At 47.2% G+C, this 57671-nt stretch carries 54 protein-coding genes, 1 tRNA gene and 1 pseudogene (2 of these 56 running past the window's edge); 24 read left to right on the forward strand and 32 right to left on the reverse strand.

Annotation, left to right across the window (positions count from 1 at the left end; genetic code table 11):
• Positions 1–3607, forward strand: partial view of a pyruvate:ferredoxin (flavodoxin) oxidoreductase gene (gene nifJ, locus E7747_RS14075; protein WP_136416632.1) — the 3' portion only. The gene continues 11 nt to the left of window position 1, outside the view; only the last 3607 of its 3618 coding nucleotides appear in the window; its start codon lies beyond the left edge, outside the window; it ends in the stop codon at positions 3605–3607.
• A 163-nt stretch (positions 3608–3770) separates the two neighbouring features.
• On the opposite strand, the gene E7747_RS14080 is transcribed toward nifJ, so the two are convergent.
• The 4 genes from E7747_RS14080 to rsfS all read right to left on the reverse strand — a co-directional run bounded on the left by E7747_RS14080 (position 3771) and on the right by rsfS (position 7543).
• On the reverse strand, positions 3771–4052 hold the full coding sequence (locus E7747_RS14080) for a winged helix-turn-helix domain-containing protein (protein WP_123614503.1): 282 nt from the start codon (positions 4050–4052) through the stop codon (positions 3771–3773).
• On the reverse strand, positions 4049–4678 hold the full coding sequence (locus E7747_RS14085; protein ID WP_136416634.1) for a hypothetical protein: 630 nt from the start codon (positions 4676–4678) through the stop codon (positions 4049–4051). Before E7747_RS14085 ends, E7747_RS14080 begins: the two co-directional genes overlap by 4 nt.
• Before the next feature lie 291 nt (positions 4679–4969).
• Complete coding sequence (ftsH, locus tag E7747_RS14090) at positions 4970–7132, reverse strand: ATP-dependent zinc metalloprotease FtsH (RefSeq protein WP_123614505.1); 2163 nt, start codon at positions 7130–7132, stop codon at positions 4970–4972.
• 48 nt (positions 7133–7180) lie between these two features.
• Complete coding sequence (rsfS, locus tag E7747_RS14095; protein ID WP_123614506.1) at positions 7181–7543, reverse strand: ribosome silencing factor; 363 nt, start codon at positions 7541–7543, stop codon at positions 7181–7183.
• 326 nt (positions 7544–7869) lie between these two features.
• Here rsfS and E7747_RS14100 point away from each other — a divergent pair.
• Positions 7870–7941: transfer RNA gene (locus E7747_RS14100), tRNA-Glu, on the forward strand.
• Between the two features lie 516 nt (positions 7942–8457).
• Here E7747_RS14100 and E7747_RS14105 read toward each other — a convergent pair.
• Positions 8458–10112: pseudogene (locus E7747_RS14105) on the reverse strand (diphosphate--fructose-6-phosphate 1-phosphotransferase).
• Positions 10113–10712: 600 nt separating this feature from the next.
• On the opposite strand from E7747_RS14105, the gene E7747_RS14110 reads away from it, so the two are divergent.
• Positions 10713–11348, forward strand: a complete 636-nt coding sequence (locus E7747_RS14110) for a C40 family peptidase (protein ID WP_136416636.1) — start codon at positions 10713–10715, stop codon at positions 11346–11348.
• A gap of 125 nt (positions 11349–11473) precedes the next feature.
• On the opposite strand, the gene E7747_RS14115 is transcribed toward E7747_RS14110, so the two are convergent.
• From E7747_RS14115 to holA, 4 genes are all read right to left on the reverse strand, one after another.
• Complete coding sequence (locus E7747_RS14115) at positions 11474–12718, reverse strand: DUF1015 domain-containing protein (protein WP_123614509.1); 1245 nt, start codon at positions 12716–12718, stop codon at positions 11474–11476.
• Between the two features lie 114 nt (positions 12719–12832).
• Positions 12833–14107: an adenylosuccinate synthase gene (locus E7747_RS14120; RefSeq protein WP_136416638.1), complete on the reverse strand. Its 1275-nt coding sequence runs from the start codon at positions 14105–14107 to the stop codon at positions 12833–12835.
• A gap of 67 nt (positions 14108–14174) precedes the next feature.
• Positions 14175–14636 (reverse strand): Fur family transcriptional regulator, encoded by a 462-nt coding sequence (locus tag E7747_RS14125; RefSeq protein ID WP_123614511.1) that lies wholly within the window; start codon positions 14634–14636, stop codon positions 14175–14177.
• Between the two features lie 159 nt (positions 14637–14795).
• The gene (gene holA, locus E7747_RS14130; RefSeq protein WP_136416640.1) at positions 14796–15830 is read right to left on the reverse strand and encodes a DNA polymerase III subunit delta; all 1035 of its coding nucleotides are present in this window, start codon (positions 15828–15830) and stop codon (positions 14796–14798) included.
• Between the two features lie 118 nt (positions 15831–15948).
• Here holA and E7747_RS14135 point away from each other — a divergent pair, with 118 nt between their 5' ends.
• Positions 15949–16404, forward strand: coding sequence for a type I restriction enzyme HsdR N-terminal domain-containing protein (locus E7747_RS14135; RefSeq protein ID WP_370275950.1), 456 nt, complete (start codon positions 15949–15951; stop codon positions 16402–16404).
• A gap of 84 nt (positions 16405–16488) precedes the next feature.
• Here the strand turns inward: E7747_RS14135 and dnaA are convergent, their stop codons facing one another.
• Both dnaA and E7747_RS14145 read right to left on the reverse strand, forming a co-directional pair.
• Positions 16489–17877 carry a chromosomal replication initiator protein DnaA gene (gene dnaA, locus E7747_RS14140; RefSeq protein ID WP_136416642.1) on the reverse strand — a complete coding sequence of 463 codons (1389 nt, stop codon included), beginning with the start codon at positions 17875–17877 and terminating at the stop codon, positions 16489–16491.
• 431 nt (positions 17878–18308) lie between these two features.
• Positions 18309–19121: a polyphenol oxidase family protein gene (locus E7747_RS14145; RefSeq protein WP_136416643.1), complete on the reverse strand. Its 813-nt coding sequence runs from the start codon at positions 19119–19121 to the stop codon at positions 18309–18311.
• 137 nt (positions 19122–19258) lie between these two features.
• Here E7747_RS14145 and E7747_RS14150 point away from each other — a divergent pair, with 137 nt between their 5' ends.
• Positions 19259–20179: a DMT family transporter gene (locus tag E7747_RS14150; RefSeq protein WP_123614517.1), complete on the forward strand. Its 921-nt coding sequence runs from the start codon at positions 19259–19261 to the stop codon at positions 20177–20179.
• A 61-nt stretch (positions 20180–20240) separates the two neighbouring features.
• Here the strand turns inward: E7747_RS14150 and E7747_RS14155 are convergent, their stop codons facing one another.
• Entirely contained in the window at positions 20241–20672 is a 432-nt protein-coding gene (locus E7747_RS14155) for an energy transducer TonB (protein WP_168185360.1), read from the reverse strand.
• 198 nt (positions 20673–20870) lie between these two features.
• On the opposite strand from E7747_RS14155, the gene porQ reads away from it, so the two are divergent.
• The 10 genes from porQ (at position 20871) to E7747_RS16680 (ending at position 28091) form a co-directional block, all read left to right on the forward strand.
• A complete protein-coding gene (porQ, locus tag E7747_RS14160; RefSeq protein WP_136416645.1) occupies positions 20871–21911 on the forward strand; it encodes a type IX secretion system protein PorQ in 1041 nt (346 codons plus the stop codon).
• Positions 21901–22593 carry a (d)CMP kinase gene (gene cmk / locus E7747_RS14165; RefSeq protein ID WP_228449182.1) on the forward strand — a complete coding sequence of 231 codons (693 nt, stop codon included), beginning with the start codon at positions 21901–21903 and terminating at the stop codon, positions 22591–22593. Before porQ ends, cmk begins: the two co-directional genes overlap by 11 nt.
• Entirely contained in the window at positions 22593–23483 is an 891-nt protein-coding gene (locus tag E7747_RS14170; RefSeq protein ID WP_123614521.1) for a 4-hydroxy-3-methylbut-2-enyl diphosphate reductase, read from the forward strand. The genes cmk and E7747_RS14170 overlap by 1 nt, the downstream gene beginning before the upstream one ends.
• Before the next feature lie 62 nt (positions 23484–23545).
• A complete protein-coding gene (locus E7747_RS14175; protein WP_123614522.1) occupies positions 23546–24046 on the forward strand; it encodes a 3'-5' exonuclease in 501 nt (166 codons plus the stop codon).
• Complete coding sequence (locus E7747_RS14180; protein WP_136416649.1) at positions 24043–24393, forward strand: hypothetical protein; 351 nt, start codon at positions 24043–24045, stop codon at positions 24391–24393. The genes E7747_RS14175 and E7747_RS14180 overlap by 4 nt, the downstream gene beginning before the upstream one ends.
• Before the next feature lie 87 nt (positions 24394–24480).
• Positions 24481–25794 (forward strand): threonine synthase, encoded by a 1314-nt coding sequence (thrC, locus tag E7747_RS14185; RefSeq protein ID WP_136416651.1) that lies wholly within the window; start codon positions 24481–24483, stop codon positions 25792–25794.
• Between the two features lie 98 nt (positions 25795–25892).
• Positions 25893–26258, forward strand: a complete 366-nt coding sequence (locus E7747_RS14190; RefSeq protein WP_123614525.1) for a hypothetical protein — start codon at positions 25893–25895, stop codon at positions 26256–26258.
• Positions 26259–26292: 34 nt separating this feature from the next.
• Positions 26293–26832: a 1-acyl-sn-glycerol-3-phosphate acyltransferase gene (locus tag E7747_RS14195; protein ID WP_123614526.1), complete on the forward strand. Its 540-nt coding sequence runs from the start codon at positions 26293–26295 to the stop codon at positions 26830–26832.
• A gap of 63 nt (positions 26833–26895) precedes the next feature.
• Complete coding sequence (locus tag E7747_RS14200) at positions 26896–27693, forward strand: nitrilase-related carbon-nitrogen hydrolase (RefSeq protein ID WP_136416653.1); 798 nt, start codon at positions 26896–26898, stop codon at positions 27691–27693.
• A gap of 242 nt (positions 27694–27935) precedes the next feature.
• Positions 27936–28091 carry a hypothetical protein gene (locus E7747_RS16680; RefSeq protein WP_168185361.1) on the forward strand — a complete coding sequence of 52 codons (156 nt, stop codon included), beginning with the start codon at positions 27936–27938 and terminating at the stop codon, positions 28089–28091.
• A 152-nt stretch (positions 28092–28243) separates the two neighbouring features.
• Here E7747_RS16680 and E7747_RS14205 read toward each other — a convergent pair whose 3' ends face one another.
• The 4 genes from E7747_RS14205 to E7747_RS14220 all read right to left on the reverse strand — a co-directional run bounded on the left by E7747_RS14205 (position 28244) and on the right by E7747_RS14220 (position 31731).
• A complete protein-coding gene (locus tag E7747_RS14205) occupies positions 28244–29893 on the reverse strand; it encodes a dipeptidase (protein ID WP_123614528.1) in 1650 nt (549 codons plus the stop codon).
• A gap of 36 nt (positions 29894–29929) precedes the next feature.
• Positions 29930–30352, reverse strand: coding sequence for an RNA-binding S4 domain-containing protein (locus E7747_RS14210; protein ID WP_136416655.1), 423 nt, complete (start codon positions 30350–30352; stop codon positions 29930–29932).
• Between the two features lie 9 nt (positions 30353–30361).
• On the reverse strand, positions 30362–30925 hold the full coding sequence (gene pth, locus E7747_RS14215) for an aminoacyl-tRNA hydrolase (protein ID WP_123614530.1): 564 nt from the start codon (positions 30923–30925) through the stop codon (positions 30362–30364).
• 155 nt (positions 30926–31080) lie between these two features.
• A complete protein-coding gene (locus E7747_RS14220) occupies positions 31081–31731 on the reverse strand; it encodes a 50S ribosomal protein L25/general stress protein Ctc (RefSeq protein ID WP_136416657.1) in 651 nt (216 codons plus the stop codon).
• 252 nt (positions 31732–31983) lie between these two features.
• Here E7747_RS14220 and E7747_RS14225 point away from each other — a divergent pair, with 252 nt between their 5' ends.
• On the forward strand, positions 31984–32442 hold the full coding sequence (locus E7747_RS14225) for a hypothetical protein (protein WP_123614532.1): 459 nt from the start codon (positions 31984–31986) through the stop codon (positions 32440–32442).
• 79 nt (positions 32443–32521) lie between these two features.
• On the opposite strand, the gene E7747_RS14230 is transcribed toward E7747_RS14225, so the two are convergent.
• The 6 genes from E7747_RS14230 to E7747_RS14255 form a co-directional block, all read right to left on the reverse strand.
• Complete coding sequence (locus E7747_RS14230; protein WP_136416659.1) at positions 32522–33820, reverse strand: histidine-type phosphatase; 1299 nt, start codon at positions 33818–33820, stop codon at positions 32522–32524.
• A gap of 234 nt (positions 33821–34054) precedes the next feature.
• On the reverse strand, positions 34055–36046 hold the full coding sequence (locus E7747_RS14235; RefSeq protein WP_136416661.1) for a choice-of-anchor J domain-containing protein: 1992 nt from the start codon (positions 36044–36046) through the stop codon (positions 34055–34057).
• Positions 36047–36074: 28 nt separating this feature from the next.
• Positions 36075–38153, reverse strand: a complete 2079-nt coding sequence (locus E7747_RS14240) for a TonB-dependent receptor (protein WP_136416662.1) — start codon at positions 38151–38153, stop codon at positions 36075–36077.
• 329 nt (positions 38154–38482) lie between these two features.
• Positions 38483–39553 (reverse strand): IS110 family RNA-guided transposase, encoded by a 1071-nt coding sequence (locus E7747_RS14245; RefSeq protein ID WP_055301324.1) that lies wholly within the window; start codon positions 39551–39553, stop codon positions 38483–38485.
• A gap of 142 nt (positions 39554–39695) precedes the next feature.
• Entirely contained in the window at positions 39696–39875 is a 180-nt protein-coding gene (locus E7747_RS14250) for a hypothetical protein (RefSeq protein WP_136416664.1), read from the reverse strand.
• Complete coding sequence (locus E7747_RS14255) at positions 39824–40423, reverse strand: carboxypeptidase-like regulatory domain-containing protein (RefSeq protein WP_136416666.1); 600 nt, start codon at positions 40421–40423, stop codon at positions 39824–39826. Before E7747_RS14255 ends, E7747_RS14250 begins: the two co-directional genes overlap by 52 nt.
• A gap of 354 nt (positions 40424–40777) precedes the next feature.
• Between E7747_RS14255 and E7747_RS14260 the strand changes: the two genes are divergently transcribed.
• The 7 genes from E7747_RS14260 to rsgA all read left to right on the forward strand — a co-directional run bounded on the left by E7747_RS14260 (position 40778) and on the right by rsgA (position 45529).
• On the forward strand, positions 40778–41113 hold the full coding sequence (locus E7747_RS14260; protein ID WP_123614535.1) for a MerR family transcriptional regulator: 336 nt from the start codon (positions 40778–40780) through the stop codon (positions 41111–41113).
• A 15-nt stretch (positions 41114–41128) separates the two neighbouring features.
• Complete coding sequence (locus tag E7747_RS14265; protein WP_136416668.1) at positions 41129–41710, forward strand: hypothetical protein; 582 nt, start codon at positions 41129–41131, stop codon at positions 41708–41710.
• On the forward strand, positions 41614–42204 hold the full coding sequence (mltG, locus tag E7747_RS14270; RefSeq protein ID WP_228449183.1) for an endolytic transglycosylase MltG: 591 nt from the start codon (positions 41614–41616) through the stop codon (positions 42202–42204). The genes E7747_RS14265 and mltG overlap by 97 nt, the downstream gene beginning before the upstream one ends.
• Positions 42205–42249: 45 nt before the next feature.
• Complete coding sequence (locus E7747_RS14275; RefSeq protein ID WP_136416672.1) at positions 42250–42471, forward strand: putative signal transducing protein; 222 nt, start codon at positions 42250–42252, stop codon at positions 42469–42471.
• A gap of 281 nt (positions 42472–42752) precedes the next feature.
• Entirely contained in the window at positions 42753–43607 is an 855-nt protein-coding gene (locus E7747_RS14280; RefSeq protein WP_136416673.1) for an AraC family transcriptional regulator, read from the forward strand.
• A 50-nt stretch (positions 43608–43657) separates the two neighbouring features.
• Positions 43658–44536, forward strand: coding sequence for a tetratricopeptide repeat protein (locus E7747_RS14285; protein WP_136416675.1), 879 nt, complete (start codon positions 43658–43660; stop codon positions 44534–44536).
• Positions 44537–44581: 45 nt separating this feature from the next.
• Complete coding sequence (gene rsgA / locus E7747_RS14290; protein ID WP_136416677.1) at positions 44582–45529, forward strand: ribosome small subunit-dependent GTPase A; 948 nt, start codon at positions 44582–44584, stop codon at positions 45527–45529.
• A 10-nt stretch (positions 45530–45539) separates the two neighbouring features.
• Here rsgA and E7747_RS14295 read toward each other — a convergent pair whose 3' ends face one another.
• From E7747_RS14295 to cls, 10 genes are all read right to left on the reverse strand, one after another.
• Positions 45540–46106: an IMPACT family protein gene (locus E7747_RS14295; protein ID WP_136416679.1), complete on the reverse strand. Its 567-nt coding sequence runs from the start codon at positions 46104–46106 to the stop codon at positions 45540–45542.
• Positions 46107–46176: 70 nt separating this feature from the next.
• The gene (gene queA, locus E7747_RS14300; RefSeq protein ID WP_136416681.1) at positions 46177–47229 is read right to left on the reverse strand and encodes a tRNA preQ1(34) S-adenosylmethionine ribosyltransferase-isomerase QueA; all 1053 of its coding nucleotides are present in this window, start codon (positions 47227–47229) and stop codon (positions 46177–46179) included.
• Between the two features lie 55 nt (positions 47230–47284).
• The gene (gene truB / locus E7747_RS14305; RefSeq protein WP_136416683.1) at positions 47285–48034 is read right to left on the reverse strand and encodes a tRNA pseudouridine(55) synthase TruB; all 750 of its coding nucleotides are present in this window, start codon (positions 48032–48034) and stop codon (positions 47285–47287) included.
• Between the two features lie 15 nt (positions 48035–48049).
• Entirely contained in the window at positions 48050–48868 is an 819-nt protein-coding gene (locus E7747_RS14310; RefSeq protein ID WP_123615206.1) for an undecaprenyl-diphosphate phosphatase, read from the reverse strand.
• 26 nt (positions 48869–48894) lie between these two features.
• Complete coding sequence (locus E7747_RS14315) at positions 48895–49188, reverse strand: DUF3098 domain-containing protein (RefSeq protein WP_136416685.1); 294 nt, start codon at positions 49186–49188, stop codon at positions 48895–48897.
• Between the two features lie 14 nt (positions 49189–49202).
• Positions 49203–50081 carry a cell division protein FtsX gene (locus E7747_RS14320; RefSeq protein WP_123615208.1) on the reverse strand — a complete coding sequence of 293 codons (879 nt, stop codon included), beginning with the start codon at positions 50079–50081 and terminating at the stop codon, positions 49203–49205.
• 245 nt (positions 50082–50326) lie between these two features.
• Positions 50327–51433 carry an RluA family pseudouridine synthase gene (locus E7747_RS14325; protein ID WP_136416687.1) on the reverse strand — a complete coding sequence of 369 codons (1107 nt, stop codon included), beginning with the start codon at positions 51431–51433 and terminating at the stop codon, positions 50327–50329.
• A gap of 3 nt (positions 51434–51436) precedes the next feature.
• On the reverse strand, positions 51437–52030 hold the full coding sequence (locus tag E7747_RS14330; RefSeq protein ID WP_123615210.1) for a PASTA domain-containing protein: 594 nt from the start codon (positions 52028–52030) through the stop codon (positions 51437–51439).
• Between the two features lie 20 nt (positions 52031–52050).
• Positions 52051–54471, reverse strand: a complete 2421-nt coding sequence (gene lon, locus E7747_RS14335; RefSeq protein ID WP_123615211.1) for an endopeptidase La — start codon at positions 54469–54471, stop codon at positions 52051–52053.
• 728 nt (positions 54472–55199) lie between these two features.
• Positions 55200–56666 (reverse strand): cardiolipin synthase, encoded by a 1467-nt coding sequence (gene cls / locus E7747_RS14340; protein ID WP_123615212.1) that lies wholly within the window; start codon positions 56664–56666, stop codon positions 55200–55202.
• Positions 56667–56883: 217 nt separating this feature from the next.
• Here cls and E7747_RS14345 point away from each other — a divergent pair, with 217 nt between their 5' ends.
• A protein-coding gene (locus E7747_RS14345) for an NAD(+) synthase (protein WP_136416689.1) crosses the window boundary here: on the forward strand, positions 56884–57671 show its beginning. 1141 nt of this gene lie beyond the right edge of the window; the window shows 788 of its 1929 coding nt (coding positions 1–788); the start codon lies at positions 56884–56886; the stop codon falls past the right edge of the window.

Genomic DNA, 57671 nt, shown 5'->3' on the forward strand with positions numbered 1-57671 from the left:
AATTCTTGACGGATGTACCGCAGCAGCACATGTGGCTTTCGCTCTGAGCGACGTAGCTACTATATATCCTATAACGCCAATAGCCTCTATGGGTGAGACTGCCCAGAAATGGGGACTTGCCGGGCGGCGCAATCTAATGGGACAGGCACTGGAGGTAAAAGAAATGGAAAGTGAGCTTGGGGCAGCAGGTGCTGTACACGGAGCGGCGGCCGCCGGAGCACTCGCCACAACGTTTACGGCATCACAGGGATTAATGCTGATGATTCCCAATATGTATAAAATTTCCGGCGAACTACTGCCCGTGGTATTCCACGTCGGTTGCCGGTCGCTTGCCACACATGCACTCTCCATATTCGGTGACCATCAGGATGTGATGGCATGTCGTGCCACGGGGTTTACCATGCTTGCGTCGGCTTCGGTGCAGGAGACAATGGACCTCGCGCTTGTGGCTCATCTGGCCGCAATCGAAGGCTCACTTCCTGTGCTACATTTTTTTGACGGATGGCGCACATCCTCGGAAATGGATACTATAGATGTCATTGACTATGAGGACATGCGTCCGCTTGTCAATTGGGACAAGGTAAACGAATTCCGACGCAAAGCAATGAATCCGGAACATCCCGGACAAAGAGGATCTGCACAAAATCCGGATGTTTATTTCCAGAACCGTGAAGCATCAAATAGATTTTACGACGCATTTCCTGCCATAGTCCAGAGTTGTATGGACAAAGTGGCAAATCTGACAGGACGCAGTTATCATCTCGTCGACTATTACGGAGCGCCTGATGCCGACCGTGTGATAGTAGCAATCGGGTCGGCCACAGAGGTGGTCAGCGAGACCGTCGACTACCTCAACCGAGAAAAAGGCTATAAGACCGGTGTCATAAAAATTCACCTCTACCGCCCATTCCCGGTCGAGGCATTCCGAAAGTCACTCCCCGACAGCGTAAAGACAATTGCAGTTCTTGACCGCACGAAAGAACCCGGGGCTCAGCATGAGCCTCTTTGCGAGGATGTAATGTCAGCCCTGTATAATACGTCACGATCCTCTGACATCAGAATCATAGGTGGACGCTACGGACTTTCAAGCAAAGAGTTTGATCCTGCAATGGTAAAGGCCGTGTTTGACGAAATGGCAAAAGACAACCCCAAGAATCCGTTTACAGTAGGAATTAACGATGATGTCACCAATCTGTCACTGGACGTGACAGACAATATCGAAACTGATGTAGCATCCCAGACTTTCCAGTCAATCCTGTACGCTATTGGAAACGACGGTACGGTAGGCGGTACAAAACAAGCGGCTGAAATCATCGGCAATAGCCCCGGTCTGTATGCTCAGGCTTATTTCAGCTATTCGGCCAAAAAGTCAGGCGGATATACAATTTCGCAGCTGCGCATAGGCAGACAACCCGTTATCTCAGCTTACGGAATCAATGGAGCCGACTACGTAGGGTGTCACAAGGCATCATACGTCAATCGCTTCTCAATGCTTGACAAAATCAAGGAAGGAGGCACGTTCGTGCTTAACTCTCCTTGGACACCCAAGCAGATGTGCGAGAGACTTCCGCTTGATATGCGCAGGACAATCGCTGAAAAGAAACTTAAATTTTATAACATCGATGCCGACAGTATAGCTGCCCAATGCGGACTCGGCACACGAATAAACATGCCGATGCAGACGGTATTCCTTTATCTGACAAATATCATACTTTTTGACGAAAGCCTCGGTGCTTTGAAGGAACAGATAAAGAAGACTTATATCCATGAAGGCGGTGATGTCGTGGAGAAGAATCTCAAGGCGGTCTCTCTGACAATCAATGCGCTTCATCGAGTCAATTATGGAGAAATGTCCGAATGGCTTACAAAGCCGGAAAACACCACAAAGCGTGAATTAAGGTTTGCAACCCCACAACTCGAAGCATTTATAAAGAACATACACACGCCATGTATAAAAGGTCATGGCGATATGATTCCTGTATCGGCTCTCGACCCAGCCGGAATACTGCCTATGGGTACGACGGCATACGAACATCGAAGGATAGCGACACGCGTCCCGGTATGGGATGCTGACAAATGTGTCGAATGCATGGAATGTTCGCTTGTATGTCCTCACGCAGCCATACGGCCGTTCATCCTATCGGCTCAAGAAGCAGCGAATGCCCCGGAAAACTTCAAAATGAAAGATGCACACGGCTCGCCGGCTCTCAACGGTTACAAGTTCCATATACAGAACTATCCGGAAGATTGCCTTGGATGCTCCTCATGCTCAATAATCTGTCCGGGGCATGCCCTTACGATGACACCGCTTGAAGAAGTGCTCGAAACCGAAATACCATTGCTCGAATGGGCTAAGACAAATGTCTCGCTTAAAGACAATCTGCTTGCACGCACCACTGTCAACGGCTCTCAGTTGCAACAGCCATGTCTGGAATTTTCAGGAGCATGCGCGGGTTGCGGTGAAACACCTTATGTCAAACTGCTCACACAGCTTTTCGGCGAACGCCTTCTGATTGCCAACGCGACCGGATGCAGTTCTATATGGGGAGCGAATTTCCCATCCAACGCCTACTGCACCAATCCCCAAGGCAAGGGTCCGGCATGGGGCAACTCGCTCTTCGAAGACAACGGCGAATACGGTTACGGAATGCTTGTGGCTGTCGAGCAACGCAGACGCAGGATAGCCGGGCTGGTCAAAGAACTGATCGACAATCCCGACACCCTGCCCTATCTCAGACAGCCTCTCGAAGCATGGTATTCCGCCAAGGATGATCCCGAACTCTCTGCCGAGACAGGCGAACAGCTTAAATCAATGCTCACACCAGTCAAAGATATGAATCCGGCATATTCCCGACTGCTCGAAGATGCCGATATGTTCGGAAAGAAAAGTGTCTGGTGCATCGGAGGTGACGGATGGGCTTACGATATCGGTTTCGCCGGACTGGACCATGTGCTTGCATCAGGCGAACCAATAAAAATCCTTGTCATGGACACTGAATGCTACTCCAACACAGGCGGACAGACATCAAAGGCCACTCCGCGCAGTGCAGTGGCAAAATATTCGCCTGAAGGAAAACGTGTGGCAAAAAAGGAACTCGGACGGATGATGATGACCTACGGGTCAGTCTACGTAGCGTCCATTTCCCTCGGCGCAAACTATCAGCAAGCCATAGATGCACTTTCAGAGGCCGAACGTTATCCCGGGCCGGCAATCGTAATAGCATATTGCCCATGTCTGACCCACGGTATACGACCGGGGCTCGGGCATTCGATCGTAGAGCAACGCAGAGCTGTCGAATCAGGCTATTGGCCTCTCTATCGCTTTAATCCGGAAGCCTACGCCAAAGGTGAGAAGGCACTGTCTATCGACCAAGCCATTCCGGGCACGGACAATAGCGGTTCAAACGGCTCATCCTCACTGACAGCCTCTCCTTCATATCCCAACAGCGAGCCTGTCAGAAACGTGGAGGAATATGTAATGAACGAAGACCGCTACGCCGATTTAAGTATGACAGACCCGCAAGAGGCAGGAATTCTGCGACCTAAACTCCAGCAGGACTGCAACCGCAATCTTGATGCGCTACGATCACTGGCCGGACAAAAATAATAGTGATGATTAACAGCAAAACCTACGGCGCTATATAACAATAGTTTTGACGTTGATTTTGAAGAAGAGGGAGAAGCTGCTGCCGTAATGCTTCTCCCTCGTTTTTTGATCATGCAGACATCTGCAGGACTGCTTCCGCAGCTTATGCGAGTCAATAAACCCACTATAGATTCAGATACTCTTTCAGAGTTTCGACATATTCCTCAAATGCCTCACGACCAAGACTTGTAACCCGACACACAGTGCGTGTCTTCTTCCCGGCAAAACCTTTCTCAATGGCGATATATCCGGCCGATGAAAGTTTGTCGAGCTGCACACTTAGGTTACCTGCGGTTGATTCTGTCTTTTCTTTGAGATAGACGAAATCAGCCTCATCCAAGTTCATAAGCACTGACATAACAGCCAGCCGCAATTGAGAATGGAGCAATGGATTCAACTCTTTCATTTCGTTATCTTCTTCAATTTATGTCTTATAATAACAGCCGGCACAATAAACATCATAAAGAAACAGAATATGTAAAGCGGGATAGTCCATGAAACGAACAGTGGCGTTCCGCAAAGAGGACTCACAGCTGTTATCAGACCAGCAACAATAGAAAATATGCCTCCGAATACGTATGATTTCTCTTTCAATATGACACCTGTCATGGCAGCTGCGAAACCGACAACAATAAATGCGAAATAAAACATTGCAATCCAAATCTGTGGATAACCAATCGCATCATAAATCAGACAGATTGCCGTAAGGGCTATAGTGATATAGCCGACTATGCGCCAAATTCCATCATTGACATATTCGACATAAGTCTTCTCATGTCTCTTAGCCTTCTTCCGTCCCATTGAAAAATTCAAAGGATAACCAATTATAGGGATTGCAAGCCATATATAATTGTATCTCGGGTCATGTGTAATCAGACAAAGAATGCCGACTATGACTGCTGTCACTATCGACAGAGTTGCCCACATCACAGACACCCGTGTGTCGGGGGTGGCGATTCGTTGTTTAGAGTCCTCTATCATTTTCGTGATAAGAGCCATGCTTTCCTGTGGCGTAAGTTTTTTGTCTTCCATTTTCTTTTTGTTTTAGAGAGTTTTTACAAATCGGTTTATTTTGTAAACCACATCTTGAAAAATAAAAGAGTAAACCCGCGCGATGTCACTCTTTGTAAATTTCATGTCGCAAAGTTAAAGCGGTTTATTTTATAAACCAAATTTTTCAAGGATTATTTTTTAACATAACGGCTATTTTTTAATAAACGACCCGGGAAACAATACAATATACAAATGGCCACCGCATCCTTTGATAGACATTGGAGCAGTGGCCATGTTGATTGACGTAGCTAATGAGTATGATATGTCTTATCAGTCCTTTTTAAATGGAGGAGGTGTAGGAATCTGTTTGTCATCGTCGCCATCTCCTTTACCTTCATCGTCGGAATTTTCGGATTTAGGCGAAACCTCAACCACTGTCGCTGTGACATCGACGACCTCCGCATCTGTAACGGAAGCCTCATCTGATTTTCCGTTATTCTTCTTCTCCTTTTCTTTCTCAGCCTCTTCAAGAGCACGCTTGGCATCGCGCTCAGCCTGAAGCTTCATGATCTCTTCAGTGCGTGACTTCCATTGACGCTTTCCGAAGATGTTGACAAGGTCCTCGGCATACATGACTTCCTTGGTCAGAAGAGTCTCTGCGAGCTTGGCGTGGCCTTCCTTATGATCGCGAAGAATCTGCTTTGCACGTTCATACTGTTCGTTTATGATACGCGACACTTCATCATCAATCTGCTTTGCGCGTTCGCCGCCGTATGGCTTAGAGAATCCATAAGACTGACCGGTGGAATCATAATAACATACATTGGGAATCTTTTCACTCATGCCATAGTAGACAACTATAGCATACGCCATCTTGGTAACTTTCTCAAGGTCATTGAGAGCACCGGTCGAGACCTGTCCCAAAGTAAGCTCTTCGGCAGCACGGCCTCCGAGGGTCATACACATCTGGTCGAGAAGAGCCTGAAGCGGAGTAATCTGTCGCTCCTCAGGCATATACCATGCCGCTCCGAGAGCCATACCGCGAGGCACGATTGAAACTTTGACCATCTCATTAGAGTATTCAAGGAACCACGACACAGTGGCATGGCCGGCCTCATGGATAGCTATAGCCTGCTTCTCATCAGCAGAAATAATCTTGGAACTATGTTCAAGACCTCCGATTATTCGGTCAATAGCAGCCATAAAGCTGTCACGGTCAACGGCTTTCTTATTATTACGGGCTGCAATAAGCGCAGCTTCGTTGCAGACGTTTGCAATGTCCGCGCCACAAAAGCCGGCAGTCTGACGTGCCATAAGGTCGACATCGACCGATTCATCAGTCTTGATCTTGCGAAGATGTACCTTGAACACTTCTATACGATCCTTAAGCTCCGGAAGATCAACATTAATCTGACGGTCAAAACGTCCGGCTCGCAGAAGAGCCTTGTCAAGAATATCGGCACGGTTGGTCGCTGCAAGAATAATCACACCGCTGTTTGTGCCAAATCCGTCCATCTCGGTGAGAAGCTGGTTAAGCGTATTCTCACGTTCGTCGTTAGCACCCATATTGGGATTCTTGCCTCGCGCACGGCCTACAGCGTCAATTTCGTCGATAAACACAATACACGGAGCTTTTTCCTTTGCCTGACGGAAAAGGTCGCGGACACGCGAAGCGCCGACACCAACAAACATCTCAACAAAGTCAGATCCCGACATTGAAAAGAACGGCACATTAGCCTCGCCTGCCACAGCCTTGGCAAGAAGAGTCTTTCCTGTTCCGGGAGGGCCTACGAGCAGAGCGCCTTTGGGAATCTTCGCACCAAGATCAGTGTAGCGCTGCGGATTACGAAGGAATTCCACAATCTCACGTATTTCGGTCTTAGCCTCTGTCAGTCCGGCAACATCCTTGAATGTGACATCAGTGCCTTCTCCCTTATCAAAGACTTTTGGCTTAGACTTGCCTACGTTAAATACGCCACCAGGGCCTCCACCGCTCGCACCACCTGACATGCGACGCATCATAATGAACCAGAAGGCAACCAGAAGGACTATCGGACCAAATGTCCAGAAAAGGGTCGAATAGTCCGACGCTTTCTCATATTTGACATGTCCGTTATATATACCCTTTTCAGCCCACATATCAATCTTGTCCTGAAGACGGTCTGCAGACGGTATATCGGTCACAATACGGGCAATCTTACCTTTACCGCTCTGATATTGGCTTTCCGGGAAAATGGCACTCGCAAGCGAATCCGACAGAACAGCTTCCGCACGGTTGGTATTGGTATAGACAGTCATGTCACCCACGCCACCGTTGGTAACATATTCTTCAAACTTTGTAAAGCTTACATCTTTGGTTATCGAATTGTCATCGATATAAAGCATGCCAAGGAGAAACACTATTATTATAGCGTAGGCCCAGTACATGCTGAATTTTATCCCCATAGGCTTTTTAGGCTTAGGGTTGTTGTTGGGAGGAGTCTGTGAACTCATAATGTGTCAATACTTGCAATTGTTAGGATAAAATAACAGGACGGACAATCAGTCTTCGTCAGGATAGTCTGTAATCCGTGCGTCACTCCACAAATCCTCAAGATCATAGAGACTTCGGGTTTCAGGGAGAAAGACATGCACGAGTGTATCGCCATAGTCTATGACTATCCATTGTGAATTTCCATAGCCGTCGTAATTATATGGTTTTATATGTTCTTTTTCAAGCAGATATTCTCTGACACTATCGGCAACCGCTGCTACATGCTGGGTAGATGTACCCTCACATATTATAAATCTGCGTGCTGCAGCAGTGTCAATTTCGCTCATATCCACTGTAGTAATCTTGCGACCTTTACGCTCACGGATCCCCTCGATTACGAGAGGCAGTATGTCAATTGTTTTTTCTGTCATGAATTTTGCTTCGATAGACGTTGAAACTATTAAAATTATCTGAATCTAAATTATGTGATAAATTAGACACAAAGGTAATCATTTTCCTTGAATTATCATGAACTGATTTAAAATCGTGTCGGTGTTATACTCTTAACAATTGTTATTCTCATTTAGTTTTACAGACCTATACCACCAATTGAAAGTTTCATGGAATGCAAGATTGGTAAAAATATGTTAAACAACCGCCTGATGCTTGCACAATTCAACCAAACTGCCTACCTTTGCACTGTCGAAATGAGAGAGACACCGCAACATAGTCAATCCTCGATACGACACCACTAACCGGCCCATTCGTCTAACGGTTAGGACGCAAGTTTCTCACACTTGAAATAGCAGTTCGATTCTGCTATGGGCTACAAAACAAACGGCTCTCTCACCACGAAAGAGTCGTTTTTATTTTCATAAATTTTAAATTTCCTATTTGGAAATTTAAACGAAATACATTAATTTTGTGTTGTAAAATTGAAGAGATAAAAAATCCCGCGCCGGAGCACGATTGGGAAACTCATCAATTATTTTTGAAATACCGAGACAAGCTTCGTCGCCCAATGGCGGGCCTCATTCCTCTTCGGAGGAAGGCATAATTGCCCGGAGGATTACAAAGGACGGCAAGCACTCAAATCCTGTCATTCGGAGTTTCATCATCTTCCTCCGGCGCGTTTCCCATAAAGAGTGGAGCATCAATTTGATGCCTCACTCTTCTTTTATTTCCCGTATCCGCAATCTAAATTGAGGTCAGCGGATTTTTTCGGTCGGCGCCCGTTACCATATAAAATAAAATGTCTGGCGATTTCGCACCAGACATTTTATTTAACTTCGCCCGATTCAAGAACGAGCGGTTATCAAAGTTGCACTACCAGAGACAACCCACATTAATATTTACGGCGCTTCTGCTCATAAACCAAGGTAAGTGAGGGCTGATCGCACACTTCAACCGGACCGAAATACTGAATAGGACCGGGATAGACATAGCATGTCTCGCGCTTCCACTGGTCACGTTCCTTTGCAAACTTAAGGAATGGCGCACCGTCAAGCTCGACAAGAGCCTTACGGATCACAGGCTTCATCTCTCCGTGACGACGCTCCATGTTCATCATCATAGTGATAGGTATACCACCGGCGACCCAGTTCACGGGAGCGAAAGTCAGATTGCGAAGGCTCGACATATAACCGGTCTTGCCGGCTGCGATAAGGCATGCAGCCGTATAGCCAAGCGCATAGCAATAGTTCGCATCAAAGTTAGACGGATCCGCACAACGGCCTTCATATCCGAAGAAATGGTGCATTGTCGCATACTTGCCTTTATACTTACCTTCGGCAGCAAGCTGTTCAAGACGTTTGCCGACCATTTCAGAAAGAAGCTTTTCTGTTTCAATGAGCGAAACCTGCACGTTTCCGTGGGGATCACGGTCAAGTGTAAGCTGACGGGCAACACCGGCAGGGAGGGAAGCATATGTCTTGGCATTCTCTTCACCCAGCTGGGCCACGACCCATTCACGCTGTTTTTCAGGGTCAATGGCAGCAAATTCATCAGCCTTGACAGCAAGAAGGTCGTTAAGTTCTGCGATGAGCGCTTTGACAGCAGGGATAAACTCGATGAGACCTTCAGGGACGAGTACAACACCATAGTTATTGCCATCATTGGCACGGGCGACAACAGACTCGGCGATGCCATCGACAACCTGAGCAAGAGTCATATTCTTTGCCTCAACCTCCTCGGAGACGATACATACATTAGGCTGACACTGAAGGGCACATTCGAGAGCGATGTGAGAGGCCGAACGTCCCATGAGCTTAATGAAATGCCAATATTTCTTAGCAGAATTGCAATCGCGCTGGATATTTCCGACAACTTCAGAATAAACCTTTGTCGCGGTATCAAAACCGAAAGAAGTTTCAATCACATCGTTCTTAAGGTCCCCGTCGATAGTCTTAGGCACACCAATAACCTGTACGCCAGCGCCAATAGCCTTGTAGTATTCTGCAAGGATGGCCGCGTTTGTATTTGAGTCGTCACCTCCGATTATCACAAGCGCCTTGATGTCAAGCTCGCGAAGAATTTCAAGACCCTTGTCGAACTGCTCCTTTGTTTCAAGCTTCGTTCTGCCAGAGCCGATGATGTCAAAACCGCCAGTGTTACGATACTCGTCAATAATATCGGCAGTAAGCTCCTTATATTTATGATCTACAAGACCACCGGGGCCCATAAGGAAACCATAGAGACGGCTCTTGCGGTTGATACTCTTGATACCATCGAAAAGACCGCTTATGACATTATGTCCGCCGGGGCCTGACCGCCTGAAAGAATTACACCGACATTAATCGGCTCAGCCGATTCAGCTGCGGGAGCTTTTTCAAAACGGATTTCCGGAAGACCGTATGTGTTCGGAAACAGTTTCTGAATATCTTCCTGATCACCGGCCGACTGGGTCGGCTGACCTTCTACAATTTTTACTCCACCGATAAGTACGATTGGAAGTTGGGGCTTGTAAGCCGCACGGGCTTGCTGCAAAGCACTTTTTCTCATTTGATAGTTATTATAATTTACTTTAAAATTTCAACATTTTGCAAGGCAGAGAGGCATTTTGCATTCAAAAAGCGATCAAAACCCATTATCAAGGTCTTAACACACGCAAAGGTCGCAAATATTTCGCAAAAAATCAAGAGCTCGAGCGACTCAAAATAATCATTATTCAACATTCCGGCAGATAGAGTTAAAATATGCAAATTATTGTAAATTGCACACATCAACTAACAATGTGCAATTTATTGTATAATAGCAATTTTACACGACAGCTCGCATATATTGTTTTAACATTTAAACAGACAATCATCGCTAATTAATGACATTATAAAACAAAAGCATGAAAACATCGGCAATAATATAGTTAAGAAGTATTAAATATTGTATTCAAACAGCCAAAACACCATGCTTTTATTAACAATTAAGGATTTCATGCAAAATTATGTTACATTCCCTTTCAAAATCTTTTAATCAGCACAAAACACCCATGCTCAACATTTTGCGATTTTGAAATGAGATATTTCTTGAGTAATTTTGCAACGTAAAAATAAAACCAATCATAGGTTTTACATAATCTTAAATTAAAAATCATCAACATTTCGGATGAAAAAATCAATCACACTATCTATACTATCCCTTTTAATGGGTTGTGGCATGGCGCTTACCGCCAAGGCTGACAATCCTACCCCATACAAACTCCCTACCGCCCATACAGCTGCCGTCGAAGCGAGTTCCACAATAATGGAAAACAGCTTTGAAACAGTCAGAGCCTTCTCTCCTTTCGCTGTTGAAGAATCAGTAGAGCAATCAACCGGAGCAGACAATGGCGAACTCATCAACCAGCTTAAAGATTTTGCATCAAAATACCTCGGCACACGCTATCGCCGTGGCAGCGCAGGCCCAAAAGCATTTGACTGCTCAGGCTTCATCGGTTTTGTGTTCAAAAACTTCGGCATCAATCTCAGCCGCTCTTCAAGCACCCAATATCACGAAGGTGAGAAAGTAGAAAAAGGCGACCTTCGTCCGGGCGATCTTATGTTTTTCTCAGGCAGAGGAGGCGGCCGTTCGCGCGTAGGCCATGTCGCCATGGTAGTAGACGTAAACCCTGACGGCTCTTGCGTATTTATCCACGCATCAACATCCCAAGGCGTTGTCTACCAAAAATTTCCCGACGGTGGCTATTATTCAAAGCGCTACATCGGAGCAAAACGTATAATTCCGACCGATGCAAAGGCATAATCAAAGAGTTAATACTTTAAAGAATACATAATTTTCAGACATCAGACATAGATAGAAAGTAAAACTCACGACACCGCGACGGTATCGTGAGTTTTTTATTTTGCAATGACTTTCAAAGCAAGGAATCAATCCAGTCGATGGATCACAAGACCAGAACGGAGCTTAGGTTCAAACCAAGTTGTTTTCGGAGGCATGATATTTCCGGAATCAGCAATATCCATGAGCTGCTTCATCGACACTGGATAAAGCGCAAGGGCCATAGCCATCTCGCCCGAATCGACACGGCGCTTAAGTTCGCCAAGCCCACGGATGCCACCGACAAAATCAATACGCTTATCGCTGCGGAGATCTGTTATGCCGAGAATATCACGCAGTATAAAATCACTTGAAATCGTTACATCAAGCACACCAATAGGATCATCGTCATTATAAGTGCCTTCCTTAGCAGTCAGCGAATACCATTTTCCACCGAGATAAATGGAGAAATTATGCAGAGTAGCCGGACGATATTCATCAGCACCCTTCTCCTCTACAACAAAGTGCTCGCTCAGACGACCAACGAACTCATCAGGAGAAAGCCCGTTAAGATCCTTGACGACACGGTTATAATCAATAATGTTCAGATGCGACGCCGGGAAAGCCACGGCAAGGAAATAATTGTATTCCTCATCTCCGGTATGAGCAGGATTCGCCAATGCCTTCTCATGCCCGACAAGAGCGGCAGCAGCCGAGCGATGGTGACCATCAGCGATATAAAGATATGGAATCTTTGCAAACTCCTCAGTTATCGTCGCAATCATCTTTTCATCGTCAATCACCCAGAAATGATGACCGAAACCGTCGGGAGCCGTAAAATCATATTCGGGTTCTCCGGCCGTAACGGCATCAATCACCTGCTGAAGCGCATCGTTATCAGGGAATGCAAAGAAAACCGGTTCGATATTTGCATTATTGATACGGACATGCTTCATGCGATCCTCTTCTTTATCACGTCGGGTAAGCTCATGCTTTTTTATGCGCCCTTCCATATAGTCAGCCACATTGGCAGCCACAACTATGCCATATTGTGTACGGCCATTCATGGTCTGGGCATAGATATAATAATGCTCGCTATTGTCCTGCACAAGCCAGCCGTTTCCACAGAAAGCGTTAAAATTTTCAACCGCTTTGTCATAAACTTCCGGAGCGTGCTCGTCAGTGCCCGGCGCAAAATCTATCTCAGGCTTTATTATATGGTAGAGCGAACGAGGATTGCCTTCGGCTTCTTTACGGGCCTCCTCGGAATTAAGCACATCATAGGGACGCGACGCCACTTCGGTGACCATTTCGCGTGGAGGGCGGATGCCCTTGAACGGTTTTACTTTTGCCATGGTTTCAGAGGTTAACTTGATTAAAGGTATTAATACTTGAGTCATACGCATCACGAAACTGCCACAAGGCAGCTCGTGACGGTCATGACATCAATTATTATTTAGATTTAGTATTTACGACTTTCTCCCGCGTACGATAGTTTGCTTACGGTCAGGGCCGATTGAAACAATCGTAATCGGGGTAGCCAGTTCTTTTTCGAGGAAATCAATATAATTTTTGAAGTTCTGAGGGAACTCTTCCTCACTCTGCATCTTTGTCATATCTGTTTTCCAACCGGGAAGGGTGACATAGACAGGCTCAATATCTTCTTCAATAGAGAATGGGAACTGATTTGTTTCCACACCGTTGATTTTATATGCGACACAAGCCTTGATCTCATCGAAATCATCGAGGACATCGCTCTTCATCATGATAAGCTGAGTCACACCGTTGAGCATTATAGCATAGCGGAGTGCAACGAGGTCAATCCAGCCGCAACGGCGTTCACGCCCCGTAACCGCACCATATTCATGACCAAGATCGCGGATGCGCTTGCCAGTCTCATCGAAAAGCTCTGTCGGGAACGGCCCACTGCCAACTCGCGTACAATAAGCCTTGAAGATACCAAACACTTCACCGATTTTATTAGGAGCGACGCCAAGGCCGGAACATGCGCCTGCACTAATAGTGTTTGACGAAGTCACGAAAGGATATGAGCCGAAATCGATGTCGAGCAGAGTCCCCTGCGCACCTTCACAGAGCACACTTTTCCCCTCGGCAAGAAGGCTGTTGATGAGAAATTCAGAATCAACGATTCCAAAACCCTTGATATATTCAATCGCATCCATCCACTTTTCTTCAAGCTCGTCAAGATTCTCGGGAGTAGCCCCCAAAGCCTCAAGCTGACCGAGATGACGCTGACGGAGCACCGAGTATTTTTCCTTGAAGTTATGGAACACATCGCCGAGGCGCAGACCGTTACGCGAAATCTTATCTGTATAAGTAGGGCCGATGCCTTTACCTGTAGTACCGATCTTCTTTCCGCCTTTCGCCTTTTCATTGGCGGCGTCAAGCAGACGGTGAGTCGGAGTAATCAGATGGACTTTCTTGGAAATTTTAAGAATCGAACGGAGATCCACCCCACTCTTTTCCAACTCTTCGGCCTCCTGCTTGAACAGCACCGGATCAAGCACGACGCCATTGCCGATGATATTTATCTGACCATGCTGAAAAATGCCTGACGGAATTGAGCGGAGGACATATTTCTTATCCTCGAACTCCAGCGTATGACCGGCGTTAGGGCCACCCTGAAAACGAGCTACCGCATCATAGCGCGGAGTGAGCACATCCACAACCTTACCTTTTCCTTCGTCTCCCCACTGGAGACCCAGAAGCACATCAACTTTCATTTTACGTGATATATATAGTTTATTATTTTATTTGATTTCCAAATGTTACCTTGCATTGCTTTTCCGGTCACTTCCTGATCCGTCCTCCACCGCGACACCGCGAACAGAGTCCATGTATATAAAGGTCGAAACCGGCCATGACAAACGACGGATAGCGACGCAACTTCAAAAGTCTGAAAAGCTCAGCATCACGTATCTCACGAGAGCGCCCGCAGCGAGAACATACCAGTGTCAGATGTTCGTCTTCACGCGAAGCGCATTCATAAATCTCGACACCGTCCTCCGATCTGCGCCGCCTGACAACACCTGCGGCATCAAACAGCTTAAGATTATTATAGACTGTGCCGTGGCTTAGCCTGAAACCATCGCCGACAAGAGCGTCAAGCAATTGCGCGGGAGAAAAACTACCCTTAAGCGCAACAACCTTTCCAAGTATCATCAAACGCTCAGGAGTGCAACGCAGACGATGTTGCGACAGATATTGTCGCAACCGTTCTTCGGCATCGCTTTTTCGCTTTTCATCGTTCATCAATTGACAAAATTACAAAGCAAGCGCCTAATATCCAAATTTTCGTTAAAGTAAATTTCCATGCAAAACGCGTGGACTTTCAAGGCCGGCTTTTACATCATGCCATCTTGATTCAGCCTCCTCCAGCCTCTGTATCGGACAACATGAACGGCTCATAGTTCAACCGATAAACCCACGCGCAGTAAGAATACGATAGACCAGATCTTTCAACAAATCATATTCATTCTGACGCGAACCAATGCCCTTGCTTCGGGTATCAAATTCACGGATTGCAGATATAATCTCAATTGTCTGCCTGACATTGTAATTACGCGCGGCAACTTCGTAGACCCGCAATCCCCATGCGTTACGCATACCAAGCGCATCCATATAACCGCTCTGAGATTTATCACGCGTGTAGTGGTATATCAGCAGATTTGAGAACTGATTGAACAGCGAAGACACCGTCATGACCGTAGGATTGTTTTTCGGATTGTTTCTGAAGTACTCCACAATCGCAAAAGCCTTGGCAGGATTGCGGTTCACAATCGCATCGACCAGTTCAAAATTATTATAGTCTTTCGACACTCCGATGTTGCGTTCAATCGCTTCAGGCGTGACCATTGCCCCCGGACCGAGAATAAGAGCGAGCTTACCGATTTCATTATACAGACGGGAAAGATCTGCCCCGATGTAATCCCTCAGCATAGCCAATGACTTCGGATCCACATTCAACCCCTTCTCCTTTATAAGATCGTTTATCACAGGCACAACATTACGCTCGCTCAGGCGCTTTGACTCGAAAATAACGCCGTTTTTCTTCACAGCGGCAAGCAGCTCCTTGCCCTTAGCCTGTGAGCCACGGCATGAAATCACAAGAACTGTCGTTTCATTCGGACGCTCGACATAGCTATGAAGCTTGTTCAGCTGATCGGCGCGTATAGCCTGAGCCTCTTTGACAATCACCACCTGCCGTTGCGCCATCATGGGATAGCGATGGCACACATCCATCACCGTCTCTACTCCGGATTCAGGGGCATATAGGATATAAAGGTTGAAATCTCGCTCCTCCTCCGGGACAAGAGCCTCAAAATCCTTTACAAGTTCATCAATATAATAGCCTTCCTCTCCGTGAAGAAGATATACAGGCGCAAGTTTGACGCGCGCTGCAAGCTGGCGTTTTAATTCTGAGAAAGTAGGATTCGATGAGGCCATTTAATGATGAGTATGATTATGGTTTCAGAGCGTAAATTTACAAAAAAGTTAGCGGATTTTGCTAACTTTGCCCTAAAATCACAGCTATATGCAACCTAATCCAAACGACGACAATGCAATATGCGCGCTCAATCTTCCTCCCGGCGACGTGAGATTGCGCCACACAGCCCGGGGCAATGAAATTTATGACCCCCTACGTAAAAAATGGCTATTACTGACCCCGGAAGAATGGGTCAGGCAGCATTTCACCACTTATATGCAGACCCGGCTATCATATCCGGCATCCCTAATGGCCAATGAAATCGCAATCAAGCTAAACAATACAACCAAACGTTGCGACACTGTCGTTTACGACAGGAACGGACAACCGATAATGATTGTCGAATATAAAGCCCCGTCAATACCTCTAACGCAGGATGTATTCAATCAAATTGCGCGCTACAGCATCGCATTGAGGGTGAAATATCTCGTTGTCAGCAACGGGCTGCGCCACTATTGCTGCGCACTCGACACAGAAACCCGACGTTACAGATTCCTACAGGCAATCCCAAGCTACAACGAATTATCGGATTAGATTTCAAGCTTCACAACATCCAATTTTCATACCGAACAACAAGAGCGTATCCGACAGTCGGATACGCTCTTGTTGTTTCATATCTTACACGGAAAGCAATTCGGTTTCAAGCCGGGCTATGTCCTCGCCGAGTTTCTTTTCAAGAGGCAAACGCTCATCAATCAGCCGACAGGCGTAAAGAACCGTCGCATGAGTACGCCCGAGACGTGTCCCAATAGCTTTAAGCGGCATCTTGGTGTGCTTCTTGGCAAGATACATCACCATCTGACGTGCATCGGAAACTTCCCGTTTACGCGACTTAGTGAAAATCTGATCGACTTCTATATTATAGAAATCGCTCACCGTACGGGCAATACTCTCAAAATTGGCAGTCCGTTTGTTGAGCTTCACCGAATTTGACAGGACACGGCGCGCGAGGTCAACAGTGATATCTTCACCAAGACAAGTGGCATGCGCCATCAAAGAAACCACAACACCTTCGATTTCACGAATGCTTTGGGTGACGTTAGACGCAATAAAATCCATCACATCCTTAGGGAGCTTGACCCCGTCGCGTAAAGACTTCTGGAAAAGCACATCACGACGCAATTCGATGTCAGGGCGTTCGAGCTGAGCGGTCATACCCCATTTGAATCGAGAGAGCAGTCGGTCCTGCATTCCTTCCATCTGGGAGGGGCTGCAGTCGCTCGACATGATAAGCTGACGGTTGTTCTGGCGCAGGTGATTGAAAATATGATAGAAAGTCTTCTGCGTAGACTCCTTTCCGATGAAATCCTGAATATCGTCGATTATCAGTGTGTCGATACTCTGATAGAAATTGATAAACTCATTCAATTTACCACGCATGACAGCTGCCGTATACTGGCTTTCAAACAGACGTGCAGTAAGATAAAGCACACGCGCACGCGGATTACGCTCCTTTATGCGGATTCCTATCGCCTGAATGAGATGAGTTTTACCCACTCCACACGGACCGAAAACAAAAAGCGGATTGAACGTCTTGAGCTTCGGATCGTTTGCGATAGCTTCACCGATAGACTGAGCAACTTTATTGCTATGGCTTATACAGTAATTTTCAAACGTATAATCCGGGTTAAGCTGTGAGTCAATGTCCTCGACAATCTGCTCCTTGAACGGATTGGACGTCGCACCGGGCATCGGTTTGACGGCATTGCTCGGATGGGCGCTTCCGACCTCTATCTGCGTGGTAGGATCATTGGCAACTACCGGGAACTCATATATAAGACGAATGTTTGAGCCGAACACACGTTTTAGTGTCTTGCCAAGCACATTGATATATCTTTCTTCAAGTTGCTCGGCAAAATATTCTGTTGGACAATAAATAGTCAGCACATCATTCTCAACCCGACGGAATGTCAGCGGGCTGAACCATGATTTAAATTGTTCGGCAGGGACTATGTCTCGAATAATCTCAAGACATTTGTCCCATTTCTGGGAGTATTCGTTTTGCATCGGTTGGGTAGCTAATCTTCAATAAGCAAGAGTTAGACGGACCGCGTACCTATTTGCACGAAAAGGGTTCTTGAATTTCCGCCTGATGTAGGGATGTCTACATTCAATTTTCAATGCAAATTTCTTAAAAACATTTTTCAAAATCAAGCACTTTTTTATTTGGAAGTTATAAACAATTTGCACATTATTGAATTTCAACAGATTAGAATAAAGCACCTAAAATACTTAAAGTTCCACTTTAACAACACAATTGTATATCCTTATCTCATTGAAATTTACCAAATAATTCAATCACTCATCTCTTATAGATAGCGCCAAAGACAGAACCCCTAATCTGCCTGAAAATCCGAGATATGTACGCCTGACGCCCCCACTGTCACACAATAATATTATTTATAATTATTATAAATAAGCGTTTCTTGTTTTTCATTTTACAATAAAGCCGTCTTGACCACAAAAGTGTAATTGCGCCCCGACTCCACTCCTAAAGCCCGCGCCGAAAAATATTGATCAGGATGGCATCTTGTGCAAATATCCTTTGTAAATGACTTTATATTACAGGACTGCACTCCTTCCTGCTCAAGCATGAGCACAACATAGCGTGGCAAATCGACATGGGGTCGACGACCATCATCATACCTAACGACACATTCCTCCGGGAATTTCTCGGCAACCTCTTCTCCAACCTCAAAACAATCAACACATATCGAGGGGCCTATGTATGCCATAATCATTTCCGGCACAGCCCCCAATTCTTTCATGCGGCCAATGCCTTCCCTGATGATACCTCCTACAGCACCACGCCAGCCGGCATGCAAGGCCGCAACCACACCCGCAGTTTCATCCACAAGAATCACCGGAACACAATCGGCAGTCGAAACTCCGATTACCACCTTATTTAATATAGAGACTATGCCGTCGACTCCTTCAAGCGACACATCATCCACCGGCAAAGAGCTTACGGTCGCTACCTTTACGGAATGTGTCTGACGAGGCACAATAATCCTTTCGACATCCACCCCGATAGCCTCGGCCAGCCTACGCCTACAATCAGTGATATGCGAAACACTGTCGCCGGTATAATGGCAAATGTTGAAACCGCTGTATGCCGAAGCATCACAGACATCCCCTCGCGATGTAAACATCACTTTATACGAACCAAGGTCGGCAATTACCTTCAGCCATGAGTGATTGCCGTTGCGTTCAGCAGACTGTCCTTTATATGTAAATTCTGATGATATCATCTTTTGTCAGCAAGAATTTTGCTATCTGTAGCTTTTGTTATACTTTTGCGCCGAATTTCTCGAAACTGACGAAATTCAACCGTTTTCAACCTTGCAAAATTAGCTCAAATTTTCGGGATTAACCATACCATATATCAATGAATAAGGATTTCAAACTTAAAGGGCATCTTGCCATGCTTGGTGCAAACACCACGTGGGGCATGATGGCTCCGATCGCCAAAATAGTGATGACCGCCGGAGTAATATCTCCGTTATTGCTGACTAACTTCCGCATCATAGGCGCGGCGCTTCTTTTCTGGACAGCATCAATATTCACCAAATACGAGCATGTCCCGCTACGCGATCTTTTGCGAATGGCCGGTGCCGGAATGCTCGGAATCGTCTTCAATCAGGGGAGCTATATAACAGGCATAGGCTTCACTTCGCCCGGCGAAGCGTCAATCATCACCACAACCATGCCAATATGGGTAATGCTGCTGGCGGCCGTGATACTTAAAGAGCCTATCACATGGAAAAAAGCCGGAGGTATAGCACTCGGAGCATCAGGAGCGCTATTGCTCGTGTTCGGCGGAGCACAGTCTGCAATGAAAGGCGACAATCCTATGCTCGGCGACCTGCTGGTCCTTACCGCCCAGCTTAGCTATGCGCTTTACCTGACTTTCTACAAAAATTTCATCAAGAAATATTCGGTATTCACGTTGATGAAATGGATGTTCACTTTCGCGAGCATAGTGATCCTCCCGATTTCAATTAAAGAATGGAACTCAACAGACTGGAGCGCGGTGTCACATACTGAAATCGCAGGAATTGCATACGTGGTTGTCATCGCTACATTCCTCGCATACATACTTACAATGATAGGACAAAAGAATCTGCGGCCGACATTGGTCGGAATGTACAATTATGTCCAGCCGATAATCGCATCGCTCATCGGTGTCTACCTCGGTCTTGACCGTTTTACTCCTGTCAAAGTTGTCGCAGTAGCCCTTATTTTCTCAGGTGTCTACCTTGTGACCATCAGTAAAGCTGCCAAGCATCACACTGAAGCCGCGTCTTAGAGGGCAATTAAAACGGAGAAAAGCCAGGGAATTAATAAATCTGAGTTTAAAACCGGGAACATCAGCGCCTAAAAGCAATCGGAAGAATACAATAAACAGGAACAGGAGTCTCGTCAATCATACCGGCATCCCATGTAGGCATCTTTGTGAGAATCCGGACTGCCTCGCGATCGAGTGATGCCTCGACACCTTTGATAACTGAAATATGTGAGATAGTTCCATCCTCATTCACAACAAAGCTACAAAGGACACGTCCCTCTATGCCGTCACGATAAGCCTGCGACGGATAACGGCGCTCTCTGTTGATGAACCGATACATTGCCCCGTCACCCCCGGGAAAACTCGGATGGACATCGACGCTTTCATATTCATAAACATCAATGGACACCTGAGTTTTAGGGGCTTCCGACATTCCGGCATCACGCTGTCGAGCTTGTGCGTCGGCAGCAGAGGCATAAGCTGCAATGAGAGGGAGGAGAATGAATCGTGTCATATTTCTAAGCATAGAATAAGCTAATGTAGTGAAGCAAAATTAGCGCACAGGCGTTTGAATTGCAACTATTTTGAGATTGATTACAATTGTTTTAGCTTTATTGACATTTTAGCCCGACCGTCTCGGCACGACAATTATGGCAACACATATTATAATAATATAAGCCAATATCCGTTGTATATAAGAATAACTATAGCCATGACCATATCCCGACTTCTACACTCTACTGTCCGTCTGTCATTGCTCTCCGTTGCGTTTGGCGCTTTCAGTCCCATCGACGCATGGAGTCAGGAATCGTCGACTGCCTACAATTTCCTAAATCTGCCATCGTCCACTCTCACCTACGGTCTGGGAGGAATAAACATCACCTCTATCGAGGACGACATCAACAGCATCGACCAGAACCCCAGCCTACTTGGTCCTGAAGTCGAGATGCAGCTTGGTGTCAACTACATGCGCTATATCGGAGAGAGCAATTTTGCCGGGGTAAAGTTCGGTCGACGCGCAGGTGAACACGGCGCGTGGATGGCCGGAGTGCAATATTTCGGCTATGGGACAATCAAGGGTGCAGATGTCAACGGCATTCTCACAGGCGACTTTTCGCCAAAGGATATGGTGCTGAGTGCCACATACTCACATGATATAAGCGATTATTGGCGTGGCGGAGCTACTCTTAAATATATTTATTCAAGCTACGATTCATATACGGCGATGGCCATAGCCACCGACCTTGGAGTCAATTATTACGACCCGGAACGAAATGTCTCATTCTCCGCCGTCATAGCCAATCTCGGCGGTCAGGTAAAACGCTTTGACAGACGTTACGACCGCCTGCCTGTTGATATCCGCCTCGGTATTTCAAAATCATTCGGGTCTCTACCTGTAATCTGGTCTGTAACTGCATGGAATCTCACCAAATGGCATCTTCCGTTCTACGATAATGGAGACGGCTCAACAAGCTCGACACCTGTGATTAAAGACAAATTCGGGTCAAATCTAATGCGCCATCTCGTCTTCGCAGCCGATTTTGTCCCAAGTGAAAAATTTCATATCGGAATAGGCTACAATTACAAGACCCGTACCGACATGTCGACCTACAAACGCAGCTTCCTTTCAGGCTTCTCAGCTTGCGCGGGACTCAACATCAGAAATTTCGGTGTCGGGATCGCACTGTCGCAGCCCCACAATGGCGCAACAACAATCATGCTCAACCTTTCAACTAAACTATATGAATTCTGATAAAATCATAATAGCCATCGACGGATATTCCTCTTCCGGAAAAAGCACAATGGCCCGCAAACTTGCAAAAACAATCGGCTACCGATATATTGATTCTGGCGCTATGTATCGCGCCGTGACACTCTACGCCATGCGCCACGGCATCATCCGCCCCGACGGATCGGTTGATGCCGAATCGCTCGTCGACTCGCTTCCCTCAATAAACATCGACTTCCGCGTAGATGACAACGGGCAGCAGACAATGCTCAACGGCGAAATTGTCGAAAATGAAATCCGTACGCTCGAAGTATCAAACCACGTATCGCCTGTGGCCGCGATTCCTGCGGTAAGACATTCGCTTGTCAGGATGCAACGTGAAATGGGTCACACTAAAGGCATAGTAATGGACGGACGCGACATTGGCACGGTCGTTTTCCCTGACGCAGAGATGAAAGTGTTCTGCAACGCGACTCCTGAACGTCGCGCAGAGCGCCGCTTCAAGGAGCTTACAGCAAAAGGGACATCAGTCACCTATGAAGATGTCCTCGCCAACGTAATGGAGCGCGACCACATCGACATGACACGCGAAGAAAGCCCGCTACGTTGTGCTGAAGACGCCGTCGCACTCGACAACTCCGCCATGTCAATCGACGAACAAAACGACTGGCTACTCAATCTCTACAACTCAATCACTACAAAATAGTGGAAAGCAAAACACCCATAATAGAAATCGACGCCCGCTCCGGCTTTTGTCATGGAGTGGTCACGGCCATCCGCAAAGCGGAAGAAGAGCTCGAACGCAGTGACCAGCCCCTCTACTGCCTCGGTGACATCGTGCATAACAGCGACGAGGTCGAGCGTCTCGAACGCAAAGGGCTCTCGACAATAACCCACGACGACCTGCGGGAACTGTCATCATCACGTGTGCTTCTACGCGCCCATGGCGAACCGCCGTCTACCTATTCGCTTGCCCGCGAACGTGGCATTGAAATCATCGATGCGACATGTCCTGTTGTCCTCAGGCTCCAGCAGCGCATCAAGGATGTATATGATAATTCCATACCCCGCCCACAGATTGTCATCTATGGCAAAGCCGGTCATGCCGAAGTCAACGGGCTTGTGGGACAGACAAACGGAGAAGCGATCGTCGTCGAAAATATCAGCCAGCTATCCCGTATAGACTTCTCACGCGATATTGCATTCTATTCACAGACCACAATGTCGCTGCAGGGATTTGCCGAGATGGTCGGCGAAATCAACCGCAGGATAATGCCGGGTGTTAAATTCGAGTCTTTCGACACCATCTGCCGTCAGGTCGCCAACCGTGTAGACCATCTGCGCGACTTCGCACGCCGCCACGACGTGATCCTTTTCGTGGCAGGCGCAAAAAGCAGTAACGGAAAGGTGCTCTACAACGAATGTCGCAGTGTCAACACCCGCTCACACCTTGTGTCGAACCCATCGGACTTCTGCAGCGAATGGCTTGACGGGGCGGAAAGCATAGGCATCTGCGGTGCGACATCCACACCCCGCTGGCTCATGGAAGATGTGCGCGACACAGTCGCTGCATGTCTGGCAGAAACCGCCGGATAACAGACCAAAGGGCAAAATGCCAACGCTCCATAAACAAGAATCTACAATCGAATATATCCCACATGGAAAATTTCGTAGCCATCGACGTTGAGACTGCAAACTCAGAGCCAACTTCAATCTGTGCCATCGGAGCAGTCAAAGTCATTGACGGATGTATCGTCGACAGGTTTTACGAACTTGTAAAACCGGAACCGGAATACTATTTCCGGCATTTCACACTAAATATCCACGGAATCGGGCGCAAGGACACAGAAAATGCGAGAGTGTTCAGCGAAGTATGGCGCGATGTCGACCGTCTTATCGGGAAACTGCCTCTCGTAGCACACAATAAAGCATTCGACGAGCGTTGTATACGTGCCGCTCACCGGGCTTATGGTATGGATTATCCCGGCTACCCTTTCCTTTGCACCTATCAGACGGCACGCCGTAAATTCCCGAAGACACTCCTGTCGTCATATTCACTGCCATATGTCTGCGAATTTCTTGGCATTCCGTTCAACAATCACCACGACGCACTCGCCGATGCCGAAGGGTGCGCCAAAATCGCGATGACCATCCTATGAAATTATTAAAATCCATTACCATAGGCATCTCCCCTCTCCTCGCCATGTCATTTTCGATAGCCATCCTGCTATCGTCGTGCGCCGGGGCTGACAATAGGAAGTCCACTCGAAAAGTATCGACAAAAGTCCATGACCGCAAAGCCTACGCCCTCGGAGAAGAGCATGCTGCAAATCTGCTCAAATCAGCGGACGATGAAGACAGCGTGCAGGAAGGTCTGCTGGACATACGCGCCAGAATAAGCAACATCGAGTCCAATCTCGGACGGCAGTCAGCTGCGGACTACGAACGTGGATTCACTGACTATGTCCGCAAGAATTGCGACTCGCTCGCAAGGATTATTTTTTAAGTATTTTCGGTAAATTTAACAATAGGCTTTTGCACTTTCTTGCGGAAATTCCTATTTTTGCTTGACCCTATTTCACACAATAATCCCATGCAATTCTATAGCACAAACGGACAGAGCCCACATGCTTCGCTCGAAGAAGCGGTGATGACCGGGCTCGCACCCGACGGAGGGCTTTACATGCCTGAGAGAATCCCGGTCATACCGCGTGCTTTTTTCAACAATATAGGCGAAATGTCAGTCAGTGACATCGCATACATAGTGGCAACTACAGTCCTCGGCGATATAATCGACGCATCTGAGCTGAAACAGATTGTCTTTGACACTTTTTCATTCGAAATTCCGCTCCACAGGATTGATTCCGACATCTACGCGCTCGAACTTTTCCACGGGCCGACACTCGCATTCAAGGATGTCGGCGCACGCTTTCTCGCACGCATCATCAGCCACTTCTCCCATCCGGGGAGCAAGGCTGTCAACGTTCTTGTCGCGACATCAGGCGATTCGGGAGGAGCGGTAGCCGCCGGTTTCCATAAAGTCCCGGGAGTCAATGTATTCGTCCTGTATCCAGAACGAGGGCTCACCGCAGTCCAGCGTCATCAGTTCACATCGCTCGGCGACAACGTATATCCGATTGAAATCATGGGTACTTTCGATGACTGTCAACGCTTGGTAAAGGAGGCTTTCGTCGACAAGCTGCTGCGCGAGGAAATGCACATCACTTCGGCTAACTCAATCAACGTATGCCGTCTTCTACCACAGATGTTCTATTATTATTATGGTTACAGCCAGCTGCTCAGAAACGAGGACGTCGCACCAGCCGACGGAGCTGTTATTTCTGTCCCATGCGGTAATCTTGGCAATCTTACCGCAGGCTTGCTTGCTATGAGAATGGGGCTTCCGGTCAAAAGGTTCGTAGTCGCCAACAATATCAACGATTCTTTCACCAGATACCTTGCGGGAGAGGATTTTGAACCTAAAAAGCCGCAGCGGACCGTAGCATGTGCGATGGATGTGGGCAACCCCTCGAATTTTTCACGCATACTTGACCTCTATAATGGAGACAGAGACTCAATCAGCCGAGACATGAAGGGATATGCACTTTCAGATGAGAAAATAATCTCAGCAATGAAAGATGTCTATTCTCGCCACGGCTATCTGATGGATCCTCATGGAGCAACCGCCTATGAGGCACTGCGCGAAAATCTTGCTCCCGGCGAAAAAGGTATTTTCCTTGCGACCGCCCATCCGTCAAAATTCCCTGAGGCGGTCAGAAGAGCAACAGGCACAGCGCCCCAAAGCATAATTGCTGCCACGACAGGCAATCCGGATATTCACCACGACACTCCACGGATAACCCCGTCGCTTCTTGCACTGAAAAAAGTTCTGCTTTCTGCCTTATAAAATCAATTCTTTTTGTAAATTTGCATTACGGCTTGCTACGCAAGTCGCAATGCGGAGACAGCCGCCTGCTTCATACAACCCTTAAAACTTGACCAACAATGGCTTCAAACAAACGTCTTCTCAAAAAAGAAATACGCATAATCTGCGGAGCGCTCGCAGGCGAATGCGTAGTAGCAAAACTTTCGATTCCCGGCATAGACCGTGAAAAACTCAACGAAATTATCTATGAGCTTGCGGATCTTCAGGAGAATGCTCTACGCCGCATAAGCATATCTTTCCCTCAGTCGGCTAAATCATTTTCTAACGGACATGAGTACCGCAAGGCGCGTTCAGCTTATTTCCATGCTGCATTCTCGAAGCTCAAAGCCGAATTCAATACCCATGTCGATGCCATAATCAAGAATATGAACGCTGTCCTGCCTCAAGAGCAGAAAGATGCCAATGTAGCAGCTTTAAAAGCATAACATAAATATATAACCTACCGTATATTCCAAGCCGATGTCCCTGAGCAAAACCATATTGCGATTGTTTGGATGGAAAGTCATCTGCACTGTCCCCGATTATCCCAAAAGTATAATCTGTGTAGCTCCCCATACATCCAACTGGGACTTCGTGCTCGGGAAGTTAGCTTATTGGTCTCTCGGACGTCAGGCCGGATTCCTTATCAAAGAGACATGGTTTTTCTTTCCGATGAACCTTCTCTTCAAGGCACTCGGAGGCATTCCCGTCCCGCGAAAACGGCGTGGTTCCTCTCTTACAGAGGCTCTGATCAACAGATTCCGCAGCAGCGATAAAATGTCGGTGGCAATTACCCCTGAAGGTACAAGATCGCGCGTTTCCGAATGGCACACAGGATTCCTACGTATAGCCTATGGTGCAGATGTCCCGATTGTTCTCGGAGCTATTCAGGCAAGCGACAAGACCATCCATCTGGAAAAGACATATCACCCGACAGGTGACCTTGAAGCCGATATGGCTGCTATAAAAAACTATTATCGAGATTTCACAGGCATAAAGCCCGAAAACTTTGCCGTTTGATGCGATAATACATAGTCACAACAACCAATAATTCACTCTTAACTACTGCCGGTCATCATTAAAATGAAAATCTGTGCAATTCCATTTGACATAGCTTATGCCGATGTCGAGAACAACCTGATATCAGTTGCCCATCAGCTCAATCAGGTCGAACTAGACACCGATATAGCAGTGCTGCCTGAATTGTTTACCACAGCTTTTATTCCTGATGAAAAAACCGTTACAGAAAAAGCTGAACCCGTTGACGGCCACACCGTCGATACCCTCAGACGCTGGGCGCAATATTTCGGATTCGCAATCGCCGGAAGCTTCCTTGCAACCGACGGAAAAGGACAATATTTCAACCGCGCGTTTTTTGTAGAACCGATGGGCGACATTACATTTTCAGACAAGCGGCATCTTTTCCCACTCTCATCTGAAAACACAGTCTACACCCCCGGACATGCACTGCCCCCTACCATCCGATTCCGCGGATGGAACATAAAGATTGTCGTCTGCTACGACCTGCGCTTCCCCGTGTGGACGCGCAATCAACCCGACAACCTCTACGACCTGCTAATTGTACCATCCAACTGGCCGATTTCACGCGTCAAGCCCTACAAAACCCTCCTGAGCGCACGCGCAATCGAAAATCAGATATATACCATAGGTTGCAATCGCACAGGAGTTGACAAATATGGCGATTACACCACCGGCATGTCTTCAATTTTCGACAACCTTGGCGAGGATATAAAGGAAACCCGTCGCAACGGCCACATCTATGCACTGCTCGACCTCACAAACCTCAAGGAAGGACGCGAACGCTTCCCTGCATATCGCTCCTCTGACCATTTCTCTATTGACCTGACACCGGCTCGCTGACACAGGCACCGGCTATCCGATTACCGCCTACCTATACGCAACATCATTTCTCCCCGATCCTCATTCCATCTCTAAGGCGCAACCCAATCCTACATAACTGAACCGAACCTTTTCTTTCTACCGTGGCGTTATTTTTTATATTTTATAAAATTTAACACTTTTATCGTAAACCTTTTACGCCCCTATATGTTTAACATATAGAATATCTTTACTCAACATATCTAACGTAACACCAAACAACAATGGAATTAAAAGACAAATTTAACACAGCACATGACGACTTTTTTGGAAACGTAGTGGGAACTATCGTTGAAACCATCAAAAAGACTGTCGCGCCAAAATCGACTGTTGAATTCGTGGCCGACTGGTCTCTCCCCAATGCCTCTGTCCAACCATAAGTCCATCGTAGGCAATCCTACAGCCCGAATCCAAACATCCCATCATATAGAGAGGCTGTGCCATTATACATGGCACAGCCTCTCTAACTTTTTCCGTATTAACGCGACAGCGGGTCTAAATCGGAAGAAGCTTGAATGTTCAGAAGCAAGAATTATTTAAGAAGAAGGCGGTCGCCTGCCTTTTCGACAATGAGACGATAGAAGTCCTCGGAAAATCCGGGGGATTCCGGAGAGAGCGGCTTGCCATGAGGATTACGTGCAAAATCGCCATTTTCGTCTATCTTTTTGCGTCCGCCGTCAAGGTATCTGACAAGAAGAAAAAGCGCGAGATCCCTATAGGCGTCCGTAGCCTCCTTGGCAATCGAAGCACCGTCGGCATTGACACGAGCCTCAAGCGCCGGAGTGTCTCCGGCTCGATACAATTTCAACAATTCGGCCTCGAATTCCGGGCGTGAGGCAGTAAACTTGTTTTCGAGCGAACCCTGAACCTTACGAATATCATCAATCATAAGATTGTATTTACCGTAAGCCTGATTCGCCACCCAGTTGTTCACCCAGAAATTGGCTGTCGGAGAGAACGTGTAGAGGTCTCCGTTGCCCGGACGCACTTCTTCGGGCACTTTTGTCATTGAACAATAAAAAGGCATATAGACAGATGTGTTGGCATCGTCCGTACCGAACCAAAGGACACCGCCTATTGGATCAGGCATATCAGCACGGCTCTGGCTGACGAAGTGCCATGCTGTCTGCTGGGTTGCGACAGGGCGCTCATGAGTATATTTCTTACCGTCGACCTCATAGCGCATCGGGCGATTGCGCTGAGGAGCCTTATATGGCCCGGCACCGGGATCGGAAGTCATTTCGTAGGGTGTATCTTCATAGTGGTCTCTCATGCGCTCCTGCATATCCTGAAGCGACAGCTTGCGGTCGGGAATGATAAACAGAGGCATAGGCTCATCGCTGTCGGCGTTGACCCATTCAAACCAAGCCTTATCCTCAGCTGATGAGGCGAAACGACGGAAAAAGCTCCATACGCGTGCATCACAAGAACGACGTTTGGCTGCATCGTGGTTTTCAAAAGCGTCGGCGAACGAAAAATCCTTATCTTTGCCGGTGAAATAACCGTGCCTGCGGGCAAACGGAATAAGGTCTTTGGCATACATCACATTGTCGCTATCCTTATAATCGACCTTGCGTATGCGCGGTTCGTTGGCATGAGCGCAAATAGCATCGTCAGGAACACGGACAGCAATCCAGACAGCACCTTTCTCTGCCCCCTTACCAATCATTTCCATAATCCATGCCTCATTCTTGTCAGCGATGGAAAAAGTCTCGCCGGTGCTGGCATAACCGTATTTCTCCACCAGATCGGCCATTGTCCTGATTGCTTCGCGGGCTGTCTTGCAACGTTCGAGAGTAATATAAATCAAAGATCCATAGTCAAGCAAAGAAACGCCGGTAGTGTCGGCAAGTTCCTTATGACCGCCCCATGTAGTCTCGCCTATCACGAGCTGGTGTTCATTCATGTTTCCGACGACATTGTATGTCTCGGATGCCTGAGGAATCTCGCCACGAGGCGAGTTGTCACCCCAGTCTATCACCTGCCGCATAGTACCGGGCGCGTGCTTGCCGCGCGGAGAGTGGAAAAGGTAGCCGAAACGGGTGTAGGAATCATCGGCATATGTAACCATGACCGACCCGTCGGTCGTAGCTTTGCGGCCTGCGATAAAATTGGTACAGGCAAAGGCTGCGATATTGCAGCAGACAGCTGAAAAAATGATTATAGTCCGGTGAAGTTTCATAAACTACTTATAATAGCGGTAAAACAATGATAAATTTCACTCGTCGTCCTCGTCATCGAGGAAATCCATATCCCAACCGTCAGACATCGATTCGGTAAACTGGGCAAGATCGCGGCCTTCTCGTTTCGTAGGACGTCCAAGTCCCTTGCGACGGTCGATAAAACCGGAAATCTTAACGACTTCAAGCAAATCAAGCTCACTCTTAGGAGTAATGTTTTCCATATACTCCGGCACAAGCTTTGCTCCGAGACGGTTCTGAGCCAATGCAAGAACCCTGAATGAATAAGTCACCGGCGGTTTTCGGACATTAACAATATCGCCAACCTTTATCGTGCGCGACGGCTTGGCGACGGTGTTGCCAATAAAAACACGCCCTTTCTTGCATGCCTCTGTCGCCACAGTACGTGTCTTAAAAACACGCATGGCCCACAGCCATTTGTCAACTCTTACTTCATTCATAACGACTCCTTATTTATTGTTATAAGTGTTCATGGCTGTCTGGATGCCTGCGAGACAAAAAGTCTTGATGGCATCGACTGCAAGCTCGATACGTGCGCCCATAGCCTTCTCTTCATCATCTGAAAAACGGCCGAGCACATAGTCAATCTGCGTACCTCGCGGAAAATCGTTACCGATGCCGAATTTAAGCCGCGGATAATCCTGAGTTTCAAGCATCTGTGCGATATTTTTCAGTCCGTTATGCCCCGCATCACTACCTCGCGGCTTGATACGGATCGCCCCGAAAGGCAGAGCACAGTCATCCACGACAATCAGAATCTGTCCGTTTTCAATGCCCTCTTTTTCCTTCCAGTATCTCACGGCGTTGCCAGAAAGATTCATGTAGGTCGAAGGCTTCAGAATCACAAGCTGAGCGTTTTTCACCCTCATACGGGCTATATCGCCATAGCGTTCTGTGGAAAACGTCGCACCTCCGCTCTCGGCAAGAGCATCAGCGACCCGGAACCCGGCATTATGACGGGTCATCGCATATTCCGGACCGATGTTCCCGAGACCGACAATTAGATATTTCATATTTCTATAATTTTTCAGTTTATTTTCCACGGCGAGACAAAGAGACTCACAGTGCAATATCTGAGAATAAAAAAAACGGCAGATTTTCTCAGCCAACATATAATAAATGTGAACTATGAGAAAATCTGTCGTTATGACTTTGCTAAGCGATATGCTTATGAATTGGCGTTGGCCTGAGCACCACGGGCAGCACGAGTGAGCTGAACGGCGCAGACAACGGCGTTCTTGGCATTCATAAGTTCAAGACCTTCGAAGTGTAGTTCGCCAATCTGGAGGGTCTTGCCAAGGCCGAGGTGGTCAACATTGATGACAACACGTTCGGGAATCTCGGTGTAGACAGCCTTAACGCGGATTTTCTTCATTGAAAGGGTGAGCTTACCACCGGCCTTAACACCTTCTGCATGGCCTTCGAGCTTAACGGGAACTTCAATAGCGACGGGCTTCTTGTCGTTAACTTCGAGAAGGTCGATGTGCATGATAGTGTCCTTTACAGGATGGAACTGGATATCTTTGAGGACAGCCATGCGGGTTTCACCGTTAACGGTAAGTTCGATAGCGTAGATATCGGGAGTGTACACGAGCTTGCGCACAGCGTCCTGCGAGACTACGAGGTCAGTTGTGATGAGACCCTTGTCGTTGCCGATTTCAACGATTTTTTCACCGGCCTTGAGTTCCTTGTCATAAGGAAGGTTGATGATTTCGCCACCATTGAGCACTACGGGGATTTTGTTTTCCTTGCGGATAGCCTTGGCAGCCTTCTTGCCGAGACCGGTACGGGGTTCGGCGGTCAGTTGAAATGTCTTCATTTCTGATTGGATTAAAAAATTGTGTTACTAAAAATTAAGTTGTAATTTGACTTGCTCTTAATTTCCCATCACACGGGGATGCTAAAAAGCGACTGCAAAGTTACAAATTTTTCGCGCCACGCAGCTATTCCGTTCACAAACTTTAACTAAAATTGCATTCCCGACAGAGTTTTATATTCCATCCTTTCAGTTACCTTTGCAGACCATAGTTCAACAACAATAATAGCATCACAAAAAACAGCCATACCAACAATGAAAAAGATTTCAAGAGCAGCGATATACCTGATTGCCATAGTTACATTGCCTTTATTCCTTACATCATGCGAAGATGACGACAATATCGAAAACGATATATACTATAACCTCACTTCCACGACATGGTATGCAGAAGCCGGCGGATTCTATCCGGACGGACAGGAATATTATTCGTCTGACTACTGGGATTTCTATGGCGACGGTGAAGGTGTCTGGGAAAGCTACTATGAGGACGACATATATGGCTATCAGCAACAGACCCGCTACTTCCAATGGGATTTCTCTCCTTATGACCCGACCGTCATCCATCTGTACATTCAAGGTGTCGGACACGAATACTGGGCCATTGACCAGCTTTCACCGTTCAAATTCTCCTCTTATGTCACCACGTATGATCCATATCATTATCCTGATGCCGAATACAGCTATCAGACTCTCTACTCCCTCGCCAACTGATATCATCCCATAAAAAGCAGCCGCCATCCAAGTTGCTCAGACTTGGACGGCGGCTGTCTTTTTTAGTAATATATTTCCCTTAAGGAATAGCCTCGTATGCCTTCAAGGCTTGTTCGAATCTCGATGCCACATCCGACATCTTATACAAGCCATCGGCATTTTTTGACAATCCTTTGAACGACAGAGGATAAATCTGCGGAGGATTATTAAGGTCAAGCAGCTCCATATCACGCAGCTGGTCAACCGACTGATAGACGATATTTATATCCGCATACTCTTCTCCGTCAGGGCCTACGAATTTCTCTATGACGATCTTTGATCCGATGGGCGTTTTCTTTTCAATAGCCTCCGGCAATTCATATTCCTCAATCCCAAGAGCTGTCGCCACACTCGAAAGATTGCTGTCGTGTCCGACAAGGAACGTGAATTTGCGGTCAGGCGAACGCAATTCGTCATACATATACTTAATCAGAGGATTCGCCACGTTGGCGGCGACTATCGGGGCGGTGAACAATACGTCCTGATATGTATCCTTGACATGTGCGAGCTTAGCCCAGTCCTCTCGGGTGAGGTTATGGCCGAATGCGGCTTTCATGCTGTCCGGTTCCTCATAATATTGAAGTATGAACGCATCACTCGCCGAATTAAGTTCCTTGAGCGCCGACCCGGATTTCATCGAAGGCTCTGCCCATTTTTCAAGCACGATTTCCGTATTATAATTATCAAGAGCCTTCAGTTTCGGATCACCGCTTTTTGCCATAGGCGAATCCTTCACGTCAAGCACCTCGGTCATAAGAGCATAGTCCGGAGCGATGGCCTCGTTAATGCCTACTATACCTTTCTTTCCGCCCATCGCATTTATCTGCGCCATAGCTTCCTTGACAAATTCAGGACTGACTTTTGTCAGCTGCGGATTGAAAAGCGGATCCATCTTGCTTGGAGTGTAACGATGATTGACCTTGATTCCGCCGACCGGCATGAAACCCGACGAAAAATACTGGGCAGTAGCGATACAACGCTGCATCGAATTTGCAATCACGTTTATATCATCAGCCGTCGGGACATAGTTTTCAGGAAACATGCCTGCGTCCACAAGCCATTTGCGGAAATATTGCCCCATCATGGTCTCAAGCACACCGCCGCGCGATGTCAGCTCGCTTTTACCGGCGCTCCATTCAGTCCATTTGTGAGGAGTCATGCGACCAAGGACACTCTTACTGTCCGATAAAGGAGAACGGATATTGTGACGGCTCAACACCACAGCTTCTTTGAGCTGGTACTTGTCTTTGAATTCCTTGCTGCGCTGGGCCTGGGCAGAAATCACGCCGGGAACGCCAAGCAGCATCAATGCGATGACTGATGAAAATAAATTTTTCATAATGAACAGATTTTGATAAGAAGATTGTTGTTTCCAAAGAAATTCTTCAAATTCAACTATCAAACTAACAAGAGAAATCTGACAATGGTTCGCCAAAAGCGTATAAAAGTTAAGAAAAACAAAGGTATCATAAAAACAGACGGTGCGTTCCGCATAGCGGTCACGCACCGTCATTTATCGTAGACCCGAAGGCCAATCCGACAAAGCCATCAGACTCCGGGCCGGGTTGACTGATTATTCACCAAGGATGTAGAGGCTCGGGCAAACATCGTTGGCTCCCAGTGACTCGTAGACACCGAAGCTGCCGTAGTTGCTTGAGTATGCCATCACGCGGTTGTTGCCAACGTTCTTTATCGACCATGTACCGTCGCCGTTGGGAGTGGCTGTCCAGAGATACTGGTCTGCAATCTTACCATCATTAATGGTCGGGGCAGCCGAAAGGTTGGCGCTTGAATAAGTGCCAGACATGTAAAGGTAACGTCCGTTTGAATCACGGAGGAGGAACTGTCCGTCAGGCGCTTGAGTCACGTTCTTATCATCGTCTTCATACGATGCGGCGAAGGTGAAGCCATTGACATCGCTCTTCTCTACAATCTGACCACCAGAAATCGTGATTGACGAAGCCTGGAGATAGCCGTAATTGCTGCTCTTGTTCACGGGTACAGCACAGATGTCTCCCGAGACAAGCAGATATGTGCGGTCGCGGATAATCTCGGCCTCATTAAATTCAGAGAAGATAGCCTTTCCGACATACTTTACAAACGACCATACATTGTCCTTCTTCTGGAAACGTCCGGTTACTGTTTCAAGACCATTGTTGTTGAGAGTCCACTTAGTACCGTCGAAAACGAAAAGGTCGGCCTTTGTGCCGTTATAGACCACATATTCCTGAGCTCCACTCAGAGCATACGGAAGTTTGTTGCGGAGATAGAGCGGGATGAAGATTTCAGGGTCAGTCAGCTTATTGTTGCTGAAGCCCATAGCTGTATAATCGGAAGGATTGAGGACTACCACTCCTTCAGCCACGGCCCATTTGCTGCCATTGTAGGCATAAACGGCGTTTTTGGCCTCAGTGGGGACTTCCGCTGCGACAGCACGGCTGCTGCGTGAGCTCTGGCCGCCATCCTGCAACTTGAGATTCTTCAGCTCCCATGTTCCTGCGCTCTGCTCTGTGCTCTTATAGCAGAAACCAATCTGAACAGTCTTTCCGTTATAGGCCGAGAGATCAATATCGCCGGTAGGATAGAATGTATAGCTGTCATTGGCAGGAATCTCTTTTGCGGTAAGCTGATTCCATGAACCGCCCTTAACACGAACCCACACCGTGGCTTCATTCTTGGCTTCTTCAAGAGAACCGAACTTATTCCATGCCTGCTCGAACGACAGGACAGCATTGGCCTTAGCTGAAAGCGCCACTTCGGGCGAGATTACCCAACCTTCGGAAACGCGGCATGCCTTATTTACAAATCCGCTTGCCTTAAGATAGGAATCGTCCTTGTATGTGTCATGTTTCCATACATAGGTAGACCCTTCAGGTATTATCACATTCTCGATGGTAAAATCGCCGAAACCTTCAGCAAAGGTCTCATCGATATATACTTTCGGGCCTTCATCGGAAATATTGCCAAAAACAGGATTGGTCGAAGCTTCTTCATAGCTGACAACCGCATAGGTATCCGCATCAACATCGGGCAGGGCCACGGCAAGGATAGCGGGAAGATTAGACGCGGCAGGAGCGACAGGAGCAAAACCCTTGATGTAATTTTCATCACTGCCCCATACGGTCTTATAGTCGGCAGCTGTCACCGTGTAGGCCTTTGCTCCGGCAAGGGCCGTGAGTTCGGCAGGAACCTCAGACGCTTCCTGATATGTTATGTCGACCACCGAACCGTTTGACGCAAGATAATAAGGGAACGACGAGGTGTCAAGAAAACCCGGAAGAGCGACCTGAGCGGGATAAATGCCAAACTTGTCAAAATAAAGCTTTGTACCGATGGCTTTGGCAGCAGCTTTTTCTTCATCAGTCGTAGCCTTTCCCTGCATGATGGAAGCGATCGAGGAATAGTCGGCAGCAGTGAGCGCGTAAGTACCCTCGACAGCATCATCATAGTCTACACCACCTTCGAAGCCATCGAGATAGTGGTCGTTCCAGCTATTTTCGCTGCAGCTTGCCAGACCCATAGCGAGAGAGCCGACAATGAAGGCGTTAAAAATATTCTTATTCATGTCTGTTGTTTATGAGTATGGTGCTTGATTAGAAATGAAGTTTCACACGGAGGTTGAATGTGCGTCCGGTGCTGTAGAAAATACGATAGGCGTTTTCCCATGTGCCGACCGAGCTGTAGTCTGTATAGGCATCCATGATGTAGTAGTTGTTGAATGCGTTGTAGACGTTGGCCTGGAATGTGCAGCGCACACCTTCGGTGATCGGGAAATTATAGCTTGCATTGAGGTCGAGCTGATTGCCGAAGGGGATTTCCCATGGCTCGGAAATCTTGAGAGTCTGTCCGGGGGCAATAGAGACACTACTGTTGTTTGAGAGCGAGAAGTCGCTGAAGTTGCGTGCATTGCATGTCCAGTCAGCACCGATACGGAAACCGTTGAAGGGGCGGAACTGAACGCCGAGAGCGCCTGTCATCTGAGCCGAACCACCGACCTTTATACCTTTCTGGTCGATTGTGGCGAAAAGATGGTCGGGCGAAAGCGGAGTAGTGATGGTCGCAGGGACATTGCGGTCGCCGAGACTTGCGAGAGCCTGACCTGAACTGTTGTAGTAATAACCGACAGGGTCGTTCTGCCATGTATTGTCAGCGCAGGCAAACATACCTGAAAGCTCGAACCATTTGACGGGCTTATAGACGAAGTTGAGTTCGACACCCATATAGCGCGAGTCGACACCGTTCATTGTGGCTGTGTAACGGTCATTGTCATAGGAAAGCGTACCAGAAGTGATGAGCGTACGGTCCTTCCACATGGTGTAGTAGCCGTTGAGCTGGGCTGTGAACTTGGGTGAATGGTACTCATAGCCGACCTCGACTGCCTGAACCTTCTCGTTTTTTGGATTGGGGTTGATGGCATTGGAGTTGGCGGGAGAAACGAACACGCCATACTGGAGGTAGGGAGCGCGTGTGATGTAACCGCCGTTGATGAAGACGTTGTTGTGGCGGTCAATGTTGTAGTTTGCACCTGCCTTGATATTGCCTGCGAAGAAGGTCTTCGACGGTGATTCGCTATCCTCTTCGTTAGCATAGAAATGCTCATAGCGTGTGTAGGTGTTAAGGTTGACAGCACCGGCAAGCACAACGTTGAGTTTCTTGTCGAAAGCCTGATATTCTGCCTGTGCATATAGACCCTCCTGCCAGATACGGCTGTCCCAGTTGCGGTAAACCACATCGCCGACACCGAGTTTCTGGTTCTGATAAGCGAGCTTTTCAGCCTCGGTAGCGAAAGTACGGCGGTTTGTAGCCGACGCACGGTTGGCGTTATCAATGAAGTATGCGCCGTTGTAGAGGTCGGAAATCTCATTTGTATGCTCGCCATAGTAGTAACGGATGTCGACACCGGCAGTGACAGAGAGATGGTCGTTAATCTCGTTCTTGTAGTTGGAGATACCGCCAAACCATTTGTGGTTGTTGACAGAGTTTGACATCACCATGAGTGAACCGGTGGTGCTGTTCTGGTTCATGAGCTGAATCTGGTCGTAGGCAAACTGGCCGTTGGGATGGCGGAAATGGTAAGTCACACCGTTGTTTTCGTATGTATTCCAGTTAAGATTACCGTTGCTTGAGCCATACCAATAGTTACGCAGACTGCTGGTGGAAGCCTGACCACTTGAACCGTAGCCTGTACCGATAGAGGCATAGACAACAGATGAGAGTGACGACTTGTGGTTAATCTGCCATACGTGGTTGAGCATCGCGACAGGCTTGTTGTAGACATTGTATTGCGATGTCTTACGCTCGCCGTTGAGTCCGAAACCGTAGGTCGGATTATAGCGGTAAGCCTGACCCTTGGGCATAAAGTTGGCTACATCCTGCCATCCCTGAACCGAAAGACCGTCCTGAGAACTGCGCTTGTAGTGGGTCTGGGGTGCGCCTGTCACGGTGAGTGAAATCTGGTTCTTATCGTTGAGACGCTTGGAGATATTGAAGAAGTAGTTGAACTGCTCATAGTCCGTACCCTGCACATATCCGTCGCCGGTCTTACGCGAACCGAGGAAGGTCATGGCCCAGCCATTCTTCATCAGGCCGGTCGAGAATGAAATACCGTAGTTCATCGAGTTGTCGTTGCCGAGGCCGTACCATGCAGTGCCACCTTCTATGTTGTATTCCAAAATTCTCGTTGAGATTTAGAAAAGATTAACGTTAAAAATCAATTGCTTATGTTTCTGTGCCAATTGTGTAGGCACAAAAGAGTCATGATCGAGGCCTCTGCCCCAATCAAATAACCGGCAATCGGTTAGAGCCCGAAATGCCTTGTAGTTAAAAAAGTCCTATCAGGCAAACTTCTATCAGTCACGCCCCATCGGGCTGACAGTTTACTTATTCAGCATAATAGGAAAGACGCCACAACCTTTCTTTTAGATGCAGCCAAGGCTCATCAAGGAGGCGAGAGTAGCCGTCTTACTGTATTTGCCTATAAGACTTTTGAGTGTCGCATTATCTAACGGCATTCATATCTGCGGTTTGATTTCAGTACGGAAAATATTATGTTGGAGAGCTTGCGGGCTATCCGGATTATGGCTTCCTGCGACTTCATTCCGCGGGTGCACAATGCGCCGAACTTTGCGGAGAGTTCCGCGTCGTGCCGTATGGCTATCCATGAGGCCTCGACTATTTTTGGACCGAGGAATTTGTTTCCCCGGAAAGTCTTCTCACCGACGTATTCCTTGTCGCCGCTTGACGACATCATCGGCACGAGTCCGAGGAACGATGCGAACTGGCGCTGGTTACTGAAGCGACCGATGTCGTCAATCTCGGTAAGCAGGCTCATGGCAATTGTCGAACCAATGCCTGGAACCGACATCAGGATGCCGTATTTCTCGGCATACCTGTCGCTGCGCGCCAGCGAGCGCAATCTGCGGTTCACATCAAGGAGGCGTTCCCTGTAATGGAGTACCTCGGCAATGAGCAGGTCAAGCGAGACCCGTGTGTCGGAGAGCAACCGCACGTCATTCTGCAACCACGTTATGAAACTTCTTGTCCAGTGGCGGTTGCTTCGGAAATATTCTTCGGGGTACTCCACGCCGTTGTTGTACAGCAGATGCTTGATTCTGGATTTTATGCCGCCGGAAAGCTTCACAATAGTGGCGCGGTGGCGTACCAGCGCACGGTCATCGAGGCTGTCCTTCGAGTGAATGTACACACTGCCGAGCTCACCGCGCATAAGGGCTTTGGCCAGCTTTTTTGAATCCACCGGGTCTGACTTCGAGACCTTTTCCTTCTGGGTGGTCGGAACGTCAGCCGCATGTACCACGGTGCATTTTATACCAAGCTCAGTCAGGGCATAATAGGTCGAGAAGCCCGAAAACCCCGTCTCGTAGGCTGCATGGTAGCTACCGTTAGGATAATGCTTGTTCAAATGTTCAAAGAGCTCTTTGGCCGAAGCCTTTTGAGTATGAGTGCGCATAAAACCAGAGGGGGTGAGCACCGTGACACTCCATGTTCTCAGATGGACGTCGATACCAATAGAGATATTTTGTCCGCTGAAATCTTTTTTGTTACTTTGTACCATAGACGTATCGGTTTTGCTGTTAATGTATTTTGCTTTTACAAATTTACATGCAATTGCCCTTACGTCTATCTTTTCTCCTCACTCCTCTCGGGGAAGCCTTAGCGGCAAGGGGGCAGACAGCCCCCGTTGAGCGCCCCGTCAGCTAATCTGATGCAAACATAGTGACTTTCTTTGAATCAAGACCTTTGGTGACCATGTTGATAGTACCACCAAATGAGGGCGAGGAAATGATTGTGGCTCCGAGACCGCGCTGAACCTGCATCGACGAAATCACGTCGCCGAGACCTGACCAGTTAGACCAGTAGATACCGCCCCATTCCATATCGTTGACGGGACACCGTTGACCATTGTGGCGGTGTTTGACGACTTGAAGCCACGGATGTTGATCTTGGCATCGCCGAAACCGCCGCCGTCCTTTGTCGCCCATACGCCGGGAGTGGTCTTGAGGACTTCAGGAAGCTCCTGATTGCCGAGCTTTATGTCAAGTGTAGCAGCGTCGACTGCCGAAACTGCCACCGGAGTGCGACGCGTACGTGCGATTGACTGGGTCACAACGACGTCACTGAGCATCTGTGACTCCACTTCCATTCTGATTTCTCCGAGATTGGAGCTTGCAATGAGGTTGAGAGGTTTGTAACCGATGTAATTAACATGGATTTCCTTACCCTTGGGAACGGTCAGGGTAAAACGCCCGTCGACATCTGTCGTCGCCACGATTTTAGTACCGGGCACTGAAATGGTAGCACCAATAATGGGCTCGCCATCTTCCGCGACAAGTACACCGCTGCACTTAATGTCGTTAGGGGCAGCCACAGCCGACACACATGTCAGCATAAGGGCCACTGCTAAGAGAATAAGTCTCCTAATCATAGAACTAATTTGCTTGGATGGTTAATAAATGATTGGAATTAAATGATTGATATTTGCGTTACCTGTAGTTCTAAAATTTAAGGACTCAAACCGTTTTTAGATAAAAAACATCACACACGCTTTGATACTGTTTGAAACTTTTTACAAATTTACGTAATAATTTAGATTTATGTTAAAGAATCTTGTTAAATTATCATGAAATTGCCCAAAATAAGCCATCTCATCGATAGTTCAATGGCAAAAGCGCTCTGATACCGGCCAAATAATCTATTATATCACGATACAATGAGAGATGTATCCTATTTTGCATTTTTCAGTTTTTATGACTAAGTTTGCCAAGATTTTTCACGACGGATGGACATAACAAGTAAAAAATATTACAAAATCAGCGAGGTTTCTGAAATGCTTGGGCTGCCTATGTCAACCCTGCGTTTCTGGGAAAACCATTTCCCGACCATCAATCCACGCCGCAACGACCGTGGGACACGATTTTATACTCCACGCGACATAGAAGCAATCCGCATGATTGCCTATCTTGTCAAAGACAAGGGCATGAAGCTTGAAGCGGCTCAAGAAGAGCTAAAACGCAACCGTGACGGCGTTGTCAAGAAATTTGAAACCGTCGAAAAGCTAAAAAAAATCAGAGCTACCCTTCAGGAAATGCTCGACTCACTCCATAAACTCCGATAACCCTACCGGTCAATCATGGCAACAAGACAATCATCAACAAAATCCAAAGGCAAAAAGAAGAAACAGAAGTCGTGGTTCTACAGGCACTCCCTCGGATTGCTGATTGCAGGGATAGCCATATTCGTGACAGGAATATCTGTGCTCGCATTTGTGTTTATACCATATTCCGGCTCAGATACAGACAACGAATGGATCTACATCCCAAAAGGAATTTCACAGGCTGCCGTGAAAGACTCCATGAAATCAAATCTCGGATCATCAATGGGAACAAGAGTCTATATTATATGGAAACTCATGGGCGGAAATTCCGAAAAATCACAAGGAGCATATAAAGTTTCTCCCGGGCAGAGTGCACTCAACATAAGCCGTCGCGTAGCTCTGGGACGGCAGACTCCTGTAGAGGTAAGATTTAACGGGACACGCACCATGAAGCAACTGTCAGAACGCATCGCAGCCCAGCTCCAGTGTAGCCCGAAGAATTTATCGAAGCTTGCGACGAAGTGCTCCCCGACAGCGGTTTCACACGGGCAACATATCCCGCGGCCTTTATTCCTGACAGCTACGAGTTTTATTGGAGTGCATCGCCGAGAAACATAGTCCGCCGGCTATTGGATTATCGTAACAGATTCTGGGACAAGAGCCGACGAAGCAAAGCTGCCAGACTCGGACTGACCCCGGCTGAAGTCGCAACCATAGCGTCAATCGTCGAAGAGGAAACTGCAAAAACCGATGAAAAGCCCAAAGTGGCACGCCTCTATTTAAACCGCCTACAGAAAGGCATCAAACTTCAGGCAGATCCAACCGTAAAATTCGCATCCGGAGACTTCTCGCTCCGTCGCATCACCGGCAAGCATCTTGCAATCGAATCGCCTTACAATACGTATAAAATATCAGGTCTCCCGCCGGGACCTATCCGTGTCCCGGCCTCATCGACTCTCGATGCCGTCCTAAATGCCCCAAATCACAATTATATATATATGTGTGCGAAGGAGGATTTTTCAGGATACCACAATTTTGCATCGGACTATGCTACACATCAGGCAAATGCCCGTCGCTATCAGGCAGAACTTAACCGACGCGGTATACGTTAGGACAATATAGAATCCATTCAAAAATTCAACTTAAGAATCCTCCTCATGAAATCAATCGCCTCTTTCCCGGACACAATATCAGCATCAATCGCACAGGGAATGCTCGAAGCCAACGGAATACGCTCTGTAATCGACAATCAGGCAATGGACTCGTTCTACCCGGCCCCATTGTCAGGATTGTCGGAAGTAAATCTTATGGTCAACGAAAGAGATGCCGGTCGTGCAATCGAGCTGCTTAAAGAATCCAATGACGGTGACTGCGGATAAACCGAGTATAGAAGTTCAGACTCGTTTCCGGATTCAAGCAGATTGAGCATCCTTACAGTAAAATTCGGAAACAGCCAGACTTAAAATCGGTAAAAATGACCACTTTTTCGAAAAAGTTTTCGTAACTTTGCAGAGACAATAGACCTGTCATCAACAATATTAAAAGGCAATTTAACATCCGCCTCCGAACGATAACGCCATCGGTATTATCTGTAACATTTCAACGCCACCTAAACCCTATCTATCAACCCACACAGTCCTTAGCTTCGAACGTATTCCCGATGAGTATGCCTCCCACCACACCTCCGGTATCAAGAACAGAGATGATCAGCGTTTTCCGCTCATTGTCAGACATACCTTCAGTCAGTTTCCCCTCACGGCTTGACAGCATGCTGCTCGCCGTCTGCAAACAAGGTGAGATCTCAGCAGTAATCGATGTAGCGCCAAGACGCATGGGGCCAAGCTCAATCATGGTGCTCAGACCGGGACACATCATCAGCCAATGCAGACAAAGTGACGATTTCGATGGATTTTTCATCGTAGCGCAAGAGGAAAAAATCAACGACATCCTGCCCTCACTTCACTATGTGATTCCATACAGCATTCATTACAATGCCAATCCGATTATCGAAATCACAGCTGAGGAGCTTGAGACACAGACGCTGATATATGCGATGCTACAACGGCAGATCAAATCGTCCGACAGACTTTTCAATAAAATGGCCCTAAGCTCGATGTGCGAAGTTCTTTTTTATAACACACTCGGCATATATGCCTCACGTGTAAACAACACCAGACATAATTCACGCCGCGAAGAACTTCTTTCGCAGTTCATTGATCTGATAGAGGCTAATTTCAAGACCGAGCGCGCGGTGAATTTCTATGCCGAAAAGCTTTTTGTAACACCCAAACATCTTTCTGCCGTACTTAAAGAAATCAGCGGAAAAACGGCCGGCGAATGGATTGACCATAGAGTCATACTCGAAGCAAAGCTCCTGCTACGTACAACCGGCATGAACATTCAGGAAATCAGCGTCGCACTGAATTTTTCAAACCAATCGTTTTTTGGGAAATATTTCAAGCATCTCACCGGACTGTCACCGCGTGAATACCGCAACCGCATATCCGAATCATAGAGACGAAAATTCATATAATCCCCATCATGTCACAACTCTCCATCCAAGCAATGTCAATCATTAAAATTATCTCGTCAACATTCATTATATCAGCACTATTGTTCGCTCCTCTCGCTGCGAAAGCATCAGAAAATGAAACCGAGTCGCTCTATTTCAAAAAAATTGACGAAGCAGACAAGGCTTGCGCAGAGGGACTCTGGCACGAAGCTGAAAACGCACTTGTAGAAGCTCTACGGGCAGAACCTGCAAATCCATCAAACGTACTTCTGATTTCAAACCTCGGTATAATACGTTTCAATATGGGACAAGACTCCCTTGCCATAGCGACTCTTAACGACGCACATTCAATGGCCCCGGCCTCAGTCACCATACTATCAAACAGGGCGAAAGTGCTTGCAGCCAATGGATATGACGAGGAAGCCTACCTTGACTACAGCCGAATCATCGAACTTGACTCCCTTGAAATATCGGCAAGACTGCCGCGATGTCTGTATGCACTCCGCCGCCATGACTTCCGCACCGCTAAGTCTGATATGGAATTTATGGAACAGAATTTTCCCGGGAAGATAGAAACCGAAATAGCGGGAGCAGCTGTCCGCAGCGGCACAGGAGATTTTGCCGGAGCAATTCCGTATTACAGCCGAATCCTGCTTGAAAGGAAAGACCCTGAATATTACAGCGGGCGCGCATACTGCTACCTGCTTACCGGCTCTCTCCAAGAAGCATCCGACGACATTAATTCGGCATTGGCCATCACACCGGCTGACGGTGAACTTTATCTATATCGTGCGGCGTTAAATAAGATGCGCTACCGTCCGGCTGATGCCGAGGCCGATGCACGAAAAGCCGTGGAGCTCGGTGTCGATAAAACACGCGCTACACAATTCTTAAGCAATCAGATTTCGGACACTATGCCCAAACGAAAATAGCAAATTTAGCTGAAGGGTGAAGAGTCTACTTAAAATTTACAGTCTATGACAGGAACAGTAATCAAAAATACAGGCAGCAACTATCTTGTACGCACCGACAACGGAACAAATATGAGCTGCAAGATAAAAGGAAACTTCCGGCTGAAAGGGATACGCACAACCAATCCGGTTGCCGTAGGAGACCGAGTGACCATTACCGGCGATAAGGACGAGACAAACTACATAACAGCCATTGAACCTCGCCGCAACTACATTATCCGCAAGGCTACAAATCTGTCAAAACAAGGTCACATTCTGGCCGCCAATATAGATCAAGTATGTCTTGTGGTCACACTTTTTCATCCAGTCACATCGACTACTTTTATCGACCGTTTTCTCGCAACAGCCGAGGCATATCGCGTCCCGGCCATATTAGTCATAAACAAAATAGACCTTATCGAAGATGATGCCGAGGCAATGGAATATCTGGATGCAATAAGCTATCTCTATGAATCAATCGGATATCCCGTAGTCAGACTGTCGGCAAAAACAGGAGAGGGAATAAATGTCCTGCGCTCTCAGCTCAATGGGAAAACAACCCTCTTCTCAGGCAATTCAGGAGTAGGGAAATCAACTCTTATCAACGACCTTATCCCGGGGCTGGAACTTGCGACATCCGAAATATCAGACACACACGACACAGGAATGCACACCACAACGTTCTCTGAGATGTTTGAAATCCCCGGCATGGACGATAAAAGCTACATCATCGACACTCCGGGAGTAAAAGGGTTCGGCACATTGGAGTTTGACAAGCATGAGGTGAGCCATTTTTTCCCTGAAATTTTCAAAATCGGCGCTGAATGCCGTTACGGCAACTGCACCCACACGCATGAACCGGGATGTGCTGTCCGCGAGGCACTCGAAAACCATCTTATCTCAGAATCCCGATACTCGTCGTATCTTTCAATCCTTGACGATTCAGAGGAGGACAAATATAGGAAAAAGTTCTGAATAAGGATTTTTAGCCTTCAGTCAATAGCGATGTTCCGGAAATAGCAGAAATCCGCGAGCTAAGTTCGGGAAGGAGGTCAAGCGGAAGCGAGATGTAAATCGAACAGGTATTGTCAAACTCCTGTGATATGATCTTTACGACCTCACGGCCTCCGGGGGAATTTTGAGCCTTAAGCAGTTTCATGACATCGTTCATGGCAAGATAAGGGAAAGTGAAACCCAATGTGGTCATATCCTTTCCCTCTATTATTTCTGCAGCTTCTATAGCCAGACGTGCAGCTTCACGATAAGCCGCTATCAGGCCGGATGTGCCAAGTTTTATACCTCCGAAATATCTCACCACTATTATAACAATGTTAGTGAGGCCGAATGAATTTATCTGTCCGAGTATAGGCTTCCCCGCCGTTCCCGACGGTTCGCCGTTGTCAGACGACAGATATTCTTTGCGGTCAGAACCTATCATATATGCCCAACAGACATGTCGCGCATCATGATATTCATTTGTATAAAGAGCCACATATTCCTTGGCTTCCTCTGCAGAAGTGACAGGAATGGCAAAAGAGATGAAGCGGCTCATCTTTTCACGAAAAGCCGCTTCACTCTGCGATGATATTGTCAGGTAATTAGCCAATTACTAATAAATACAATCAAGAAACGATAAGCATAGCGTCGCCATAAACGCCGAATTTATAACCCTCTTTGACAGCTTTCTTGTAGGCATCCATCACAAGGTCATAACCTCCGAAAGCCGCAACCATCATGAGCATTGTTGAATAAGGCAGATGGAAATTGGACACAAGGGCATCTGTCACTGAAAAATCATAGGGAGGGAAGATGAACTTATTAGTCCAGCCAGAATATGTCTTCATGTGGTCGCCCATGCTCACGGCACTTGCCACAGCACGTAAAACAGATGTGCCTACCGCACAGACACGATGGCCGCCGTCCTTAGTTGCATTCACGAGGTCAACAAGTTCCTCGCTCGCTTCCATCTCTTCCGAATCCATACGGTGTTTCGTAAGGTCCTCCACATCAATTTCGCGGTAGTTTCCGAGCCCGCTGTGAATCGTTATGAAGCCTAGGTTGACACCCTTAATCTCAAGACGCTTCAGAAGTTCACGGGAAAAATGAAGTCCGGCCCCGGGAACAATCACAGCGCCTTCTTTGCGGGCGAATATGGTCTGGAAACGCTCTGCATCCTCCTCGTCAGGTTCACGGTTTATATAGTAAGGAAGCGGAGTAGTGCCTAACTTATAAAGTTCTTTCTTGAATTCTTCATGAGGGCCATCGTAGAGGAAACGGAGAGTACGGCCGCGCGATGTAGTGTTGTCTATAACTTCCGCCACCATTGACTCGTCATCACCAAAATACAACTTATTTCCAATACGAATCTTGCGGGCAGGCTCTACGAGGACATCCCATAGCTTATTTTCAGCGCTCAACTCACGAAGCAGGAATACCTCGATGCGAGCTCCCGTCTTTTCCTTGTTACCATAGAGACGGGCAGGGAAAACCATAGTGTCATTGTAGACAAATAAATCCCCGTCATCAAAATAGTCAATAATGTCTTTAAAAATCTTATGTTCGATTTCTCCTGTACGTCTGTTGACAACCATCATTCTTGACTGGTCGCGCTCAGGCGCGGGGCGCTGCGCTATGAGTTCGTCGGGTAGACGGAATTTGAATTGAGAAAGCTTCATGCTAAAAAATTATCTTATTTTTCTTCTGAATTACCAAATATATCAAAGTGCAAAATCAGTTCCCAGTCGAAGCGGGAAGAGCGCTTCCAGCCTCATCGTCATCAGGGAAAGAGATTTCGACAGTACGAATAAGCTCAACGGCCTGCTCGACCGTCAGACAATTGTCAATCACAGCATCACCCACACGGGTACGACGCAGACCGATGAGATGTCCGCCAGAACCTAATGCCTCACCAAGATCGCGGGCAATTGCACGGATATATGTGCCTTTGCTGCATACAATACGAAGGGTCAATGTCATGTCGGCGGCATTGAAATCCAACAGTTCCATCTCATCTATGACAAGCACTTTTGGCTTAAGTTCCACTTCATGGCCTTTTCGAGCCATATTATAGGCACGTTTGCCATCGACTTTACATGCCGAGAATGCCGGAGGGGTCTGCTCTATACGCCCAATAAAACGAGGGAGAATCTCTCGGATAAGGTCAAGCGTGATATGTTCCGTAGGATAAGTTGCATCAATTTCAGTTTCAAGGTCAAACGACGGAGTGGTCGCACCAAGTTTGATTGTAGCGACATATTCCTTTACCCCGGCCTGCAGAGACTCGATAAGCTTTGTCGCACGGCCTGTCACCACTACCATTACCCCGGTAGCGAGCGGGTCAAGAGTCCCTGCATGACCGACCTTGAACTTCTTTCGGTGTAGCCGATGGAGCAACACGCCACGAAGACGTTTCACCACATCAAACGAAGTCCATTCGAGAGGTTTGTCAATATAAAGTATTTCACCTGTTACGAAATCCATGACATCTTCAAAATTTTACCATACGAGGCAGAGCACACCTGCGCAGAGACAGTAGAGAGCAAACCAGATAAGTTTACCTTTCTTCACAATATTAATCATCCATTTGCAAGCGATACAGCCGACAATGAACGATGCTAAAAATCCGATGACCAAAGGCCATGTCCCGACAGCAGCGCCTACACCTTCTCCGGCTATCAGATCCTTTGTGCTCAAAAGGGCCTCTCCAAGAATAGGGATAATAACCATGAAGAAGGAGAATTGCGCAATCTTGTCGCGCTTGTCGCCAAGAAGCAGACCTGTGGCAATAGTAGTACCCGAACGGCTAAGTCCCGGAAGAACGGCCACAGCCTGTGCGCAACCGATAATGAAAGCATCAGCCCATGTGATGTCGTGGCCTTTGACACCTTCGATTCGTTCGCGTTGCGGATTCCTAAAGAAATAGGCAAACGAAAGAAGAATCGCAGTGACAAAAAGACAGCAGCCAACTACTGTAAGACCATCACCGAAAAATTGCTCTACAAAACTTTTAAAGAACAGACCGACAATAGCAACCGGTATACATGACAGAAGAATTTTGCAGACATAGAAAAATTTGTCATCACGCGCAATAGTAAAGAAAGACTTGCAAAGAGGGACAAATTCATTCCATAGCACAACAATAGTACTCAGGACAGTAGCCACATGCAGCACAATATCAAATTCAAGAGCATCAGAGCCTTCCAGCTTCAAGCCAAGAATTTCGCGGAAAATTTCAAGATGTCCACTGCTACTGATAGGCAGGTATTCGGCAAGTCCTTGGACTATGCCTAAAATAAGAGCGTCAATACAATCCATTTCTGTATTATTATTTCAGATAAAATTTAATCATTGTTTTCTTTGCCCTTGGGACTATACATAATTGCAAACCCCATGAATATGAAACCGATAAATGCAATCGACGGTCCGACAACGACACGCCGTGTAGAGAAGATGTCAGGATTGAAGGCATTCCAGTCTGTGGCTCCGCCGGTCATCAGGCAAAAGCCTGCCACAATGAGAATCCCCGCTATGGCCATAAGAATAAAATTGGTTTTCAGTAACGGAAGGCAGCTTTCGTTTTCTTTCAACAGGCGCGACTCATTCTCGTCGCGCTTCGGAGCAGGTTTATAAGCCATATTAAAAGATATATTTATTTAAACATTTCATCATATGATAACCGCAAATAGCGGTTTGCCGCAAAAATAGCAGCGATAAAACAAATCAGCATACCTGTCAGTATCATACCGACGAGGACAAGCACAACAATTTCCCAGCTAAGGAATTCTCCAAGTTCAGCCTCATACGTACGTCCATACCACACCGTAGCGACAAGAGCCAATGACGCTATCACCCCTGCGACAAAACCGTTGACAATATTATCGGCAAGGAATGGCCGACGGATAAAGCCTCCGGTAGCGCCAACAAGTTTCATCGTATATATGGTAAACCTACGGGCATAGACAGTCAGACGGACAGTATTGAATATCAGGATAAATGATACCGTAAGGAGTGCAACTGCAACAAAGACAAGCGCAAGCGACAGGCTTCGCAACGAAGAATTCACGCGGTCAACAAGAGCTGTGTGAACTTTAATCTCGCTAACCTGAGGCATAAGCATGATGGGAGATGTAAGAAGGGCGATGCTGTCATTTGAGGCATATTCAGGTAAAACCTTCACCTCAAGCTCCCCGACAAAAGGATTCACGCCGGCAAGGCGCACTATGTCTTCCTCCTCTCCTACCATTTTTTGCCAGCGGTCGAGAACTGCGTCAGGCGACGAGTAGACAGTCGTACGGACTCCACCCATTTTTTCAATTTTCGTCTTTACAGAACTGATGTCGGAAGCTGTCACATCTTCATTGAAGAGCACAACGAATCCCATATTTTCCTTTATCCCTTGCGTCACATTGTGGGCAGCTATCCCCATGAAAGAAGCAAGTCCAAGTATGAAAAGCACCAACGCGACAGAGAGTGTCGCGGTCGCACGAGTGGTGAACAACGGAATTAAATGATGACGCTTTTTAGCCATGATAAATATTAAAGTGCAAAAATACAACCGACCGAAGCTAATGTCAAGAGATTTAACCAAATTTTAACAACAAAGTTCAAAATTAGGCTTCAATCCCGTGGATTCAGACAGAAAACCAACCTACTTCATGACAATAGTTCGGTAAAATTTGCATATTCAATTGGATATCAATAAGATACAACAACAATTCAATATCAATGCAAACTATTGTGTATCAGTGCGATACAGCTATGCCTGCTCAAAAATTACCGAACTGTTGTCATGACATAAGACCGCCATTTTTCAATAAGCGCAGTCATGTCGGCAGGAATAGGAGCCGTGAAAAACATCTCTTCACCTGTATCCGGATGAACAAAGCCAAGCGTACGTGCATGCAGAGCCTGACGAGGGCATAAAGCGAAACAGTTTCCCACAAATTTCTGATATGAGCCGCTACGCTCGCCACGAAGTATCACGTCACCGCCATAGCGTGCGTCTGAAAACAGCGGATGCCCGATATGACGCATGTGTACACGTATCTGATGCGTACGTCCCGTCTCAAGCACACATTTCACCAATGAAACATGGATGAAATCCTCAAGAACCTCATAGTGGGTGACTGCATGCTTGCCTGACGGATCATCATCGGGCAATACGGCCATCTGCAGCCGGTCTTTGGGGTTCCGTCCGATATTTCCTTCGATACGGCCTTTTTTCGGGTCCGGCACACCCCACACGAGGGCATTGTATTCCCGCTTCGTCGTCTTATTGAAAAACTGCCGTCCAAGATGGGTTTTCGCATCCGGCGTTTTGGCAACGACAAGCAGACCGGATGTGTCCTTGTCAATACGATGGACAAGCCCAAGTCTCGGATCGCTAACATCATAATCAGGATTGTCGCGGAAGTGCCATGCGAGAGCATTGACAAGCGTACCCGAATAGTTTCCGTGACCGGGATGCACCACAAGTCCGGCAGGTTTGTTGACGACGAGCAGCGCATCATCCTCATACACGATGTCAAGCGGGATATCCTCCGGGATGATTTCAAGTTCATAACGCGGACGGTCCATCACTATCTGTATCGTGTCAAGAGGCTTGACACGATAGTTTGACTTCACGGCTTTGCCATTGACCAGAATGCAACCTGCATCGGCGGCCTGCTGGATGCGGTTGCGCGATGATTTTTCCATTCGGGTGACAAGATATTTGTCAACCCTAAGGAGCTGCTGCCCTTTGTCGACCACGAAACGGAAATGTTCATACATCTCCGTCCCTGCACAGTCGACAGTTCCAGCACCGTCTGTCTCCATCTCCGGCTCAATATCGAAATCCTGCATATCGTCAGCCGGAAAATCTTTATCAAACTCTTCCATCCTCTATTCAAAAAGATTGAGATGTTCGATTGAATCAGAGGCTTCGCCGATACTGTCGTCGGCAACAATAGTATCGTTCACACCTTGGCCGACTTCAAGTTCCACAGTTGCATTTACCGGCACGCGTGCACCGGGAGAGAGACGATGCCCTTTATAATAGACCCCAAGCACAAGATCCTTGAAGTCGCTTGGAATTCGCTTCTCGACGATATTCTTGATTTCAAGACCCTCAAGGATTGACTTTGCCTGACGCACCGATATGTCGGTCAGAGTGGGGATGGTCACCATCTTAGGAGAAAAGGCATTGATGGTAAGATAGATTTCTCGGCCTTCCTTCACAACTGTCCCGACTTTAGGATTCTGGTCGATCACAGTTCCCGGGCGAGTCGATTTATCGTAGACAGAATCGCTCAGGACAGCGACAAGCCCCTCCTCGGAAAGCCGGCGGGTAGCATCGTCATAAGTGAGGGACTTAACAGTCGGAACTACAATCGTGTCATCGTGACGGGTCCAGACATCAAGCCACATCATAGCAAGCCATCCAATGACAATAGCCACCAGAAACATCAGCCCAATGTGGAGGAGAATTCTTTTCATATATCTATGAATTATACATATTAAATATCAGAAGGCTGTTTTCCCAATGCAATGGCAAAAACCTCATCTATAGTCGAAACATAATGGAAAGTGAGTCCGGATATATAAACCGGCTTTATCTCTTCAATGTTCTTGCGGTTGTCTGCACAAAGTATTATATCTGTGATACCGGCCCGTTTGGCAGCCAGAATTTTTTCTTTTATTCCTCCGACCGGCAACACCTTGCCACGAAGAGTTATTTCACCGGTCATCGCAAGACGCGGCCTGACCGGACGCCCTGTGATGGCCGACAAAATCGACGTACACATTGTAATACCGGCTGACGGGCCATCCTTTGGAATCGCACCCTCCGGGACATGAATGTGAAGCTGACGGTTCTCGAAACTTTCAGGGTCAATTCCATAACGCTCCGCACGGGCCTTGACAACCTGCGTTGCAATTACAGCAGATTCCTTCATCACATCACCGAGATTTCCGGTGATTGTAAGCTTCTCTCCCTTTCCCTGTGTTATCGACGACTCGATGAAAAGTATCTCGCCCCCAACAGCAGTCCATGCAAGACCTGTAGCTACTCCGGGAGTGTCGGAAAGCTCATATCGTTCAGGTGTATAAGTTTCAACACCGAGATAGTTTCTTAAATCTTCCGATTCGACATGAAGTTTATATGCCTCACCTCGCATCTTCCCAAGTACGATTTTGCGGATGACTTTCGCAAGCTCCTTTTCGAGCAAACGGACACCGCTCTCACTTGTGTAGCTTTCTATTATTTTTGTCAGAGCTTCTGTCGAGAAGGTTATTTCATCCTTTCCGAACCCATTTTCTACAGCCAGACGCGGTATGAGATGCTTTCTCGCTATCTCTATCTTCTCCTCCGGAAGATAGCCTGATATGTCTATAATCTCCATGCGGTCAAGCAGAGGACGTGGAATTGTCGAAAGCGTATTGGCAGTAGCAATGAAAAGGACATGCGAGAGATCATAGTCGACATCCACATAATTATCGTGGAAATGGCTGTTCTGTTCAGGGTCAAGCACTTCAAGAAGCGCCGACGAAGGATCGCCCTTGAAATCACTGCCGGTCTTGTCGATTTCATCGAGCAACAGCACCGGGTTCGATGTCCCCGCACGCTTGATAGCATCAATAATACGTCCGGGCATAGCCCCTATATACGTACGGCGATGTCCACGGATCTCTGCCTCATCGTGCAGACCACCGAGCGACACACGCTGATACTTACGTCCGAGAGACTTCGCTATCGACTGTCCAAGAGAGGTCTTGCCTACGCCGGGCGCACCGACAAGGCATATAATAGGCGAACGGCCTTCCGGCGTATTCATCATAACCGCAAGCTGTTCGAGTATGCGTTCCTTTACTTTTTCAAGACCATAGTGGTCCTCGTCAAGAATCCTTTCGGCCGCCTGAAAATCGGTATCAAGTTCCGAATACTTTCCCCACGGGAGATCCGTCAGCAATTGCAGATAGGAATATTGAACCGAATAGTCGGGGCTTTGCGGATTAAGTCTGCGCAGTTTTTCAAGCTCCTTGCCGAAAGTACGCATTACAGACTCCGGGAGGTCTATTTTCTTTGCTTTTTCTTCAAGAGTCCTGCAATCGTCATCATCGCCATATAGCTCTTCGCGGAGCACTTCAAACTGGTGTTGGAGGAATGCGTTGCGCTGCTGTTCGTCAATGTTGCGACGAGCCTTGCGATGGACATCCGCACGTATCTCAGCCATCTCTTCGCTGTGAGCGAGATGTGAGAGAAGCAACTGTGCGCGATCTTTCATGCGATTCTTGCGCAAAAGCTCGATTTTCACTTCAGGAGTGAACGGCGAATGTGTCGATATGATATTTATAAGGAGTTGCGGACTTGGAATATTCTCGATGTTGAATGCAAGATCCGACATCTTCTCGTTGCCGGCATGTAGAATGTTGAGCGTCGTCTGTCGTATGTCGTCAACGAGTGCAATGAACTCCTTATCGCTTTGACGCGAAGAGCTTTCTCGAACAGACTTTACCTGCGCGGCAAGTGCGCCGGGTATATGGCGGCCTTCAGCCATTCCCGTAATCTTGATTTTTTCTCTTGCCGAAAGTATTGCTGTATGAGTGCCGTCTGGCAAATCGAACGTCTTCAATACGTCAGCCACAACACCATATTCATAAAGGTCTTCCAGCCCCGGATGTTCAGTCGAAGCCTCCCGCTGACAGAATATACCGACAGGGATATGATTTTCAGCAGCCGCTGCGGCTGTCATTACCGACGCATCTCGTGCAAGAGTAATCGGGAAAGTGACACCCGGGAACAACACGAGGTCACGCATGGCAATTATGGGGAGGTCGTTGAAATCGGGTGTCGGACGCTCTGCCGGTACACCTATGTCAATCTGTCCGACCGACACTATTTTTGTGCTGTCTTCTTTCATCTCTGAGTTATTGTGCATCTGTTGTGTTCATGTTGACCAAACGGAGCCGACCAAGATTCCTAAACCCGTCGATAGATTCAACCTACAAATCTGTCAATATGACAGATTGAGAAAAATTGGCCTTCGACAGGCCGTTTGGCAAAACGCGACCCCAAAGTTAATTATTTTTCCTCAATTAATCCCAATCGCCACTCCCCTATTTTAATTAGCGATGTCATCAGCTATCAAAACGAACTACTTGTCTGCCTTGAATATTCTTCGCATGTAATTACTTAACATATTTTAACTTAATAACATTTTGATTCCAACCAACTCCAATGGCTTACAATATGTCTGCAACGCCCGCAGCTTTTTAACAAATTTTCAGCCTTCCGTCCACAAACCATTCCTATGTTATAAAGATGTGTTTTAAAGCAACATTATACAATTAGGATTTTTAAAAATTAAAATATAACTTTGCATCAACATCACGGAGCGCAATGCTCAAAAACATTTTAAGTAAAACAATTCGCGCCGTGGTGTTAACAAAGCTCTCAACCCAAATCAAGAGACATTTGCATTATTAGACATTTATAAATCCACTGACGTTAAGTACTATGTGTAAGCAGCGAAGGATGACCGTGAGGCCACCCTTCGTTTTTTTATTGCCACAAATTTAGGATTCGCGGATCTACATGAATGTTCCCGGCCTTCAGCGAAACATATCGAGACTTTTCACTGCATAAACCGGCATGCTAAAAATCAAATTACAATATAGGGCTCAACAGACGGCAAAGCGATTCCTGAAATTTTCTTTTGCCGTCACGGCGATTCCATTCCGAAAGCTTCAACTTGACACACTCTTTGGCATCTTCCTCGAAATTTTTTGTAAGTATTCTATTTGTCTCGGGAGAATACATGACCACATTTTCCTCAAAATTATGTTCGAGGCTACGGAAATCAAAATTGGTCGAACCGAGTGTCGAAAAATCATCGTCAACAATCAACACCTTGGCGTGGAGCATTCCGGCATCATAGAGATAGACTTTCACTCCGGCCAGCAGACATTCCTCTATATAACTATGTGAAGAATATGTCAGCACACGCGAGTCAGACCGCATAGGCATCATCACCCTGACATCGACACCTGCAAGCGCAGCACTCTCAAGCGCTTTCAACAAGCCCTCGCTTGGCAGGAAGTAAGGAGTCTGAAGCCACACGCGACGACGAGCCGATGAAATAGCCTTGTAGAATAGCAACGTCATATTCCCCCAACGGTCATTAGGCCCGGATGCAAGAACCTGAAGAGTAACATTTCTCACTCCTTCATGCCACACAGCTTTGTCAGATCCGACCGGATCACACAAAAGATCGTGGCCCATGAACTTCCAGTCAACGGCAAAATGATACTGCAAAGCCGCAACACACGGCCCGGTAATACGCGCAGCCGTGTCGCGCCATTTGCCCAATGCCCCGCCGGAAACATATCTTTCAGCAACGTTCATCCCTCCTATATATCCAACCTTGCCGTCAATGACCACTACTTTACGATGATTACGCCAGTTAAGACGGTTTACATGCGAAGGAAACGACAGACGGAAAAACGAGTGGACCTCCACTCCATTTTCTTTCATGCGCTGAAAAAAGTCGCGACGACGTGCATCAAAGGAGCCGATATAATCATAAATAACCCTTACTTTGACACCTGCGCGGGCACGTTCGATCAAAATGTCACGCAATTCTCGGCCAATGCTGTCACACGCTATGATGTAGAATTGCAGATTGATGTATTCCCGCGCATTTCGGAGGTCATCGAAAAGAGCTTTGAAATGACGCTCGCCACTGTTGAAAATCATTACGTCGTTACCCGTATAAAGGTTTGCCCCTCCTATACTGTAGGCAAGCCTGATGCGCTGACGATTTTCAACGGTCAACTGACGGTCGAGCTTCGGCAACGGCTGCGTGCCCTCGTGTTTAAGAAGTTTCCGTCGGTTACGGCGCGAAATCATACGCACGTTACGTATACTGCGACCGAATACAAAATAGAGTATCACTCCACCGACCGGGAATAACAGCAGAGCCATCACCCATCCCAACGTTTTCAATGGATTGCGGTTCTCGCTTATGACAACCACTATCACACACAGAATCATCACAACATAGCCAATCCCCAACCCCCACCAAAGGCCGGTCCAGCTCAGACTTATAAATTCACTTATAAACACGTAGTGCATAATCTTGTGTGGTTCTGTAAAGCAACCTGTAAGGTCATTTTAGGCTTGCTTGTCCGCAAAGTTAACTCATTCCACCAACTTTATCAACACAACTTTGACAAAAATCAAGAAATTATTCATAATTTCGTACTCCCTTCTCCCCATCGGCCCTATAACATTATAAATTTATAGGGCATGTCTGTACTCTCATTTTTATCAATCTCTAAACCCAGCAACAATGCACTCAGGTTTTCTCCGCATAGCCGCAACAGCGCCTACCGTACGTGTCGCTGATGTCGATTTCAACCTTTCACAAATTAAAGCCAAACTTGCCGAGCTCGATAAAATCGGCGTAGAAGTCGCCGTATTCCCGGAAATGTGTCTGACGGCCTACACCTGCGCCGATCTTTTCCATAATTCGACACTCATCAATGCTGCAAACCGTGCGCTTCTCAACCTTCGCGATTATTCACGCACACTCAATCTGCATTTTGCCGTCGGGCTGCCGGTAAGCCATGCAGGCGCACTCTATAATTGTGCGGCATTCATCCGCAACGGACGCGTAAACTTCGTGGCTAAAACCTATATACCAAACTACAATGAATTTTATGAACGCAGATGGTGGCGGCCTCTTCCTTTCGGGAAAACAGAGACCGTAGACATTCTTGACGAACAGTTCGAGATGTCGACAGGACGCATATTCAATTCGCATGGTGCAAAGGTCGGCATTGAAATCTGTGAGGATCTGTGGGTTCCCATTCCTCCGTCATCACGCCTTGCAATGGCCGGAGCGCAGGTAATCCTCAATCTGTCAGCATCTGATGACCTAATAGGCAAATACGCATACCTCCAGTCACTTTTACGACAGCAGTCGGCCCGTTGCCTGTGCGCATACGTATATGCAGGAGCCGGATGGGGCGAATCGTCGACTGACCTTACGTTTGACGGCAAAGCGATTATCGCAGAAAACGGCACTATATTAAAAGCCAACGAGCGCTGGAATCCGGCAGACAACACCTCGATTGC

Origin of the sequence: Duncaniella dubosii (genome assembly GCF_004803915.1) — a bacterium.
Taxonomy (GTDB): domain Bacteria; phylum Bacteroidota; class Bacteroidia; order Bacteroidales; family Muribaculaceae; genus Duncaniella; species Duncaniella dubosii.

Bases quoted from the DNA above. Each gene is read 5' to 3' on its own strand.
- E7747_RS14080 (WP_123614503.1), bottom strand. From the start codon at position 4,052: ATGAAAGAGTTGAATCCATTGCTCCATTCTCAATTGCGGCTGGCTGTT.
- E7747_RS14085 (WP_136416634.1), bottom strand. From the start codon at position 4,678: ATGGAAGACAAAAAACTTACGCCACAGGAAAGCATGGCTCTTATCACG.
- ftsH (WP_123614505.1), bottom strand. From the start codon at position 7,132: ATGAGTTCACAGACTCCTCCCAACAACAACCCTAAGCCTAAAAAGCCT.
- rsfS (WP_123614506.1), bottom strand. From the start codon at position 7,543: ATGACAGAAAAAACAATTGACATACTGCCTCTCGTAATCGAGGGGATC.
- E7747_RS14110 (WP_136416636.1), top strand. From the start codon at position 10,713: ATGAAAAAATCAATCACACTATCTATACTATCCCTTTTAATGGGTTGT.
- E7747_RS14115 (WP_123614509.1), bottom strand. From the start codon at position 12,718: ATGGCAAAAGTAAAACCGTTCAAGGGCATCCGCCCTCCACGCGAAATG.
- E7747_RS14120 (WP_136416638.1), bottom strand. From the start codon at position 14,107: ATGAAAGTTGATGTGCTTCTGGGTCTCCAGTGGGGAGACGAAGGAAAA.
- E7747_RS14125 (WP_123614511.1), bottom strand. From the start codon at position 14,636: ATGAACGATGAAAAGCGAAAAAGCGATGCCGAAGAACGGTTGCGACAA.
- holA (WP_136416640.1), bottom strand. From the start codon at position 15,830: ATGGCCTCATCGAATCCTACTTTCTCAGAATTAAAACGCCAGCTTGCA.
- dnaA (WP_136416642.1), bottom strand. From the start codon at position 17,877: ATGCAAAACGAATACTCCCAGAAATGGGACAAATGTCTTGAGATTATT.
- E7747_RS14145 (WP_136416643.1), bottom strand. From the start codon at position 19,121: ATGATATCATCAGAATTTACATATAAAGGACAGTCTGCTGAACGCAAC.
- E7747_RS14150 (WP_123614517.1), top strand. From the start codon at position 19,259: ATGAATAAGGATTTCAAACTTAAAGGGCATCTTGCCATGCTTGGTGCA.
- E7747_RS14155 (WP_168185360.1), bottom strand. From the start codon at position 20,672: ATGACACGATTCATTCTCCTCCCTCTCATTGCAGCTTATGCCTCTGCT.
- porQ (WP_136416645.1), top strand. From the start codon at position 20,871: ATGACCATATCCCGACTTCTACACTCTACTGTCCGTCTGTCATTGCTC.
- cmk (WP_228449182.1), top strand. From the start codon at position 21,901: ATGAATTCTGATAAAATCATAATAGCCATCGACGGATATTCCTCTTCC.
- E7747_RS14175 (WP_123614522.1), top strand. From the start codon at position 23,546: ATGGAAAATTTCGTAGCCATCGACGTTGAGACTGCAAACTCAGAGCCA.
- E7747_RS14180 (WP_136416649.1), top strand. From the start codon at position 24,043: ATGAAATTATTAAAATCCATTACCATAGGCATCTCCCCTCTCCTCGCC.
- thrC (WP_136416651.1), top strand. From the start codon at position 24,481: ATGCAATTCTATAGCACAAACGGACAGAGCCCACATGCTTCGCTCGAA.
- E7747_RS14190 (WP_123614525.1), top strand. From the start codon at position 25,893: ATGGCTTCAAACAAACGTCTTCTCAAAAAAGAAATACGCATAATCTGC.
- E7747_RS14195 (WP_123614526.1), top strand. From the start codon at position 26,293: ATGTCCCTGAGCAAAACCATATTGCGATTGTTTGGATGGAAAGTCATC.
- E7747_RS14200 (WP_136416653.1), top strand. From the start codon at position 26,896: ATGAAAATCTGTGCAATTCCATTTGACATAGCTTATGCCGATGTCGAG.
- E7747_RS16680 (WP_168185361.1), top strand. From the start codon at position 27,936: ATGGAATTAAAAGACAAATTTAACACAGCACATGACGACTTTTTTGGA.
- E7747_RS14205 (WP_123614528.1), bottom strand. From the start codon at position 29,893: ATGAAACTTCACCGGACTATAATCATTTTTTCAGCTGTCTGCTGCAAT.
- E7747_RS14210 (WP_136416655.1), bottom strand. From the start codon at position 30,352: ATGAATGAAGTAAGAGTTGACAAATGGCTGTGGGCCATGCGTGTTTTT.
- pth (WP_123614530.1), bottom strand. From the start codon at position 30,925: ATGAAATATCTAATTGTCGGTCTCGGGAACATCGGTCCGGAATATGCG.
- E7747_RS14220 (WP_136416657.1), bottom strand. From the start codon at position 31,731: ATGAAGACATTTCAACTGACCGCCGAACCCCGTACCGGTCTCGGCAAG.
- E7747_RS14225 (WP_123614532.1), top strand. From the start codon at position 31,984: ATGAAAAAGATTTCAAGAGCAGCGATATACCTGATTGCCATAGTTACA.
- E7747_RS14230 (WP_136416659.1), bottom strand. From the start codon at position 33,820: ATGAAAAATTTATTTTCATCAGTCATCGCATTGATGCTGCTTGGCGTT.
- E7747_RS14235 (WP_136416661.1), bottom strand. From the start codon at position 36,046: ATGAATAAGAATATTTTTAACGCCTTCATTGTCGGCTCTCTCGCTATG.
- E7747_RS14245 (WP_055301324.1), bottom strand. From the start codon at position 39,553: ATGGTACAAAGTAACAAAAAAGATTTCAGCGGACAAAATATCTCTATT.
- E7747_RS14250 (WP_136416664.1), bottom strand. From the start codon at position 39,875: ATGGAATGGGGCGGTATCTACTGGTCTAACTGGTCAGGTCTCGGCGAC.
- E7747_RS14255 (WP_136416666.1), bottom strand. From the start codon at position 40,423: ATGATTAGGAGACTTATTCTCTTAGCAGTGGCCCTTATGCTGACATGT.
- E7747_RS14260 (WP_123614535.1), top strand. From the start codon at position 40,778: ATGGACATAACAAGTAAAAAATATTACAAAATCAGCGAGGTTTCTGAA.
- E7747_RS14265 (WP_136416668.1), top strand. From the start codon at position 41,129: ATGGCAACAAGACAATCATCAACAAAATCCAAAGGCAAAAAGAAGAAA.
- E7747_RS14275 (WP_136416672.1), top strand. From the start codon at position 42,250: ATGAAATCAATCGCCTCTTTCCCGGACACAATATCAGCATCAATCGCA.
- E7747_RS14280 (WP_136416673.1), top strand. From the start codon at position 42,753: ATGAGTATGCCTCCCACCACACCTCCGGTATCAAGAACAGAGATGATC.
- E7747_RS14285 (WP_136416675.1), top strand. From the start codon at position 43,658: ATGTCAATCATTAAAATTATCTCGTCAACATTCATTATATCAGCACTA.
- rsgA (WP_136416677.1), top strand. From the start codon at position 44,582: ATGACAGGAACAGTAATCAAAAATACAGGCAGCAACTATCTTGTACGC.
- E7747_RS14295 (WP_136416679.1), bottom strand. From the start codon at position 46,106: ATGAGCCGCTTCATCTCTTTTGCCATTCCTGTCACTTCTGCAGAGGAA.
- queA (WP_136416681.1), bottom strand. From the start codon at position 47,229: ATGAAGCTTTCTCAATTCAAATTCCGTCTACCCGACGAACTCATAGCG.
- truB (WP_136416683.1), bottom strand. From the start codon at position 48,034: ATGGATTTCGTAACAGGTGAAATACTTTATATTGACAAACCTCTCGAA.
- E7747_RS14310 (WP_123615206.1), bottom strand. From the start codon at position 48,868: ATGGATTGTATTGACGCTCTTATTTTAGGCATAGTCCAAGGACTTGCC.
- E7747_RS14315 (WP_136416685.1), bottom strand. From the start codon at position 49,188: ATGGCTTATAAACCTGCTCCGAAGCGCGACGAGAATGAGTCGCGCCTG.
- E7747_RS14320 (WP_123615208.1), bottom strand. From the start codon at position 50,081: ATGGCTAAAAAGCGTCATCATTTAATTCCGTTGTTCACCACTCGTGCG.
- E7747_RS14325 (WP_136416687.1), bottom strand. From the start codon at position 51,433: ATGGAAGAGTTTGATAAAGATTTTCCGGCTGACGATATGCAGGATTTC.
- E7747_RS14330 (WP_123615210.1), bottom strand. From the start codon at position 52,030: ATGAAAAGAATTCTCCTCCACATTGGGCTGATGTTTCTGGTGGCTATT.
- lon (WP_123615211.1), bottom strand. From the start codon at position 54,471: ATGCACAATAACTCAGAGATGAAAGAAGACAGCACAAAAATAGTGTCG.
- cls (WP_123615212.1), bottom strand. From the start codon at position 56,666: ATGCACTACGTGTTTATAAGTGAATTTATAAGTCTGAGCTGGACCGGC.